Below are 56632 nucleotides of genomic sequence, written 5' to 3' on the forward strand. Positions count from 1 at the left end.
CGCGTCCGAAAATAACGGTCTTACTTTCACGGATTCAGCCTTGTCGTTCGACGCAGGCACCGTGCTATGTTCCTTCTCTTTCTCGACTGCCTCAGGGATGCCTTATGTCGCATGCAAGCACGCTTCTTCCAGGTTTCATGGTTGTTCACGGCAACCGTTTGGATGAGCTGCGAAGCCTGGTCGTGAGCTGGATGCGGCGTTATCCCCTGGCCCCTCTGGAAAACGAGATCGTCCTGGTGCAGAGCAACGGCATCGCCCAGTGGCTGAAGCTCGCTCTGGCTGAAGACCCTGAAGAAGACGACACGGGCGGCAGCGGTATCGCAGCAGCTATCGAGGTTCAACTCCCCGGCAGCTTCATGTGGCAGCTCTATCGAAAGGTTCTGGGCCGCGAAGAAATTCCGGAAACGTCGCTCCTCGACAAAGCCCCGCTGACCTGGCGCCTGATGCGCCTGCTCCCCGAGCTGATCCATCAACCCCACTTCGAACCGCTGCAGCGCTTCCTTCTCGATGACAGCGACCTGCGCAAGCGCTATCAATTGGCCGAACGCCTGGCCGACCTGTTCGACCAATATCAGGTCTATCGCGCCGACTGGCTAAAAGAGTGGGCCGCCGGTCGCCATGTGATGATCAATGCTCGCGGTGAGTCGCGCCCGCTGTCCCCGGCCAATTGCTGGCAGGCTGAGCTTTGGCGAGCATTGTTGCTGGATGTTGGCGAAGCTGGAATGGCGCAAAGCCGCGCCGGCGTGCATCAGCGCTTTATCGAGCGCATCAACGGTTTGGCGCAGGCCCCGGCCGGGCTGCCATCCCGCGTCATCGTCTTCGGTATTTCTTCCCTGCCGGCCCAGGCCCTCGAGGCGTTGGCCGGCCTGGCTCGCTTCAGTCAGGTGTTGCTCTGTGTGCATAACCCTTGTCGCCACCATTGGGCCGATATCGTTGCCGACAAGGACCTGCTCCGCCACCAGTACAAGCGCCAGCAGCGCAAGCAAGGCATGGCCGGCCCGATCGATGCGCAAAGCCTGCACCAGCATGCTCACCCGTTGCTCGCCGCCTGGGGCAAGCAGGGGCGCGACTACATCAACCTGCTCGACAGTTACGATGACCCGTCCAGTTACCGCACCGCCTTCAGCGATGGTCGCATCGACCTGTTCAGTGAAGACGAGCCCCAGCACCTGCTCGGCCAATTGCAGGACGACATTCTCGAACTGCGCCCCCTGAACGAAACCCGCGAGCTTTGGCCCGACGTCGACCCGGCAAAAGACCGTTCCGTGCGCTTCCATATCGCCCACAGCGCCCAGCGCGAAGTAGAGATTCTCCACGACCAGTTACTCGCCCGCTTCAGCGCCGACCCCGGTTTGCGCCCGCGCGATGTGATCGTCATGGTTCCGGACATCAACGCCTACGCCCCTCACATCCGGGCGGTATTTGGCCAGCTCGATCGCGGCGAAACCCGCTACATCCCGTTCACCCTCACCGACCAGGGCCAACGCGGTCGCGACCCGTTGCTGATCGCCCTGGAACACCTGCTCAAACTACCCGACAGCCGCTTCCCGGTCAGCGAAATCCTCGATCTGCTCGACGTGCCGGCCTTGCGCGCCCGCTTCGCCATCAAGGAAAGCGACCTGCCGACCCTGCATCGCTGGATCGAAGGCGCCGGCGTACGTTGGGGCCTGAATGCCGAGCAGCGTGCCGGCCTCGGTTTACCGGATGACCTGGAACAGAACAGTTGGCGTTTCGGCCTGCGTCGGATGTTGCTGGGCTATGCGGTGGGAGCGGGCGAGAGTTGCGACGGCATTGAGCCGTACGACGAAATCGGCGGCCTCGACGCCGCGTTGATTGGCCCGCTGGTTGCCTTGCTCGACGCTCTGGAAGTGGCCCACGCCGAACTGTCCCGTCCCGCCCCCGCAGCGCAATGGGGCGAGCGCCTCAACGCCCTGTTGCAGGTGTTTTTCCTGGCTGAAAGCGAGCATGACGACTACCTGCTGGTCCAGTTGCAGACCCTTTGCGATACCTGGCTGGGGACTTGTGAATCGGTCGGTCTGCAAGACCTGCTGCCGCTCACAGTGGTCCGCGAAGCCTGGTTGGCCGGTCTGGATCAAGGCCGCCTTTCGCAGCGTTTCCTCGCAGGTTCAGTGAACTTCTGCACCCTGATGCCGATGCGCGCGATTCCATTCAAGGTGGTGTGCCTGCTGGGCATGAACGACGGTGACTACCCCCGTGCCCAGCCTCCACTGGATTTCGACCTGATGGGCAGCGACTACCGCCCTGGCGACCGTTCCCGTCGCGAGGACGATCGCTACCTGCTGCTCGAAGCGCTGCTGTCGGCCCGGGCGCAGCTTTACGTCAGTTGGGTCGGTCGCAGCATTCGTGACAACAGCGATCGCCCGGCGTCGGTGTTGATTGGCCAACTGCGCGACCACATTGCCGCGGGTTGGCGACTCAAAGGCGCCGCCAGCGACAGCAAGCACAACGCCGGCGAACAACTCCTGCACAAGCTCACCACCGAACATCCGTTGCAGCCTTTCAGTGCCCGTTACTACCACCGCGGCAGCGACCTGTTCAGCTACGCCCGCGAGTGGCGCAGCCTGCACCTGCCGGCTGATGCCGCAGCGCCGGAGCACGATCAACTTGAGCGCTATGAACCCGACGAACCGCTGACCCTGTCGCTGCTTCAGGACTTTGTTCGGCACCCGGTCCGGCACTTTTTCAGACATCGGCTGAAGGTGTTCTTCGAGGCGGTCGAAGCGCCACTGGCCGATGATGAACCCTTCGTGCTCGATGCCCTGCAACGCTACAGCCTGAGCGAAAGCCTGCTCAACGCTGCGTTGGTCGATCCCGCGCAAAGCGATGCGGCGTTGCTCGGTCAGGCGCATCGCTTGCAAGGCAGCGGCCTGTTGCCGCTGGCCGGTTTTGGCGAGTGCCTGCGCGAAGAACTGATTGAACCGCTACCGGACCTGCTGCAGCGCCACCGCCAGTTGTTGCAACAGTGGCCGACCCGCATCGACAGCGCCTTGCCGATTCGTTTCGAGGCCGGCGCGCTCAAGCTCGAAGGCTGGCTTGGTCGTGTCCAGCAACGTGCCGACCAGGCGCTGCTGAGCATCACCACCTTGCCCAACGGCATCAGCAGTGGTCGCTCGCTGAAGTGGCATCGCTTGACGGCCACCTGGGTCATGCACCTTGCCGCCTGCGCGGTAGGCCATTCGCTGCACAGCGCCGTGGTCGCCACCGACATCACGCTGATGCTGGAGCCTCTGCCGCAAGAGGAGGCAGCCGAGCTGCTGACCCACCTGCTGCTGTCGCGTCAGACCGGCATGAATGCGCCGCTGCCAGTAGCGATCAAGACCGCCTTTGCCTGGCTCGCCCAACACGAGAAAGACCCGGAACGGGCCTTGGCCGACGCCGCCAAAACCTACGATGGCGACGGCCAGCGAGACGGCGAACGCAGCGAGAGCGCGGCGCTGCTGCGTCAGTTCAGTGATTTCGCGGCGATGACTGCGAGCGAAGAATTCGAGGGCTGGTGCGAAGCCCTGTACAAGCCGATGTTCGAAGCTAAATGGCAGACACTGGCCAGTGAAGAGGTGCGTCCATGAGCGTTGCAGTAACCCAGGCGCCACTGGCGTTGACCTTTCCCCTGCATGGCAGCCAGTTGATCGAAGCCAGTGCTGGCACCGGCAAGACATTCACCATTTCCGCCCTGTACCTGCGCCTGGTGCTCGGCCACGGTGGTGAGCAGGGCTTTGGTCGCGAACTGTTGCCGCCGCAGATTCTGGTGGTGACCTTCACCGATGCCGCGACCAAGGAGCTGCGTGAGCGAATCCGCATCCGTCTGGCCGAGGCGGCGCGGTTCTTCCGCGGTGACCTGGCCGAAGCGGACCCGCTGCTCGCCCAACTGCGCGAGCAATACGATCCTGCCCATTGGCCTACCTGCGCCAATCGCCTGGAAGTCGCTGCGCAGTGGATGGACGAGGCGGCCGTCTCGACCATCCACAGTTGGTGCCAGCGGATGCTGCGCGAGCACGCCTTCGACAGCGGCAGCCTGTTCACCCAGACACTGGAAACCGACCACAGCGAATTGCTCGGCCAGGTCATGCGCGATTACTGGCGGCGTTTCTGCTACGGCATGGAAGGCGAGGCGCTGGCTTGGGTGCGTAACAACTGGGGCAACCCGGACGACCTGCTGCCGCGGGTACGCGCACTGTTTGGCCGGCATGCCGGAGAGGTGCGCACGCAAGAGCCGCAAGAGGTCATCGCCGACGTGCTGCGCCAACGTGCCGAGCAGTTGCGCGAACTGAAAGCGCCTTGGGCGCAATGGTCGGATGAACTGCTGCAACTCTGCCGCGAGGGCGTGAAGGCCAAGCAGGTCAACGGCAGCATGATCCAGGAACGCTACTTCAAACCCTGGTGCGAGAAGCTGCGCAACTGGGCCGAGGACGAGCAGGCGCAAGAGCTGGATATCGGCACCGGTTTCACCCGCCTGACCCCGGAAGGCGTGGCGGTCGCCTGGAAAGTCGACCCGCCGAGTCACCCGGCACTGGAGGCCATGGTCGCTTTGCGCGAGCAACTGCAAAGCCTGCCGACGCCGGACGCGCAACTGCTCGAACACGCTGCCGCCTGGGTCTCTCAGCGCTTTGAACAAGAGAAGCGCCGCCGCGCGGAAATGGGCTTCGACGACATGTTGCAACGCCTCGACAGCGCCCTGAGCGGGCCTGCCGGCGAGCGACTGGCCGGGTTGATCCGCGAGCAGTTTCCGGTCGCGCTGATCGATGAATTCCAGGACACCGATCCGGTGCAGTACCGCATCTTCGAGTGCATCTACCGCATCGAAGAAAACGTGCGGGATACCGGCCTGTTCTTGATCGGCGACCCGAAGCAGGCGATCTACGCCTTCCGCGGCGCCGACATTTTCACCTACCTCGGCGCCCGCCGCGCCACCACCGGGCGCCTGCACAGCCTCGACACCAACTTCCGCTCCACCCAGTCGATGGTCACCGCGGTCAATCATGTGTTCGAGCAGGCCGAGCAGCGTTCTGTCGGCCGTGGTGCCTTCCTGTTTCGCGACAAGGATGGCGACAACCCGGTGCCCTTCGTTTCGGTGCATGCGCGTGGGCACAAAGAGCAGTTGCAGGTCGATGGCGAGGCGGTGCCGGCGCTGAACCTGTGGCACCTGGCGAGCGATGAGCCGGTGTCGAACACCCTCTACCGGCAGAAGATGGCCGCGAGTTGCGCGAGCCTTATCGTCAGCTTGCTCAACGGCGGGCAGCAGGGCCGCAGCGGCTTCGCCCAGGGCGAGCAATTGCGTGGCTGCCAGCCATCGGATATCGCCATCCTTGTGCGCGATGGCCGTGAGGCGCAGCTTGTTCGCGCTGAACTGGCGGCGCGCGGCGTGCGCAGCGTGTACCTCTCGGACAAGGATTCGGTCTTCGCCGCCCAGGAAGCCCGCGACCTGCTGGCCTGGCTCAAGGCCTGCGCCGAGCCGGACAACGAGCGCCTGCTCAAGGCGGCGCTGGCCAGCGGCACCCTCGCTCAGCCACTGCGCGAACTGGCGCGACTGAACGAAGACGAAATGCGTTGGGAAGGCCGGGTCATGCAGTTCCGTCAGTACCGGCTGATCTGGCGAGTCCAGGGCGTGCTGCCAATGCTGCGACGCCTGCTGCACGACTTCGAGCTACCCCAGGTGCTGATCGGCCGCACCGATGGCGAACGGGTGCTGACCAACCTGCTGCACCTCGCCGAGCTACTGCAGCAGGCCGCCACTGAACTGGATGGCGAGCAGGCGCTGATCCGTCATCTGGGCGAGCATCTCGCTGCGTCCGGGCAAGCGGGCGAGGAACAGATCCTGCGCCTGGAAAGCGACGAGCAACTGGTCAAGGTGGTGACCATCCACAAATCCAAGGGTCTGGAGTACGAACTGGTGTTCCTGCCGTTCATCTGCACCGCCAAGCCGGTGGATGGCAAGCGCCTGCCGCTGGGTTGGCACGACGAAAACGGCGCTGCGCACGTGACCCTGAGCCCTACCGATGAGCAGATTGCCAAGGCCGATGACGAGCGACTCGCCGAAGACCTTCGCCTGTTCTATGTCGCCCTGACCCGAGCACGGCACGCCTGCTGGCTGGGTGTGGCCGACCTCAAGCGCGGCACCGGCAAAGACTCGCTGCTGCACCGCAGCGCCCTCGGTTATCTGTTGGGCGGCGGCCAGCGGCTGGCGGAGTCCGCGGCGCTGACGAGCTGGCTCGGTGCCCTGCAAAAGGACTGCGACGCCATCCACAGCCAGGCGCTGCCGGAGGCCAACGAACAGCTCTACGTCGCCCCCCGGCAGACCGCCGAATTGCTTGCCGCGCGCGAGCCCAAGCGCCGCGCTGCCGAGAACTGGTGGATCGCCTCCTACAGTGCCCTGCGCATCGGCGAGGATGCTTTGGAGCTGGACGCCGATGTGCCCCAGGCCCAGCAATTGCTCGATGACGAACGTCCTGATCCGAATGCCCTGCGCGAAGTCGCGGCGATCGCCGGGGACATCCACCGCTTCCCGCGCGGCCCCAATCCCGGCACCTTCCTCCACGGACTGCTGGAGTGGGCTGGGCAGCAAGGTTTCGCACGGGTGGCCGCCGCGCCGCAAGAACTGCGCGAGATGGTTGGCCAGCGCTGCAACCGCCGCGACTGGAAAGGCTGGATCAACACCCTGAGTGACTGGTTGCAGCACCTGTTGCAGTCGCCGCTGCGGCTGGGTGACGACAGCGCGCCGGTGGCCCTTGGTGGGCTGAGCCAGTACCAGATCGAGATGGAATTCTGGTTCGCCAGTCATCGCGTCGATGTGCTGCGTCTGGACCGGCTGGTGGCCCAGCATACCCACCAGGGCACCTCGCGCCCGGCCGCGCAGGCGGCGTTGCTCAACGGCATGTTCAAGGGCTTCATCGACCTGGTGTTCGAGCACGAGGGCCGCTATTACGTGGCCGACTACAAGTCCAACTGGCTTGGCCCTGATGACCTGGCCTACAGCGAAGCGGCCATGGAGTCGGCGATTCTCGAACACCGCTACGACCTGCAATACGTGCTCTACCTGCTGGCCCTGCACCGGCAATTGCGCGCGCGCCTGCCCGACTACGACTACGACCAGCACGTTGGCGGCGCTGTGTATATCTTCCTGCGCGGTGCGCACTCATCGACTCAGGGCGTGTATTTCGCCAAGCCGCCGCGGGCGCTGATCGAGCAACTCGACGCGCTGTTCCGCGGTGTTCCGCAGGTGACGCAGCAGGACCTGTTCTCGGGAGAAGTCCAATGATCCGCACGTTCAACGATTTGCTGCCGACACCGCTGGACGCCGAGCACCTGGCATCCCTCGCGCCCTTGAGCGATAGCGCCGACCTGCTGGCGTTGCTCGATCGCTGGGTTGAGCGAGGCTGGCTGCGGGCGCTGGACCGCGCCTTCGTCGGTTTCCTGCGTGAGCGGGAGCCGGGCGGCGATCCGCTGGTGCTGTTGGCCGCGGCCTTGGCCAGCCATCAATTGGGGCACGGCCATGTATGCCTGGACCTGGAAAAGACCCTCGCCGAACCGGACTTCGCCCTGTCGCTGCCGCCGGAAGGCGATGCCTTGGCCGGGCCGCTGTTGCTGCCTTCGCAACTGCTCGAACGACTCACCGGCGACACCTGGCTGGAGCGCCTGGAACGCAGCACGCTGGTGGCGGCGGGCGACCAGCCGCAGCACACGTCGAGACCGCTGGTATTGAGCGGCGGGCGACTCTACCTGCGCCGTTACTGGACCTACGAACGGCAGATCGACGACGCCCTGCGCCAGCGGCTACAGCAGACCGAAGCGACGCCCACGGACCTGCGTGCGCGCCTCGACAACCTGTTCAAGGACGGCGCAGAAGCCGGGCAGATCGACTGGCAGAAACTCGCCTGCGCCCTGGCCACCCGTGCGGCGTTCAGCATCATCACTGGCGGCCCCGGCACTGGCAAAACCACCACCGTGGTGCGTTTGCTGGCGTTGTTGCAGGCGCCGGCGGTGGAGGCCGGGCGTCCGCTGCGGATTCGTCTCGCAGCGCCCACCGGCAAGGCCGCGGCGCGCCTGACGGAGTCCATCGGTCAGCAGGTCGAGCGGTTGTCGGTGAGCGCAGACGTGCGGGCGCAGATTCCCTGCGACGTCTCCACCGTGCACCGTCTGCTGGGCAGTCGGCCCAACTCGCGGCACTTCCGTCATCATGCCGGCAACCCGCTGCCGCTGGATGTGCTGGTGGTGGACGAAGCGTCGATGATCGACCTGGAAATGATGGCCAACCTGCTGGCGGCAATGCCGGAAAATGCCCGGCTGATCCTGCTGGGCGACAAGGACCAGCTGGCCTCCGTGGAGGCCGGCGCGGTGCTCGGCGACCTGTGCCGCGACGCCGAGGAGGGCCGTTACAGTGACGAGACTCAAGCCTGGCTGGAGCAGGTCAGCGGCGAGTCGCTGAGCGCCAGCGGCCTGCAGGCAGGAGATGCCGGGCGTTATCCGCTGGCGCAACAAGTGGTGATGTTGCGGCGCTCGCGGCGCTTTGGCGAAGGCAGCGGTATTGGCCAGTTGGCGCGTTTGGTCAATCGCCAGTTGGCGAGCGATGCGCGCGCCCTGCTGCGCGAAGGGCAATACGCCGACGTGTTCGGCCTGACCCTGCGCGGCGAACAGGATCGTGCCCTCGACAAGCTGGTACTCGACGGCCTGGAGCGCGGGCCGAAAGGGCCGCTGGGCTACCGCGATTATTTGCACGCCATCCGCCAGGGCCGTCCGGCGGCGGACCTGCCGGCTGATGATCCGCGCTGGAGCGAGTGGGCGCTTGAGGTATTGAAAGCCTTCGAACGCTTCCAGTTGCTCTGCGCTGTGCGCAAAGGGCCTTGGGGTGTGGAAGGGCTCAATCAGCGCGTCAGCCGGGTGCTGACCGCTGCCGGCCTGATCGACGGCGACCAGCCCTGGTACGAAGGCCGTCCTGTGCTGGTGACCCGCAATGACTACGGCCTGAACCTGATGAACGGCGATATCGGTATCGCCCTGCGGGTGCCGGACGGCCAATCCGAGATCGCGCCGCTGCGGGTGGCTTTCCCGCGCAACGATGGCCGCGGCGGTGTGCGCTTCGTGTTGCCGAGTCGCCTCAGCGAGGTGGAAACCGTCTACGCGATGACCGTGCACAAATCCCAGGGCTCGGAGTTCGCCCACACCGCGCTGGTGCTGCCGGATGCGCTGAACCCGGTGCTGACCAAGGAACTGATCTACACCGGGATCACCCGGGCCCGGGACTGGTTCAGCCTGATCGAACCGCGCCAGGGTGTGCTGGAAGAGGCGGTGGGCAGAAAGGTGAAGCGGATTTCGGGGTTGATGCTGGAAACGGTGTAGGCCGCCTCGTGACGGTTCGGTGCCTCTTTCATCAGCGATGAGGCACGGCCGTCACTCCGGAAACACCATCTCCCGCGATTCCCCCATCAACAGCGGCCTGTTCTTCTCCGTCACATCCCTGATGTAATCCCACAACAACGTAATCCGCTTCAACTTGCGCAAATCCTCCCGGCAGTACATCCAGAACTGCCGGGTAACGCTCACTTCGTCCGGCAGCACCGGCACCAGTCGCGGGTCCTGGGCGGCGAGGAAGCAGGGCAGGATGGCCAGGCCGCGGCCCTGCTGGGCGGCGACGTACTGGGCGATGACGCTGGTGCTGCGCAGGTGCGCGGTGGCGTTGGGCAGCAGGTTGTTGAGGTAAAGCAACTCGGAACTGAACGCCAGGTCGTCGACATAGCTGATGAACGGGTGCTCGCCCAGGTCGCTGCTGCGCCGGATTGGCGGGTGGCGGTCGAGGTAGTCCTGGGTCGCGTACAGGCGCAGGCGGTAGTCGCACAGTTTGCAGCACACGTACGGGCCATGTTCCGGGCGCTCCAGGGCGATGACGATATCGGCCTCGCGCTTGGACAGGCTGATGAAGTGCGGCAGCGGCAGGATGTCCACCGAGATGGCCGGCCAGGTGTCGACGAAGTGGCTCAGTTGCGGGGTGATGAAGAAGCTGCCGAAGCCTTCGGTACAACCCATGCGCACATGCCCGGAAAGGGCCACGCCGGAGCCGGAGACCTGTTCGCAGGCCATGTGCAGCGTGCTTTCGATCGACTCGGCGTAGCTCAGCAGGCGTTGTCCTTCGGTGGTGAGGACGAAGCCGTTGGTCCGGGATTTTTCGAACAGCAAGGTGCCCAGCGCCTGCTCCAGCGAACTGATGCGCCGCGACACGGTGGTGTAATCCACATTCAGGCGCTTGGCCGCGCTGCTGGCCTTGCGGGTCCGCGCCACTTCAAGAAAGAACTTCAGGTCATCCCAGTTCAGTGAACCCAGGGAGGTGATGTTTTTTTGCATGTTGGACCGGCTTTTATGTGCGTTTTTGTTGGAAGTTTGCACATCTATACTCGAAAACAGCCCAGGCCCCAAGCCCCGTCGCGGCTGCCGCGCCGGCAATTCTCTCGCTAAAAACAATTTCCAGGAGAAGCCTCATGAACGCATCCCTCACCCCCGGCCAGACCAAGGTCGACCAGGTCCGCCTGCTGATCGACGGCCAATGGGTCGAATCGAAAACCAGCGAGTGGCGTGACGTGGTCAACCCGGCCACCCAGGAAGTCCTGGCCCGCGTCCCCTTCGCCACCGCCGAAGAGCTGGATGCTGCCGTGGCCGCCGCGCAACGCGCCTTCAAGACCTGGAAAGACACGCCGATCGGCGCGCGGATGCGCATCATGCTGCGTCTGCAGGCGCTGATCCGCGAACACTCCAAGCGCATCGCCGTGACCCTCAGCGCCGAGCAGGGCAAGACCATCGCCGATGCCGAGGGCGACATCTTCCGCGGCCTGGAAGTGGTGGAGCATGCGTGCAGCATTGGCACCCTGCAAATGGGCGAGTTCGCCGAGAACGTCGCCGGTGGCGTCGACACCTACACCCTGCGCCAGCCGATCGGCGTCTGCGCCGGCATCACCCCGTTCAACTTCCCGGCGATGATCCCGCTGTGGATGTTCCCGATGGCCATCGTCTGCGGCAACACCTTCGTCCTCAAACCGTCCGAGCAGGATCCGCTGTCGACCATGCTGCTGGTGGAACTGGCAATCGAGGCCGGTGTGCCGGCCGGCGTGCTCAACGTCGTGCACGGCGGCAAGCAGGTGGTGGATGGCCTGTGCACTCACAGCGATATCAAGGCGGTGTCTTTCGTGGGTTCCACCGAAGTCGGCACTCACGTGTACGACCTGGCCGGCAAGCACGGCAAGCGCGTGCAATCGATGATGGGCGCGAAAAACCATGCGGTGATCCTGCCCGACGCCAACCGTACCCAGACCCTCAACGCCCTGGCGGGTGCCGCGTTCGGTGCGGCCGGCCAGCGTTGCATGGCGACCTCGGTGGCGGTGTTCGTCGGCAAGTCCCGCGAGTGGCTGCCGGAGCTGAAAGCGCTGGCATCGAAACTCAAGGTCAATGCCGGCAGCGAGCCGGGCACCGATGTCGGTCCGGTGATTTCCAAGCGTGCCAAGGAGCGTGTGCTGGGCCTGATCGAGAGCGGTATTCGCGAAGGCGCCACCCTGGAGCTGGACGGTCGTGACGTGAAGGTGCCGGGCTACGAGAACGGCAACTTCGTCGGCCCGACCCTGTTCTCCGGGGTGACCACCGACATGCAGATCTACACCCAGGAAATCTTCGGCCCGGTGCTGGTGACGCTGGAAGTCGACACCCTCGACGAAGCCATCGCCCTGGTCAACCGCAACCCCTTCGGCAACGGCACTGGCCTGTTTACCCAGAGCGGTGCGGCGGCGCGCAAGTTCCAGTCTGAAATCGATGTCGGCCAGGTCGGTATCAACATCCCGATTCCAGTGCCGGTTCCGTACTTCAGCTTCACCGGTTCGCGCGGCTCCAAGCTGGGCGACCTCGGTCCTTACGGCAAGCAAGTGGTGCAGTTCTACACTCAGACCAAGACCGTCACCGCCCGCTGGTTCGATGACGACAGCGTCAACGATGGCGTGAACACCACCATCAGCCTGCGCTAAGGAGTTGATCATGCGTATTGCATTCATTGGTCTGGGCAACATGGGCGCGCCGATGGCGCGCAACCTGATCAAGGCCGGCCACAGCCTCAACCTGTTCGACCTCAACACCACCGTCCTGGCCGAGCTTGCCGAACTGGGCGGGCATATCAGCGACTCGCCGCGTGATGCGGCGAGCAACGCCGAACTGGTGATCACCATGCTCCCGGCCGCGGCCCATGTGCGCGGCGTGTACCTCGGTGAAAACGGCGTGCTGGCCGGTGTGCGCGCCGGCACGCCGGTGGTGGATTGCAGCACCATCGACCCGCAGACCATCCGCGACGTTTCCGCTGCGGCGGCGAAGCAGGGCGTGGACATGGGCGATGCGCCGGTGTCTGGCGGTACCGGCGGGGCGGCGGCGGGCACCTTGACCTTCATGGTCGGCGGCAGTGACGAACTGTTCGCCACCTTGCAGCCGGTGCTGGCGCAGATGGGCCGTAACATCGTGCATTGCGGTGGCGTGGGCACCGGGCAGATCGCCAAGATCTGCAACAACCTGCTGCTGGGGATTTCCATGGTCGGCGTGTCCGAGGCCATGGCCCTGGGTAACGCGCTGGGCATCGACACCAAGGTGCTGGCGGGGATCATCAACAGTTCCACCGGGCGCTGCTGGAGTTCTGATACCTACAACCCATGGCCGGGCATCATCGAAACGGCGCCGGCGGCGCGTGGGTATACCGGTGGCTTTGGTGCTGATCTGATGCTGAAGGACTTGGGCCTGGCGACCGAAGCGGCGAAGCAGGCGCACCAGCCGGTGATCCTCGGCGCGGTGGCGCAGCAGTTGTATCAGGCGATGAGCCTGCGCGGGGATGGCGGGAAAGACTTTTCAGCGATCGTGGAGAGTTATCGCAAGCCGGAGTGATGCTGAAACAATCGCTGCGGTTCGGGGCGCCGAACCGCAGCGATTGGGTTTTGAATATCAGGCAAACACGAAATACTTGCGCACCGTCTCAACCACTTCCCAGGTCCCCTTCATCCCCGGCTCGACGATGAAGATGTCCCCCGCCCGCAGATGAATCGGCTCCTGACCATCCGGCGTGATCACGCAGTAGCCTTCCTGGAAATGGCAGTACTCCCACTTCTCGTAGTTCACCCGCCATTTGCCCGGGGTGCAGATCCAGGTGCCCATGATCTTGCTGCCGTCTTCGCTGGTGTAGGCGTTGAGGTTGACGGTGTGCGGGTCGCCCGCCAGTTTTTCCCATTTGCAGGCGTCGAGGACCGGCAGCGGATGGGTATCGCGAAGGACGACGATTGGCTTGGACATACAGGCTCCGGCAGACAGAAGAAAGAGCCCGCAGCCTAGCGAGCCCGTCCATCCGGCAATTGCCTGTACTCGACGTCGAGTTGTCTAAACGCGCGGCGCCAGTGCATCGAGCAATGCCGTGGCCTGACCCGGCAACGCGGCGAAATCCCGCGCGCAGAGCAGCAGCCGACGCTCGGCCCAGCCTTCGCGCAACGCCACGCTGCGCAGCGGCAACACGCCTTGCCAGCGCTGCACCGCAGCGAGCGGCACGATGCCCAGCCCGGCACCATGGGCGACCATGCGAATCACCCCATCGAAACCCTCCGCCCGCACCCGCACCTGCATCCGCCGGCCCAGGTGCAGCGCCTGTTCTTCCAGGTGCAACGCCAGTGCACTGGCGGCGCCGAGGCCGACGTAACCGTGCTCCAGCGAGCGGGCGAAGTCGAGGTTATCCACAGCCGCGAGCGGGTGGTTCGGGGCCATGATCAGCACCAGTGGATCGTCGCGGAAGGGGCGGGTCTGCAGGTCTGCGGTAACCACCGCGTCGGAGACGATGCCGAGGTCGGCGACGCCCTGGCCGAGGGCCTGGACGATGCGCAGGCTCGGCAGTTCCTGGATATCCACATCGATGTGCGGGCGCTGGCGCAGAAAACCGGCGAGCAGTTCCGGCAGGTACTCGGTCAGCGCCGCCGTGTTGCACAGCAGGCGCACCTGGCCCTGCAGGCCACTGGCGTATTGCGCCAAGTCGAACTGCAGGCGCTCCACCTGCTGGCCAATCTGCCGCGCATGATTGACCAGCGCCTGACCGGCCGGGGTCGGCTGTACACCACGGCGATTGCGTTCCAGCAGGGCGATGCCGAGCGAGCTTTCCATGGCCCGGATCCGCGCACTGGCCGCCGGCAGCGACAGGTGACTGCGCTGAGCCCCGGCGGTGATGTTGCCGCACTCGACGGTGTGGAGGAAAAGGCGGAGGTCGATGAGGTCGAAATGCATGGCGGGGCCTGTGCTAAAAGTCGCGGAGTTTTCAGCGCAACGACATTTACTCAAACAGGGCCTGGATACGGGCCAGAACCTCTTCGATGATTTCGTCAGGCACGGTTTCGATGCGTTTGGCGCCACGCGCTTCCAGGTCAACCGAGCGAATCTGATTGCACAGAATCACTCCTTGAGTCTCGGTGCCCGTGCCGCTGAGTGTGACGGCGAAGCCGGCATACCGGGCGAAGTCACCGCCTTGGGTAATCGGGGCGATCACTGCGAGTCCGGTTGCGTTATAGGCTGCTGGAGTAATCACCAAGGCCGGCCGGAAATCACCCTGTTGCTCACGGCCGGCAGTAGGGTTCAGATTAAGGCGCACGATATCGGCCCTGCTGAATCTGGCCCGCCTCAAGCTTCACGCCCTACGGGGGCCATTGCGTTCCATGCGGCCAGTTCTGCGGGTTCCGGCGCGGCCAGGTCACATTGCGCCATCAGATCGGCCAGTCGATATTGCGGCTTTGCCCTGGCCGGTTTCAGCGTAATGGACTCTTCGGAGACATCGAGAATCAGCACGTCGCCGCTGACCAGGCTCATCTGCTTGAGTACTGTGGCTGGCAGGCGGATTGCGGCGCTGTTGCCCCATTGTTGAATCTTTATCTGCATATTCACCTCCGTGAAGTAGAGACATTGTAGATACATAGTGGTTTGGTACACAACGCAGTATGTATATACACCGTATCTACATTTGCTGTCGCAGTGATTGCCAGTGCGTGGATTCATTCAAGCAGGAGATTTCTCTGGCTGCGTGCCGAAAACCTCGCTCATTGGTAACGGGATGATTACGCACCTGCCGCCTGAGCTGTGTATCAGCCTATTTGCAGGCAATAGGCACGCTTCACTATTCGCGCATTGGCGAGTTATTGGCGTGCAGGCAGCATGTCCACCATGAACACACTTCTCGGCTTCTACCAAGACATCGGCCCAGCCCTATCACTGCTGGTGATAGCAACCTTCCTCCTGGCCGGCGCGGTCAAGGGCGTGATCGGCCTCGGCTTGCCGACCATCGCCATGGGCCTGCTCGGCCTGGCTATGGCGCCGGCGCAGGCTGCGGCGTTGCTGATCGTGCCATCGACCGTGACCAACGTCTGGCAACTGGCGAGCGGCGGGCATTTGCGTGCGTTGCTGCGGCGGCTGTGGCCGATGCTGCTGATGGTGTTTTTCGGCACGCTGCTGGGCAGCGCCTGGCTGGGTATCAGCAGCGGGGCGTGGGCGGTGCATGCGTTGGGCGGGGCGTTGTTGCTCTATGCGCTGGTCGGGTTGTGGTTGCAGCCGTTCAGTCTGAAGCCGGAGCAAGAGCGCTGGCTGGGGCCGCTGTGTGGCGCAGTGACCGGGCTGATCACCGCCGCGACCGGGGTGTTCGTGATTCCGGCGGTGCCTTATCTGCAAGCGCTGGACCTGGACCGCGATGAGCGGGTTCAGGCCCTCGGCCTGTCGTTCACGGTGTCCACCGTGGCGCTCGCCATCGGTCTGGCCGGGCAGGACGCGCTGGGCGGCGAGGCGTTGGGGGCCTCGCTGCTGGTGCTGGCGCCGGCGCTGCTGGGCATGCTGTCTGGCCAATGGTTGCGCCAACGCATCAGCGCGGCGCTGTTCAAGCGCTGCTTCTTCATCGGCCTGGGCCTGCTCGGCGCGCACCTGATGGTCAACGGTTAGCCGAGGACTCGCTGAGCATCTCGATCAACTGGATATCGAAATCCCGTTCCAGGTAATCCATGCGCTGCTCGGAGAACTGCTGCATGTGCGGCAGGGCCGAGTGCACGTCCAGCGCCGCCTTGCTGGCCCAGATTTCGTAGAACACGAACAGGCTCGGGTCTTCCTTGTCGCGCAGCATGTGGTACTCGATGCAGCCGGGTTCGGCGCGGCTTGGCTCGACGTAGCCACGGAACAACGCCTCGAAAGCCTCGGCCTTTTCCGGACGGGTCTTGGCTTTGAGGATAAAGCCATAGGGTTCGCTCATGGGATGACCTCCGTTGTATGGGATGCTGATTTTATTTCATTAATAAGCGGTAAATTCGTGCTTTTAAGGCAAAAGTATTTTGCCCGCGCGTGGGTTTTTCCGTCGCCTCGGCATCACTAATCTGCCGCCATCCAGTTATCCCGGTCCCCAGGCCAGACGCCCGGCAGGACCCCGACAGATGAGGCAAATGATGAAAAAGGTCCTGTTGCTCAACGGTGGCAAGAAATTCGCCCACTCCGATGGCCGCCTGAACGAAACCCTGCATGAGACCGCCGTGGCCTTCCTCGACCGCGCCGGCTTCGACGTGAAGACCACCTACATCGACGGCGGCTACGACAATCAGGAAGAGGTCGAGAAATTCCTCTGGGCGGACGTCATCGTCTACCAGATGCCTGGTTGGTGGATGGGTGCGCCGTGGACCGTCAAGCAGTACCTCGACGAAGTCTTCACCGCCGGCCACGGCAGCCTTTACGCCAGCGATGGTCGGACCCGCTCCGATGCCTCGCAGAAGTACGGCAGCGGCGGCTTGATCCACGGCAAGCAGTACATGCTCTCGCTGACCTGGAACGCGCCGCAGCAGGCGTTCGACGACCCGACCGACTTCTTCGAAGGCAAGGGCGTGGACGCGGTGTACTTCCCGTTCCACAAGGCCAACCAGTTCCTCGGCATGAGCGGCCTGCCGACCTACCTGGCGGTGGACGTGATGAAACGCCCGAACGTGCCGGCCGCGGTCGCTGCGTATGAAGCCCACCTGGCGAAGGTGTTCGGCGTCGAGGCGTGATGCGACTTGCGTCGCTGGCTGCGACGGGCTATCACTCTGCGCGTCGTGTGTCGTGAGGTAGCCCCGTGAAAGCCAGGTCCGATGAGTTGCAGGTGTTCGTCTCGGTGATCGAGTGCGGCTCGATTTCCGCCGCCGCCGAGCAGGGCGGGCAGACGCCCTCGGTGATCAGCCGCACCCTGTCGCGGCTGGAAGCCAAGCTCGGCACCACGCTGATCAACCGCACCACGCGGCGCATGGACCTGACCGAAGAGGGGCGGTATTTCTTCGAGCGGGCCAAGTCCATTCTCGAACAGATGGATGATCTGGAGGACCACCTTTCCCGGCATCAGCAAACGCCGTCCGGGCGCCTGCGCATCAATGCGGCGCTGCCGTTCATGCTGCATGCCATCGTGCCGTGGGTAGCGGAGTTTCGCGCGCTCTACCCGCAGATCCAGTTGGAGCTGAACACCAGCGACCTGATCATCGATTTGCTGGAGCAAAGCACCGACGTGGCGATTCGCATCGGTGATCTCGCCGACTCCAGCCTGCATGCCCGCTCGCTCGGCTGCAGCCCGCTGAACCTGCTGGCCAGTCCCGCCTACCTCGAACGCCACGGCACGCCGCAGCGGGTCGAAGACCTCACCGGGCATACCTTGCTCGGTTTCACCCAGACCGAAAGCCTCAACCACTGGCCGCTGCGTCATGTCGAGGGCGACCGCTTGCTGATCCGCCCGGACCTGTCCGCCTCCAGCGGCGAAACCCTGCGCGCACTGGCGCTGGCCGGCGATGGCATTGCCTGCCTGTCGCATTTCATGACCCACGAGGACATCCGCAATGGTCGCCTGCAGGTGCTGCTGGGCGATTTCAACAGCGGTTATCGCCAACCGATCAACGCGGTGTATTACCGCAACTCGCAACTGGCGCTGCGCATCCAGTGCTTCCTCGATTTTATCCAGCGCAAGCTGGCGGCCTACGCCTGCTGAAGAAACGTCCTTCAGCGTTTGAAAACTCGTCCTTCATAGTCCTTACTGGTTGTTCAACGAAAACAACACCAAGGACGTTTTATGCGCGTTGTGATCTTTCGAACCTTGGGCCTCGGTGCGGCGATTCTCGCCAGCGCATCGGCTTATGCAGTCACCCTGGACGGCGGCGCCGTTGCCGCTCCCGATCAATATGGCGCACAGGTTGCCGCCGACATCCTCAAGAAGGGCGGCAACGCGGTGGACGCCGCAGTCGCCACGGCCTTCACCCTCGCGGTCACCTACCCCGAAGCCGGCAATATCGGTGGCGGCGGGTTCATGACCCTGTACGTGGACGGCAAAGCGTATTTCCTCGACTACCGCGAAGTGGCGCCCAAGGCCGCCACGCGCAACATGTACCTGGACGAGAAGGGCGAGATCATCGAGAACCTGAGCCTGGTCGGCGCCCGCGCCGCGGGTGTGCCGGGTACGGTGATGGGCTTGTGGGAGGCGCACCAGAAGTTCGGCAAGTTGCCTTGGTCCGAACTGCTGACCCCGGCGGTGGGCTACGCGAAGAACGGCTTCAAGGTCGCCGCCAAGCAATACCAGTACCGCGAAGATGCGTTGGGATTGTTCAAGGACAGCACCAACTTCAACGACTACTTCGGCCAGATGAAGGTCGGCGAAACCTTCAAGCAGCCGGAGCTGGCGCAGACCCTGGAACGCATCGCCGACAAGGGCGTCAGCGAGTTTTACCAGGGCAAGACCGCCGACCTGCTGGTGGCGCAGATGCAGGCCAGCAACGGCCTGATCAGCAAGGACGACCTCAAGGACTACAAGGCGGTGTGGCGCGAGCCGATGCGCATCGACTGGCGCGGCAACACGGTCTACACCGCGCCGCTGCCCAGCTCGGGCGGTATCGCCCTGGCCCAACTGCTGGGCATCAAGGAGCAGCGTGCGGCTGACTTCAAGGGCGTCGAACTGAACTCGGCGCGCTATATCCACCTGCTGGCCGAGATCGAAAAACGGGTGTTCGCCGACCGCGCCGATTACCTCGGCGACCCGGCCTTTGCCAAGGTGCCGGTGGCGGAACTGGTGGCGCCCGAGTACTTGGCGCGGCGGGCCAAGGAGGTCAACCCGAACGCGATTTCCGAGACCGAGAAAGTCCGTCCGGGGCTGGAGCCGCACCAGACCACCCACTTTTCCATCGTCGACAACCAGGGCAACGCGGTGAGCAACACCTACACCCTGAACTGGGACTACGGCAGCGGCATGGTGGTCAAGGGCGCGGGCTTCCTGCTCAACGATGAAATGGACGACTTCAGCTCCAAGCCGGGGGTGGCCAACGCCTTTGGCGTGGTGGGCGGCGATGCCAATGCCATCGAGCCGGGCAAGCGCATGCTGTCGTCCATGAGTCCGAGCCTGGTGACCCGCGATGGGCAGGTCACGCTGGTGCTGGGCACGCCGGGCGGTTCGCGGATCTTCACCTCGATCTTCCAGGTGCTGAACAACCTGTACGACTTCAACCTGCCGCTGGAAAAAGCCGTCGCGGCGCAGCGGGTGCATCACCAGTTGCTGCCGAAGGACACCATCTATTTCGACGCGTATGCACCGCTCACCGGTGAGGTGGCGCAGGAGTTGAAAAAGATGGGCTACACCCTTGAGGACCAGGGCTGGGAGATGGGCGATGTGCAGGCGATCCGGGTGATGGGGACCAAGCTGGAGACGGCTTCGGATCCGCGGGGGAGAGGGGTAGGGCAGGTGGTCAGGTAATGGCTAGAAGGCGCTTGTCAAAAGATCGAGTAATGGCCACTAGGCGCTAGCCCGAAGTTTTCCAGCGTTCTTGAGATCGAGCGCCGCCCGCGCGGCGCTCGGTCTTGAGAACGCTGAAAAACTGTCGACTAGCATCTGGTCGCCATTACCCGGTCTCCTGACTGAAGCCTCATGCTCACACCCGGAAGTGACTCACCATCAACTGCAACTGATTCCCCAGCCGCGCCAGCTCGACACTGGACGCCGCCGTCTCATCACTCGCCGCCGCTGTCTGTTCCGACACATCCCGCACGCTCAAGATACTGCGGCTGATTTCTTCGGCCACGGCGCTCTGCTGTTCGGCTGCTGCGGCGATCTGCTGGTTCATCGACTGGATGTCGGATACCACACGGGTGATGCTTTCCAGTGAGGTGCCGGCCTTGCGCGTCAGTTCGACGCCGCTGTCGGTCAGGCTGCGGCTGCCGAGCATGATGTTGGCCACCTGCTGGGTGCCGCTCTGCAGGCCGGCGACCAGTTCTTCGATTTCTTCGGTGGATTTCTGGGTGCGCTGGGCCAGCCCGCGGACTTCATCCGCGACCACCGCGAAACCACGTCCGGCCTCGCCGGCACGGGCCGCTTCGATGGCGGCGTTGAGGGCCAGCAGGTTGGTCTGTTCGGCCACCGACTTGATCACGTCCATGACGCTGCCGATCTTCTGGCTTTCTTGCTGCAACTGCGCCATGGCTTGAGTGGAGCGCTCCACTTCGCCCGCGAGTTTTTCGATCTGGGCGATGGCTTGCGACACCACCTGATCGCCGGCCCGGGCCTGCTTGTCTGCGTCGGTTGCGGCTTCGGAAGCGTGTTCGGCGTTACGCGCGACTTCCTGCACGGTGGTCGCCATTTCGTGCATGGCGGTGGCGACCTGATCGGTCTCGACTTTCTGGTTGTTGGCGCCGGCGCTGGTCTGCTCGGTCACTGCGGAGAGTTCTTCGGCGGCGCTGGCGATTTGTGTGACGCCATCACGGATGCCGCTGATCAACTCGCGCAGGGTCGTGCCCATGCGCTGGATGCCTTGTTGCAGCACGCCCATTTCGTCGCGGCGGGTGACGCGCAGTTCGTGGGTCAGGTCGCCGGCGGCGATGCGCTCGACCACGTCCAGGGTCTGGCGCAGCGGGCGGGTGATCTGGCGGGTGATCAGCACCGCAGCGACGATGCCGGTGAGCAGTGCCAGCAGGGTTGCGATCAGTTGCAGGGTACTGGCTTGGGCGCTTTCGGCGTCGCGGCGTTCGAGCTGGATCTTGTAGAGGGCTTCGCTGCGATTGACGATGTCGTAGCCCTGCGCGGTCATTTCCTGGCGCGCTACGCCGATCTCGGCGATAGCCGCCTTGTAGCGGTTGAGGGCATCTCGATAGCCGCTCAAGGCCGTTTCGAACTGCTGGATGCGCGCGGTCTCATTGGGCAGGGCGCGGCTCAGCTGGCGGGCCTGGTCCAGCGCGCTGTCCAGTTGGCGCAGGGCGGTCTGTTCGCTTTGCGCGGTGTTGTCGGCGATGTAGCCGCGGACTTCCAGGCGTACCAGCAGCAGTTGCTCCTTGGCGGCGCTGGCGGCGCGGTATTGCTCCAGGCGGGCGGAATCGCTGTCCGGCTGGGTGAGCACGTCGCGGTTGATGCCCTCGATCAGTTGCAGGGCGGTAGCGGCGGTGGTTTCCAGGTCGCTGCGGGCGGTCGCGCTGGCCTTGTAGGTGGCGCGCATCTTGTTCAGCGAGACCTGATAGGCGCTGATGATCTGCGCCTGCTCTTCCAGCAGCTTGACGTTTTCCGGGCTCTTGAAGGTCTTCAGCAAGCGTTGCTGTTGCTGGCTGAATTCATTGAGCTTGACCTGCACGTTGCCGGCGGCGTCGTCGTCGCCGTTGGCCAGCATGTATTGCAGGCGCGCGACCCGCAGGTTGGTCAGGTCGCTGTTGAGGCGGGTGATGTCGCTCATCCAGTTGCTGCGCTGGATCAGGCTGTCGAGGCTGTTCCAGCCGGTCAGTGCAAGCAAGGCAGTGAGTAGCAGGACCAGGCCGAAGCCCAGGCCGAGTTTCAGGTTGACGCTGATGTTGGCAAACCAACTATTCATGGGTTCCCTCCAGGAAAAGGTGTAATCGGGTCGCTGATGATTTGTTTTTCTTGGAGGCCAGCGGATGTTGAGGAGCTTTTATCGGCGATAAGACGGGGAGCTGAAACGCTTTTTCAGTAAAACCGACAAAAACACTCAACAAAATGTGACAAGCCCCGCAAGTGCGGGGCTGTGGATGGAAAAAGAAGGGGTATTTGCAGGGGGATTATCAGAGCGCCTTGGCGTTGAAGGTGTCGCACTGGTTGATATCACCCTTGCCGAAACCGGCCTTGAACCAGCGTACTCGCTGCGCCGAAGTGCCGTGGGTGAACGAGTCGGGAACCACGCGGCCCTGACCCTGTTGCTGCAGGCGGTCGTCGCCGATGGCGTTGGCGGCGTTGAGGGCTTCTTCGACGTCGCCCGGTTCCAGCCAGTTGTGCCGTTGCTGCGCCTGATAGGCCCAGACGCCGGCGAGGCAGTCGGCCTGCAATTCCTGACGCACCAGCAGGCCGTTGGCGCCCTCGACCCGCTGGCCGCTGCGCCGCGCCGCGTCGACCTTGGCCGAGACGCCCAGCAGCGTCTGCACATGGTGGCCGACCTCGTGGGCGATCACGTAGGCCTGGGCGAAGTCGCCGGCGGCGGCGAAGCGCTGTTCCATTTCGCGGAAGAAGCTCATGTCGAGGTATACCTGCTGGTCCGCCGGGCAGTAGAACGGGCCGGTGGCCGAGGTGGCGAAGCCGCAGGCGGATTTCACCTGGCCGCTGAACAGCACCAGTTTCGGGTCCTTGTATTGCTTGCCGGCCTGGGCGAAGAGCGCCCGCCAGGTGTCTTCGGTGTCGCCGAGGATGCTGGCGACGAACTGGCTGCCTTCGTCATTGGCCGCCGGCTTCTGGCCAGTCTGGGTTTGTGTCGGGGCGCCTTGTTCCATTTGTCCGGCGAGTTGGCCGAGGATCTGCATCGGGTCTTGCCCGGTGAGCAGGCCGATACCGACGATCAGCACCACCGCGCCGAGGGTGAGCCCCTTGCCGCCGCCGAAGCGCGGACCGCCCGGGCTGTCGCCCCGTGCATCGACCACGTTGTCGCTGCGTCTGCCTTTTCGCCATTGCATGGGTTGTCTCTCCCGGGTGGATTTATTGCCATGAAAGGTTAGCCCACGACCCTTGGTCAAGGAGGCTAAGTCGTTATTCATAACCAAATGGTTATGTCTGTCGGTGTTCTTTTCAGTATTCGCCGGGGCTGGTCCGCGAGACACTTTGTCACACCACCTCGCCCGTCCTGATCGGGCTCTCCATAAATCCAAGAACAGGAGAACGGCATGTCTGCTACAGACACCAGTCGCTTCGTTATCCGTGATCGAAACTGGCATCCAAAAGCCTTCACCCCGGACTACAAAACCTCCATCGCCCGCTCGCCGAGCCAGGCGCTGGTCAGCATTCCGCAGTCCATCAGCGAAAGCACCGGCCCGAACTTTTCCCACCTGGGTTTCGGTGAGCACGACAACGACCTGCTGCTGAACTTCAACAACGGTGGCCTGCCGGTCGGCGAGCGCATCATCGTTGCTGGTCGTGTTTTCGATCAATACGGTAAGCCGATTCCCAACACTTTGGTTGAAATGTGGCAGGCCAACGCCGGCGGCCGCTATCGCCACAAGAACGACCGCTACCTGGCGCCGCTGGACCCCAACTTCGGTGGTGTCGGCCGTGCACTGACCGACAGCGAAGGTTTCTACAGCTTCCGCACCATCAAGCCGGGCCCGTACCCATGGCGCAACGGCCCGAACGACTGGCGCCCCGCGCACATCCACGTGTCGATCAGCGGCCCGTCGATCTCCACGCGTCTGATCACCCAGCTGTATTTCGAAGGCGACCCGCTGATCCCGCTGTGCCCGATCGTCAAGTCCATCGCCAACCCGGACGCCGTTCAGCGCCTGATCGCGCGCCTGGACATGGGTAACGCCAATCCGATGGATTGCCTGGCGTACCGCTTCGACATCGTGTTGCGCGGCGAGCGCAAGACCCACTTCGAAAACCGCTGAGAGGAGTCCAGTCATGCCTATCGAACTGCTGCCGGAAACCCCTTCGCAGACCGCCGGCCCTTACGTCCACATCGGCCTGGCCCTGGCGGCCGCCGGTAACCCGCCCCGCGCTCAGGAAATCTGGAGCCAGATGGCCCGCGAAGGCGCGCCGGGCGAGCACATCGTGGTGTTCGGCAACGTCTATGACGGTAATGGCCACCTGGTCCGCGACTCCTTCGTGGAGTTCTGGCAGGCCGACCACACCGGCGCCTACAACACCGATTACAACGTGGAAAATGCGTTCAACGGTTTCGGGCGCACCGCCACCACCTTCGACGAAGGCGAGTGGACCATGCACACCGTCAAGCCCGGCGTGGCGAACAACGCCGCCGGCGTGCCGATGGCGCCGCATATCAACGTCAGCCTGTTTGCCCGGGGGATCAACATCCACCTGCAGACCCGTCTGTACTTCGATGACGAAGCCGAGGCGAACGCCAAGGACCCGGTGCTGAACCTGATCGAGCAGCCACAGCGTCGCGCCACCCTGGTGGCCAAGCGTTGCGAGTTGAACGGGAAGACGGCGTATCGCTTTGATATCCGGATTCAGGGTGAGGGTGAGACGGTGTTCTTCGATTTCTGATCGGAGTCTTCTTTGTTTGGGACCACAAGGTGGTCCCAAATACCTGTCATCCCCGCGTGGCATTGAACGCCAGCACATCCCCCTCGATTACCTCCTGCCGCACGATCAGCGGGTCCACCAATGGCCGGCTGGCGAGGAAATGCGGCGTCAGCAGATGGGCCTCGAAGGCCGCCTCATCCGTGTACACCTCATACAGCCAGACCAGATCCGGCGCACTCCTGTCCCGCACCACATCGAACACCAGACACCCCGGTTCGTCGCGCACCGAACTGGCGGCATTGACGCTCATCGCATCCATGAATTGCTCCAGGCTACCGGGCTGAAGCTGGGTCTTGAGTAGAAGGCTGTACACGTCGAACTCCGTTTTGTCTTATATTTGCGAAAATTGTATACAAAAACGGAGCCGAAACCATGCCTGTTCGTCCAAGCCGCCTCAACGGCCTGCGTCATATCGCGATTCTGGTGCCGAACCTTGAAGTCTGTGAGCGCTTCTATGTCGATGTGCTGGGGATGGAGGTGCTGCACCGTGCCCACGAAGACCTGGTCTATCTCACCTGCGGCAACGACAACCTGTCGCTGGGCCGCGCCTTCGCACCCAGCAGTGGGGCGCAGGCGGTGGATCATTACGGTTTCGTGGTCGACAGCCTGGACGAATTGCACGCCTGGTATGGCTATCTCAAGGAATGCGGCGTGACCTTGCTGGACACGCCGTTCGCCCATGGTGACGGCACCTGGAGCTTCCACCTGCTGGACCCTGCGGGGAACAAGGTCCAGCCGATCTATCACCCGGCGATTTCCGGGCAACGCTTCAACTGATCATTCGTAGGCGCTGACGCCACTGATGTGGCGTGCGGCGATGTAGCCGAAGGTCGCCGCCGGGCCGAGGTTGATGCCGCCGGCGGGGTAGTGCCCGCCCATGATGCTGGCCATGTCGCAACCCGCAGCGTAGAGGCCTTCGATGGGCTGCTGACGGGCGTCCAGCACTTGCGCGTGTTCGTTGGTGCGCAGCCCGGCGAAGGTGCCGAAGCAACCGGGCTCGACCTTGACCGCGTAGAACGGGCCTTTCTCGATGGGTGCCACGCACGGGTTGGGGCCGTGCAGGGCGTCGCCCTGTTTGCGGTTGTAGAGGGTGGTGCCGCGCCCGAATTGCGGATCTTCGCCGCGCTCGGCGTGGCGGTTGTATTCGCTGATGGTGTCGAGCAGGCCGCGGGCGTCGATACCGCATTGGTTGGCCAGGTCGTGCAGGCTGTCCGCGCGTTTGAGGTAGCCGTTGCGCACCAGCGCCGAGGTCGGCAGCGGGAACGGGCGGGCGATGCCCAGGCCGTAGCGGCGCTGGAAGGTGTGGTCGCAGATCAGCCAGGACTCGACCTTCTCGCCCGGCGCGGCGGCGACCATGGCGCTGACGTAGTCGTAGTAGCCGCCGGCTTCGTTGACGAAGCGCTGGCCGTTGCTCAGCACACCGATGATCCCCGGCTTGCCGCGTTCGATGATGTGCGGGAAATGGCCGGCGCTGCCGTCCTTGTACGGCACCTTCGACACTGGCGCCCAGGCCACTGGGCTGTGCAGGTCGTCGGCGACCCGGCCGCCGGCGCTCTCGCCCAGGCGCAGGCCGTCACCGTTGGCGGCGAGCGGCGGCAGGGCCAGGTGCTCGTGGCCGGTTGGCGTGCGCGGGAACATCGCCTTGCGGCGTTCGATGTCGTTGGGGAAGCCGCCGGCGGCGAGGACCACGGCGCGGGCGTTGATGGTCACTTCGCCGCTGGCGGTCTGCACCACCGCACCGCTGACCCGGCCATGCTCATGCAGCAGGCGCCGGGCGGGCGCCGACTCCCAGAGCAGCACGCCGAGGTCTTCGGCGGATTTCGCCAGGCGCGCAATCAAGGCCACGCCGTTGACCAGGTGCAGGGCGCGGCCGTGGGTGGCGAGGTCGATCAAGTGTTTGCCGATGCGCCGGGTCACGTGCAGCAGCGAGCGCCAGGAGCGGGTCAGGGTGAGGAAGGCGCCGAGGTCCTTGCCGGCCATGATCGGCATGCCCCAGAACGAGGTTTCGCGCATGGTCCGGCGCAGGCGCTTGAGCAGCTTGCCGGCCTTGCGCCCGTCGTAGGGCGCGGCGATCACCGAACGACCGCCCGTGCCGGCGCCGGGGGTGTCGCCATGGATGTCGGCAATGCCGTTGCCGTCGGCGAACTGCAGTGCGGTGTGTTTCTCGAAGAAGCTCACCATGTTTGGCGCGGCTTCGAGGAAGGCGTCGATCAGCGGCGCGTTGAAGCGCTCGCCGAGTTCGTGTTCCAGGTAGGTGCGCGGCGCCGAGCGGTCCTCGACGATGCCGGCGCGGCGCGCCAGCGGGTTGCACGGCACCCACATCCAGCCACCGGACCAGGCGGTGGCGCCGCCGAAGACCGGGTCTTTCTCCACCACGATGACCTTCTGCCCGTGCCATGCGGCGGTTACGGCAGCGCTGAGGCCGGCGGCGCCGGAACCGATCACCAGGACATCGCAGTCCACTGTGCGGGCGTGTGAGGGAAGGGCAGTCATGGAGCGTCCTCGGAGAAAAGGCTGGATTGTTGTTTTTGGAACATGATTCCATATTCTCTGATCGCCTCGGCGCTGCCAAGCGTTGTGTCGCGAAGTTGGGCGAAGATCGAACAGTGGTTTGCGCTTTGTCCGGCGCTCTTTAGAATTCGGCAACATTTTCAGGGACCATGACCATGGCCGGCAGTCAGATCGAACGCGCGCTCAGCCTTATCGAAAGCCTTACCAGCGAACCTCGCGGGTTGCCGATGCAGGCCCTGGCCGAGCAACTGGACATTCCGAAGAGCGCGACCCACCGCATGCTCGCCGAGCTGATCCGCCTGGGTTACGTGCGGCAGAACCCGGAAAACAGCCGCTACCTGCTGAGCACCCGGCTGGTGGCCCAGGGCTTTCGCTACTTGGCCAACAGCGGCGCGGACATCGTCCAGCCGATCCTCGACGAACTGGCGCGGCAGAGCGGCGAACTGGTGCGCCTGGGCGTGATCGACGGCGAGCGGCAGACGTGGATCGCCAAGTCGCAGGGCGCCCGCTCGGGGCTGCGTTACGACCCGGACATGGGCCGTGATGCGCCGTTGTTCTACAGCGCGTCGGGGCATGCGTGGCTGGCCAGCCTCAGCGATGCCCAGGCGTTGTTGCTGGTGGAACGCCAGGGCGTGGGGCCGCGCGAGGACTTCGGGCCGGGCGCGCCGAAGTCCAATGCCGAGCTGCTGGAGCGCCTGCGTGTGGCGCGTGAGCATGGCTACGCCTGGGTGGTGGAGAGTTCTGCGGTGGGCATGTCGGCGCTGGCGGCGGTGGTGGCGGATCCGCGCGACGGGCATGCGGTGGGCGTGGTGAGCATTGCCGGGCCGACGGCGCGGATGACCGAGGCGCGGATGCATGAGCTGGCGGCGGCGTTGCTGGAGGCGACGCGGGAGTTGTCGGCGGCGAGTCCGGCGTCTGAGTTGTTCGTCTGATTTCTGCTTAGGGCCATACAAACCACCTGACCTGTTCAGGCGCTCATCGGTTTTTTTCTGCTTGCATTGAAACTGGAACCAAGTTCTAAATATTCGCATCCAGAACAACAACCCCAAGAGATGCCCGCCAATGAGTCAACGAGTCCTGTCCCTGGCCGCCCTGACTGTCCTCGAACTGTCGCCACCGGAAATGGTCGAGGTCGCCGCCCGCGCCGGCTACAGCCATGTCGGCCTGCGCCTGGAGCCGGCCACGCCGGAAGAACACCATTTCCCGCTGGTCCGCGATGCCGACCTGCGCCGGCAGACCGCCGAGCGCCTGCGCGATACCGGCATCAAGGTGATGGACGTGGAAATCCTCCGCCTCAAGCCGGAAACCCGCGTCGCTGATTTCGACGCGCTGCTGGCGGTCGGTGCCGAGTTTGGCGCCACCGAACTGCTGGTGGCCGGCAATGACCCAGACCCGGCGCGGATGACCGAAAACTTCGCCGCCCTCTGCGACCTGGCCGCGAAATACGGCATCCACCCGCACCTGGAATTCATGCCCTGGACCGACGCGAAGAACCTCACCGAGGCGCTGCGCATCGTCGAGAACGCCGGGCGTGAAAACGGCTGCGTGCTGGTCGACGCCTTCCATTTCGATCGTTCCGCCTCGCGCCTGGAAGACCTGCGCCAGGTGCCGGCCTCGCGCATGCGCTACCTGCAACTGTGCGACGTGGCCGGGCCACGGCCGGACGATATGGCCGAAATCCTGCGCCAGGCGCGTAACGAGCGGCGTTTCCCCGGCGATGGCGATTGCGACCTGCGCGGGCTGCTGACCAGCGTTTCCCCCGACATTCCGTTGAGCCTGGAAATCCCCACCCGGCAGTTGCTGGAGCAGGGCGTCTCGGCGCTGGAGCGCGCGCAGTGGGCGCTGGACAAGACGCGTCAGGTTCTCAGTCAGGTGCTGTAGTCACCCGCGCATCGGTGAGGTCGGGCGCCGCCTGGCCTGACCCTTGCTCGGCCGAGCCCTTCGCGAAATCTTCGACCCGAGCCCGTCCATGCCCCCTCTCAGCCAGCCGTTCAAAGGCATCCTCCTGGTCGTTGTCGCGACCTTTCTGTTTTCCAGCCATGACGCCATGTCCAAGTACCTTTCGGGGTTCTACCCGATTGTCTGGGTGGTCTGGGCGCGCTACCTCGTACACACCTTGTTGATGCTCGGGATCTTCCTGCCACGGGCCGGTTTGCGTGGCTTGCGCACGCGTCGACCGGGTCTGCAGGCGGCGCGGGCGTTGTGCCTGCTCGGTTGCAGTTTGCTGTTCACCAAGGCGTTGCAGTACCTGCCGCTGGCCGAGGCGACGGCGGTCAACTTCCTTGCGCCACTGATGGTCACGGCGCTGTCGATGCCGCTGCTCAAGGAGCGGGTGACGCGCGGGCAATGGCTGGCGGTGCTGGCGAGTTTCATCGGCGTGCTGGTGATCGTGCACCCCGGTGGTGCGCTGTTTACCCCGGCGGTGTTGCTGCCACTCGGCTCGGCGACCTGTTTCTGCTTCTATCAGATCCTTACCCGCAAGCTCAGCGACATCGACAGCCCGACCGCCAGCAATTTCTTCACCGGTGTGTTCAACACCCTGGTTATGAGCCTGCTGGTGCCGTTCTTCTGGACCGTTCCGAGCCTCACCCACGGCCTGATGACCCTGGCCCTGGGCACCTTCGGCATGCTCGCCCACCTGTTCCTGACCCAGGCGTTCCGCCACGCACCCCCGGCGATGCTGGCGCCGTTCAGCTATTGTCAGATCGTGTTTGCCGGGTTGATGGGCATCGTGCTGTTCGGCCAGCGGCCGGACCTGTGGGGCATGACCGGTATCGCCGTGGTCTGCCTGAGCGGGCTGGCGGCGGCCTGGTTGCAACGGCGGCGCTGAAACGACCGCGGGGCCGGCCCCGCTCCGTTGCCGGAGAGGGCAGGCCCCGCGTCATGTTGCGGAGGAATCAGATGTCGACTTTAGGCACTTTGCGCGGTGCCATGAAGTACATCCAGGTCAGGGCAATGAAGTACATCGCCGGGATCATGGTGAACAGGATGCTGTAGTTGTTGTTGGTGACGGTCAGCACGTAGCCGACGATCTGGGTCATGAACATGCCGCCGATGGCCGCGCACATGCCGCCGAAGCCGAACACGGTGCTCATCATGTGCTTGGGCGTGTAGTCCATCACCAGGCTCCAGATGTTGGCGGTCCAGGCCTGGTGCGCGGCGATCGCCAGGGAGATGGCCAGTACCGCGATCCACAGGCTGCTGGCGCCGGCGGCGAAGATCACGCCGATGATGGTGGCGGCGAACAGGGCCATCGACATCAGGCGCGCCTTGACCGGTGCCACGCCGCGTCCGATGAGGAACGAGGAGAGGATGCCGCCGCCGACGCTGCCGAAGTCGGCACTGAGGTAGATCACGATCAGCGGGATACCCATTTGGGTAACGCTGATGCCCAGGCTGTATTGCTGGTTCAGGAACGGTGGCAGCCAGTACAGGTAGAACCAGAACACCGGCGCGGTGATCGAGTAGGCCAGGGCGAAGGCCCAGGTGCCACGCATACGCAGGATGCGCGAGAACGGCACGCCTTTCTGCTCAGGTTCGGCTTCGCCTTGGACGTAAGCCAGTTCGGCTTTGCTCACGGTCGGGTGTTCTTCAGGGTTGAAGTACTTCAGGCCCCAGAAGGTGACCCAGACCAGACCCAGTGCGCCCATGGCCATGAACGCGGCCTGCCAGCCCCACACGGTGAGGATCAGTGGCAGCAGCATCGGCGTGAACATGGCGCCAACGTTGGTGCCGGCGTTGAAGATACCGGTGGCGACGGCGCGCTCACCGGCCGGGAACCACAGGCGGGTGGTCTTGACGCAGGCCGGGTAGTTGGCCGCTTCGGTCAGGCCGAGAATGAACCGGCAGACCATGAAGCCGACCGCCGAGGTGGCCAGGCCGTGAGCGCCGGTAGCCAGGCTCCAGAGCAGTACGGCGCAGAAGAACACCTTCTTCACGCCGACCTTGTCGATCAAGCGGCCCTGCAGCACGAAGCCGATGGCGTAGCCGACCTGGAACCAGAAGTTGATGTTGGCGTAGTCCATCGCCGTCCAGCTCATTTCCTTGGCCAGGATGGGCTGCATGACGCCGAGGGCGGCGCGGTCGATGTAGTTCAGGGTGGTGGCGAAGAACACCAGGGCAAGCATGACCCAGCGGGTCTTGCCCACGGCCATGGCGCCGCGGATCTTGTCGCCCATTCCTGCGTGCGGGGTGTTGCCCAGAGGCTGGGCTGCGGGATTGCTGGAGCTTTGTATCATCGTGGGTTACCCGTATTTTTATGTTTATGGGTCGAGCCTGGGTGACGCAAGAAAACGTAGTGCATGTGGATTACTTGGCAGGATCGTCCCGGTCAGGTGGCCGATGAGTACCCGCTTCATGGATGGAAATGGTGCGCACTGCTCAAAAAAGGGTCAATTCGTCACAGCGCATTTCGGGCGATAATCGCACACAAAACTAACCGGTTCGTACCTTTTGGTTGAGGTGTTTTCCGCGCCGGCCAATAATTCGTCACAGTTGGGGCACTGCCTGCCCGTTGGAGACTGAAGATGCAGCGTTCGATTGCCACCGTGTCCTTGAGCGGCACTTTGCCAGAAAAGCTCGAAGCCATTGCCGCCGCCGGGTTCGACGGCGTGGAGATTTTCGAAAACGACCTTCTGTACTACGACGGCAGCCCCCGTGAGATCCGCCAGCGCTGCGCCGATCTGGGCCTGGCGATCACCCTGTTCCAGCCGTTCCGCGACTTCGAGGGCTGCCGCCGCGACCGTCTGTCGCGCAACCTCGACCGCGCCGAGCGCAAGTTCGACCTGATGCAGGAACTGGGCACCGATCTGGTGCTGGTCTGCAGCAACGTCGCCGCCGACGCCCTGGGCGAGCGGCAGATTCTGGTGGACGACCTGCGCCTGCTGGCCGAACGTGCCGGCGCCCGTGATCTGCGCATCGGTTACGAAGCGTTGGCCTGGGGGCGTCATGTCAACCAGTGGGAGCAGGTCTGGGACATCGTGCGCGAGGCCGATCACCGCAGCCTGGGCATGATTCTCGACAGTTTCCACACCTACTCGATCAAAGGCGACCCAAGCGGCATCGCCAAGATTCCGGGTGACAAGATCTTCTTCGTGCAGATGGCCGACGCGCCGATCCTGGCGATGGACGTGCTGGAGTGGAGCCGGCATTTCCGCTGCTTCCCCGGCCAGGGCGAATTCGACCTGCCGGCGTTCCTCGCGCCGATCCTGCAGGCTGGCTATCGCGGCCCGCTGTCGCTGGAAATCTTCAACGATGGATTCCGCGCCGCGCCGCCACGGGCCAACGCCGCCGACGGCCTGCGCTCGTTGCTGTACCTGGAAGAGAAGACCCGCGAGCGTCTGGCCCAGGTCGCGCCCGAAGTGGCCGTCGAGCCGGACCTGCTGTTCAGCACGCCACCGGTCGGCGCTTACGACGGCATCGAATTCCTTGAATTCGCCGTGGACGACGCGCTGGGCGCCAAGCTCGGCAACTGGCTGGAGCAACTGGGCTTCGCCCGCGTTGGCCAGCACCGTTCGAAGAACGTCAGCTTGCTGCGTCAGGGCGATATCAACCTGATCCTCAACGCCGAGCCCTATTCCTTCGCCCACAACTTCTTCGAAAGCCACGGCCCGTCGCTGTGCGCCACGGCCGTGCGGGTCAAGGACAGCGCCAAGGCCCTGGCCCGCGCCGTGGCTTATCACGGCCAGCCTTATCGCGGCCTGGTCGGCCCGAACGAGCGTGAGCTGGCGGCAGTGCGCGCGCCGGACGGCAGCCTGATCTACCTGGTGGACCAGGATGTCGATGGCCGCACCATCTACGACACCGACTTCAGCCTCAACGGCCAGCCGGCACCGACCAGCCTCGGCCTGACCCGCATCGACCACATGGCCATGGCCCTGCCGGCCGACAGCCTGGATAACTGGGTGCTGTTCTACAAAAGCCTGCTGGACTTCACCGCTGACGACGAAGTGGTGTTGCCCGACCCGTATGGCCTGGTGAAGAGCCGCGCCCTGCGCAGCAAGTGCAGCACCATTCGCCTGCCGCTGAACATCTCCGAGAACCGCAACACCGCGATCTCCCATGCGCTGTCCAACTACCGTGGTTCGGGCGTGCACCATATCGCTTTCGACTGCGAGGACATCTTCTCCGCGGTCAAGCGTGCCAAGGAAGCCGGCGTGGCCCTGCTGGACATTCCGCTGAACTACTACGACGACCTCGCCGCGCGTTTTGATTTCGACGACGAGTTCCTCAGCGAGCTGGCGTACTACAACGTGCTGTATGACCGTGATGCCAACGGTGGCGAGCTGTTCCACGTCTACACCGAGCCGTTCGAGGAGCGTTTCTTCTTCGAGGTGATTCAGCGGCGCAATGGTTATGCCGGGTATGGCGCGGCGAACGTGGCGGTGCGCCTGGCGGCGATGGCCAAGGCCCGGGCGGGCGGGTTGCGGCACGCCAAGCTCTGATTCGATTGAGCGTACATCGCGACGGTTCGGCGCCCCCGACAAGCTCGCTCCTACAGCTGTAGGAGCGAGCTCGCGATGGGGTCAATGCAAAATCCCCTACACCTGCAAGGCTTTCTTCTGACGCAACCGAGGCCCATAATTGCGCGGTTAATCGAAGGCCATGAGCTGCGTATGACAACCACTCCAGCACTTTACGTCGCGCCCGAAACCGCGCCACGCAAAGGTCGCAAGAACAATCCGGAAAAAACCCGCGAGAACATCCTCCAGGCGGCGATCACCGAGTTCGTCCATCAGGGACTGGCCGGTGCGCGCGTCGACGCCATCGCCGAGCGCACCCAGACCTCGAAGCGGATGATCTATTACTACTTCAACAGCAAGGAGCAGTTGTACGTCGAAGTGCTGGAGAAGCTCTACGGCGATATCCGCAGCACCGAAAGCAACCTCCACCTTGCTGAACTGGAGCCCCGCCAGGGCATCCGCCGGCTGATCGAATTCACCTTCGATCACCACGACCGCAATGTCGATTTCGTGCGCATCGTCTGCAACGAGAACATGCACCACGGCGAGTTCGTGAAGCAGTCTTCGGCGATTCGTTCGATGAACAACACGGTGCTCAAGGCGTTGAACGAGATTCTGCTTCGGGGGGCAAGCGAAGGGTTGTTCCGCGAGGGGCTGGATGCACTGGATGTGCACCTGCTGATCAGTTCGTTCTGTTTCTACCGGGTGTCGAACCGTCACACCTTCGGTGAAATCTTCCAGATCGATTTCGAGGACCAGGCCGTGAAGGCCCGGCACAAGGAAATGATCTGCGAGTCGGTCCTGCGTTACCTGCAGGCCTGATGTGTTCATCGCGGGCGCGGCCCGCGATGGTCCTCAGTTACCCAGGCTGTGGAAGTGCCCGGTCATCCGTTCCGGATCGGGCTGCACGCCACTGAACAGCTCGAACGCCTTGACCGCCTGGTACACCGCCATGGTGCCGCCATTGAGCGTGCGACAGCCCAGCGCCCGGGCTTCGCGCAGCAGTTCGGTTTCCAGCGGGAAATAGACGATTTCCGCGACCCACAATTCAGCCCGCAGCAGCGCCTTGGGCACCGGCATGCCGGGCAGCTTGGCCATGCCCATCGGCGTGGTATTGACCAGCCCGCAGGCTTGGGCCATGGCGCTTTCCAGGTCGTGGCCGACTTTCGCCGGGGCCGCCGGGAAGTGCTGGTTGAGGTTATCCACAAGGGCCTGGGCGCGCTCGGTTTCCACATCGAACACCGTCAGTTGTTCCACGCCTTCGCTCAGCAGGGCATGAGCCACTGCCGCGCCTGCGCCACCGGCGCCCATCTGCACCACGCGCTGACGCGAGACATCCGTCAGGCCGCGGCGGAAACCTTCGGCGAAACCGAGGCAGTCGGTGTTGTGGCCGATGCGGCGGCCGTCCTTGAGCACCACGGTATTGACCGCGCCGATGCCGCGGGCTTCCGGGGACAGTTCATCGAGCAGCGGCAGAATCGCCTGCTTGCACGGGAAGGTGATGTTGAGGCCGGTGAAGCCCATGTACTGGGCGGCGGTCAGCAGTTCTTCAAGAGCCGTGCTGTCGAGCTTGAGCTGGTCCAGGTCGATCAACCGGTAAAGGTAATTCAAGCCTTGGGCGGCGCCTTCGTGCTCGTGCAGCGCGGGGGTGCGCGAGGCCTGGATGCCCGCGCCGATAAGGCCGGCGAGAATGCCGGGCGGTTTGGCCAGATTCATCGGTAAAGACTCCGTTGTTGTTCTTGGGAAAAAGTCGGGGAGGAGGGTCCCGCTAAAATGTACCGGTTGGTTAACAGGAATCAATCGGCCAGTGTCATAAGTGTTCGCTGATCGAACAGGCTGTGCTAAACCTTGTGGTTCATCAGAGGAGGAGGGGCGAAGGATGGCTTTTCAAGCACAAGTGACGGATGAACTGACGTGGCCGGGGCTGGCCAGTCTTACTCAGTCGATCCTGTCGGGGCTGGGGGCGGAGGGTTTTCGCAATCCGTTCGGCCTGGCGCCGTCGCCCGCGACCTGCCTGCTGTTGATCGACGGGCTGGGCCAGCACCTGCTTCAGGAGCATGCCCGGCATGCGCCGTTTCTCGCCTCGCTGATGCGCCCGGAAGGGGTGTTCCGCGTCGGTTTTCCCGCGACCACCGCGTCAAGCCTGGCGGCGCTGGCGTCGGGCCTGGGCAGCGGCGCTCATGGCATCGTCGGTTGCAGCTTTGCCCTGGATGCCGGCAGCGAGTTTTCACCGCTGAGCTGGACCTGCGCGCCCTTCGCGTCTGAACGGCAGGTCACGGCGCCACCGCCGCCGGAACAGTTCATCGTTCCGCAGACCGCCTGGGAGCAGGCCACCGAACAGGGCTTGCGGATCAGCACGGTGATGTCGGCACGCTTTGCCGATTCCGCCTATACCCGGGCGATCTACAAAGGCGCGCAGATTCTCGGTGCGCCGGGCTACGAGGCCTACCCGGCGCTGGTGCGTCAGGCCCTGACGCTGGATGCGGCGTCGTTCTGCTTTGCCTATTTCGGCGACCTGGATTTTGTCGGGCACCTCTGCGGCCCTGGCACCGAGCAGTGGCTGGTGCAACTGCGCAACGCCGACCGGCTGGCCGAAAGCATCTACCGTCAGCTACCCGCTGGCGCGCAACTGCTAGTGACGGCGGACCACGGCATGCTGGCGCTGGACAGTGCCGCGGTGGTGGATTTCGATCGCGAGCCGGGGCTTCAAGAGGATGTGCTGGCGCTGGCCGGGGATATTCGCGCACGGCATGTCTACACCGGCGGGCTCCATCAGGATCGGGTGCAGGAGCGCTGGCGCGGACGGTTGGGAGACGGTTATCAGGTGTTGAGCAAGGCCGATGCGATTGGCAGCGGGCTGTTCGGCGATGTGGTGTTGAGCCAGGCGGAGGCGCGGATTGGCGACCTGATCGTGATCCCGACCGGGGCCGGCGGAATCATTCGCAGCGAGGTGGAGCGCGATGCCAGTCGTTGGCAGGGGCACCATGGGGCGTTGACCGATGCGGATCAGTTGGTGCCGTTGTTGATGGCGTGATAGCTGTCGGGCCTGCAAAGCAGGCCCGACCGTGATCACCGCCGAACCAGCAACACCCCACTTTCCATATGGTGGGTGTACGGGAACTGATCGAACAACGCACACCGCTCGATCCGGTGGGTGTCGTTGAGCTGGGCAATGTTGGCCGCCAGCGTCTCCGGGTTGCAGGAGATGTACAGGATGTTGTCGAAACGCCGGGTCAGTTCGCAGGTGTCCGGGTCCATGCCGGCGCGCGGCGGGTCGACGAACACGCTGCCGAACGCGTAGCTCTTCAGATCGATGCCTTCCAGGCGGCGGAACGGCCGCACTTCGTTCAGCGCTTCGGTCAGTTCTTCGGCCGACAGCCGCACCAGCCGCACGTTGTCCACGCCGTTGTCGTCCAGGTTGTGCAGCGCCGCGTTGACCGAGGTCTTGCTGATCTCGGTGGCCAGCACCTTGCGCACCCGGGTCGCCAGCGGCAGGGTGAAGTTGCCGTTGCCGCAATACAGCTCCAGCAGGTCGTCTTCACGCTCGCCCAGGGCCTCGAATGCCCAGCCCAGCATTTTCTGGTTCACCTGGCCGTTGGGCTGGGTGAACGCGCCTTCCGGCTGGCGGTAGCGGAAGTTGCGACCCGCCACCTGCAGTTCTTCCACCGCGTAATCACGGCCAATCACCAGGCGCTTGCCCTTGGAGCGACCAATGATGCTCGCGCCCAGATCGGCGGCCAGTTGCTGCGCCGCTGCCTCCCACTCTGCGTCCAGCGGGCGGTGGTAGCACAAGGTGATCATCGCGTCGCCGGCCAGGGTGGTGAGGAACTCCACCTGGAACAGCTTGTTGCTCAGCGCCTCGCTGGCCTGCCACGCGGCTTTCATGCGTGGCATCAGCTCGTTGATCCGCAGGCTGGCGATGGGGAAGTCGTCGATCAGGATCGGCGTGTGTTTCTCCCCTGGCGCGAACATCGCGTAATGGCGCTGGCCGTCCTGGCGCCACAGGCGGAACTCGGCGCGCAGGCGGTAGTGCTCGCGCGGCGAGTCGAATACCGCCGGTTCCGGCGCGTCGAACGGCGCCAGCAACTCGCGCAGGCGCTCGACCTTGGCCGCGATTTGCTGGTCGTAGGTAGAAGGGTCGAAGACAGCACTCATGCGTTGAACCAGCCCAGCTTGATGACGAACAGGATGGAAAGGATCACCAGCGCCGGGTTCAGGTCGCCACGGCGGCCCGACAGCAGCTTGATCGCAGTCCAGGAGATGAAGCCGAAGGCGATGCCGTTGGCGATGGAGTAGGTCAGCGGCATGGCCAGGGCGGTGATCACCACGGGTGCGGCTTCGGTGATGTCGTCCCAGTTGATTTCAGCCAGGCCCGAGGCCATCAGCACGGCGACGAACAGCAGCGCCGGCGCGGTGGCGAAGGCCGGCACGCTACCCGCCAGCGGCGCGAAGAACAGTGCCAGGAGGAACAGGATGGCGACGACGATGGCGGTCAGGCCGGTGCGGCCGCCGGCGCTGACGCCCGCCGCCGACTCGATGTAGCTGGTGGTGGTCGAGGTGCCCAGCAGCGAACCGGCCATGGCGGCGGTACTGTCGGCGATCAGCGCACGGCCCATTTTCGGCATATGGCCGTCCTTGCCCATCAGGCCGGCGCGCTTGGCGACGCCGATCAGGGTGCCGGAGTTGTCGAACAGGTCGACGAACAGGAAGGCGAAGATCACGCTGATCAGGCCAACGTCCAGCGCGCCCTTGATGTCCAGTTGCAGGAAGGTCGGTGCCAGCGACGGCGGCATCGACACCACGCCTTCGAACGGCGTGACGCCCAGGGCAATGGAGGCGATGGTCACGGCGAGGATGCCGATCAACACCGCGCCACGGACCTTCAGCGCTTCCAGCGCGACAATCAGGAAGAAGCCGAGGATGGCGAGAATCGGCGCCGGCTGCTTGAGGTCGCCCAAGCCCACCAGGGTGGCCGGGTTATCGACGACGATGCCCGCGTTATGCAGGGCGATCAGCGCCAGGAACAGGCCGATACCGGCGGCGATCGCCGAACGCAGCGGCAGCGGGATGCTGTTCACGATCCATTCGCGGATACGGAAGATCGACAGCAGGAAGAACATCACCGCCGAGATGAACACCGCGCCCAGCGCCACCTGCCAGGTGTGGCCCAGGTGCAGCACCACGGTGTAGGTGAAGAAGGCGTTCAGGCCCATGCCCGGCGCCAGGGCGATCGGGTAGTTGGCGATCAGGCCCATGGTGGTCGAGCCGATGGCCGCGGCCAGGCAGGTGGCGACGAACAGCGCGCCCTTGTCCATGCCGGTCTCGCCGAGGATGCTCGGGTTGACGAAGAGAATGTAGGCCATGGCCAGGAACGTGGTGACGCCCGCCAGGATCTCGGTCCGCACATTGGTGTTGTGTGCTTTTAGTTGAAACAGCCTTTCCAGCATGCCCTGCTCCCCGTGGCGCGATGTGACGCCAAAAATTGTCGACTCAGTCAGAAAAGCACAAAGCTCCCGGCCTTTCCGTGATTTTTACTGGTCGGAAAAAAGCCGCGCATCATACCAGCATGACTGGCCGAGGGTAATGCGCCGGACCGCCGGCGGGGCGGGGGCTTGCCAGCGATGAGGCCCCCCAGAGCGACGGCGCTCGACTCAGGTGTCCGAGCGCCGGCTGTGCATGTGATCTCGCCCCGCCAATGTCGGGAACAATTTGATCCACAGCCCCGTCACCACCAGCGTCCCGACGCCGCCCATCACCACCGCCGGCACGGTCCCGAACCAGTGCGCCGTCACCCCCGATTCGAACTCGCCGAGCTGGTTCGACGCGCCGATGAACAGCCCATTCACCGCACTCACCCGCCCGCGCATTTCGTCCGGGGTCTCCAACTGCACGAAGGAGCTGCGGATCACCATGCTGATCATGTCCGCCGCGCCGAGCACGGCCAGCACCGCGAGGGAGAACCAGAACGAGGTGGACAGGCCGAAGGCGATGGTCGCCACGCCGAACACGCCCACCGCGGTGAACATCACCCGGCCCACCTTGCGCTCCACCGGGAAGCGCGCCAGCCACACGGACATCAGCAGCGCGCCCACCGCTGGCGCCGAACGCAACAGGCCCAGGCCCCACGGCCCGGTCAGCAGGATGTCCTTGGCGAACACCGGCAGCAACGCCGTGGCGCCGCCGAGCAGCACGGCGAACAGGTCAAGAGAGATGGCGCCGAGGATGTCCGGGCGGCTGCGGATAAAGCGAATCCCCGTCAGCAGCGATTCCAGGCTGGCGCGGCCTTGGGCCAGCGGGGTCTGGCGCGAGGTCAGGCCGAGGGTCAGGCAGCAGGCGATCACGTACAGGCACACCGTTGGGCCGTACACCCAGACGCTGCCGAAGGCGTAGAGAAAACCGCCCGCCGCCGGCGCGACGATGGTCGCCGATTGCATCGCCGAGGCCGACGCCGCCACCGCCCGCGGGAACAGCTCGGCGGGCACCACGTTGGGCAGCAGCGCTTGGGTCGCCGGCATCTCGAAGGAACGGGCGCTGCCGAGCAGGAAAGCCAGCACGAAGATCAGCTCGCGGCTCACCGAATCGGTAGTGCTGGCGATCGCCAGGGCCAGGGCGATCATCGCCTGCAGGCTCTGGCACAGCGCGGCGACGCGGCGGCGGTCGTAGCGGTCGGCGACATGCCCGGTGTGCAGCATGAACAGCACCCGTGGCGCGAACTCCACCAAACCAACGAGGCCCAGGTCCAGCACGTTGCCGGTCAACTGGTAGAGGTGCCAGCCAATGGCCACGGTGAGCATCTGGAAACCGCTGGCGGTGAATACCCGGGCCAGCCAGAACGAAAGAAACGGACGGTGATGACGAAGCAACAACGGGGCGTGTGCTGACATGACGGACTGCCGGGCCTTCATGAGGGGAGGGGCGTTGCAGGTTAACACCGGGCTGTAACAAAAGGTTGCAGAACCCGCCGTTGTCGTGCGGTCAGCGCACCGATTCACCTTTTCGTAAAGGGGGGTGAGGCAACCGGTCACGCGGCAACGCACCACACAACCGTGCGGCGTCTTCGCGACTATCCTTTCTCCCTGTCGTTGATCTGGATCAATAGTTGTTTTTGCAACGATCCAGGCGTCACCGATGGGCCCTCGGGCCGAAATCCCTGTGGTGCGAAAGTTTTCAGAACAATTCCAACTTGCCGCACTCAACCACCGTAGGGGCAGTTGGCGCCAAGGCAACGGACCCTGACGCCGGATTACCTGAAAGAGGAAGCACTATGTTCGGATCAGAGGCACTCGATCTCGCCCGAATCCAGTTCGCGTTTACCGTGTCCTTTCACATTCTGTTCCCGGCCATCACCATCGGCCTCGCCAGCTACCTGGCGGTGCTCGAAGGCCTGTGGCTGAAAACCAACCAGAACGTCTACCGCGATCTCTACCATTTCTGGTCGAAGATCTTCGCCGTCAACTTCGGCATGGGGGTGGTCTCCGGTCTGGTGATGGCCTACCAGTTCGGCACCAACTGGAGCCGCTTCTCCGACTTTGCCGGCGCGGTTACCGGGCCCTTGCTCACCTACGAGGTGCTCACCGCGTTCTTCCTCGAAGCCGGTTTCCTTGGCGTCATGCTCTTCGGCTGGAACCGCGTGGGCCGTGGCCTGCACTTCTTCGCCACGGTTATGGTGGCGATCGGCACGCTGGTCTCGACGTTCTGGATCCTCGCGTCCAACAGTTGGATGCAGACGCCCCAGGGCTACGAAATCATCGATGGCCGGGTGATCCCGGTGGACTGGCTGGCGGTGATCTTCAACCCGTCGTTCCCCTACCGCCTGATGCACATGGCCACGGCCGCGTTCGTCGCCACGGCGTTCTTCGTCGGCGCCTCGGCGGCCTGGCACTTGCTGCGCGGTCGCGACAACCCGGCGATCCGCAAAATGTTGTCGATGGCCATGTGGATGGCCCTGATCGTCGCGCCGATCCAGGCGGTGATCGGCGACTTCCACGGCCTCAACACCCTCAAGCACCAGCCGGTGAAGATCGCCGCCATCGAAGGGCACTGGGAGAACGTCGGCGACGAGCCGACCCCGCTGATCCTGTTCGGTATCCCCGACATGAAGGCCGAAACCACCCGCTTCAAGCTGGAAATCCCGGCGCTGGGCAGCCTGATCCTGACCCACAGCCTGGACAAGCAGGTGCCGGCGATGAAGGACTTCCCGCCAGAAGACCGGCCCAACTCCACGGTGGTGTTCTGGTCATTCCGCATCATGGTCGGCCTCGGCATGCTGATGATCGCCGTCGGCCTGTGGAGCCTGTGGCTGCGCAAACGCGGCACTTTGTACAGCTCGCGGCCGTTCCTTTACCTGGCTTTGTGGATGGGGCCGTCCGGGCTGATCGCGATTCTCGCCGGCTGGTTCACCACTGAAGTCGGTCGCCAGCCGTGGGTGGTCTACGGACTGATGCGCACCGCCGACGGTGTGTCCAACCACAGTTACGCCCAACTGGGGATCACCCTGGTGATATTCGTGGTGGTGTATTTCGCCCTGTTCGGTGCGGGCCTCGGCTACATGATGCGCCTGGTGCGCAAAGGGCCGAAGACCGGCGAAGGCGAGGAAACCAATCCGGGTGGCCCTGGCCAGCCACGCACCCCGGCGCGGCCGTTGTCGGCTGCCGACGACGATCACGAAGAAGGCGCCAGCCTGAACAAAGGACACTGAATCATGGGTATTGATCTTCCACTGATCTGGGCTGTGGTCATCATCTTCGGGATCATGATGTACGTGGTCATGGACGGCTTCGACCTCGGCATCGGCATTCTCTTTCCCTTCGTCAAGGGCGACACCGACCGCGACGTCATGATGAACACTGTCGCGCCGGTCTGGGACGGCAACGAGACCTGGCTGGTGCTGGGCGGTGCGGCGCTGTTCGGGGCCTTTCCACTGGCCTACGCGGTGGTGCTGTCGGCGCTGTACCTGCCGTTGATGCTGATGCTGGTGGGGCTGATCTTCCGCGGCGTGGCCTTCGAGTTCCGCTTCAAGGCCAAGGCCGACAAGCGCCACCTGTGGGACAAGGCGTTCATCGGCGGCTCGCTGGTGGCGACCTTCTTCCAGGGTGTGGCGCTGGGTGCCTTCATCGAGGGCTTCAAGGTGGTGGACCGCCAGTTCGTCGGCGGCACGCTGGACTGGATGACGCCGTTCGCGCTGTTCAGCGGGCTGGGGCTGATCGTGGCCTACGCCTTGCTCGGCTGCACCTGGCTGATCATGAAAACCGAAGGCAAGCTGCAGGAGCAGATGCACAATCTGGCGCGGCCGCTGGCGCTGGTGCTGCTGGCGGTGATCGGCGTGGTTAGCCTGTGGACACCGCTGGCCTACCCGGACATCGCCAAGCGCTGGTTCAGCATGCCCAACCTGCTGTGGTTCATGCCGGTGCCATTGCTGGTGATGGTCACCTTCTACGGCCTGCTTCGGGCGGTGGCGCGCAATGCGCACTACACGCCGTTCCTGCTGACGCTGGTGCTGATCTTCCTTGGCTACAGCGGCCTGGGCATCAGCCTGTGGCCGAACATCATCCCGCCGTCGATCTCGATCTGGGACGCCGCCGCGCCGCCGCAGAGCCAGGGCTTCATGCTGGTGGGCACGCTGTTCATCCTGCCGTTCATCCTGGGTTACACCTACTGGAGCTACTACGTGTTCCGCGGCAAGGTGACCCACGAAGACGGCTACCACTAGGAGGGTTCAGGACATGACCGGTAAAGACACCTTCGACGCCGAGAAAAAGCCGCTGTGGCAGCGGCTCGGCTGGCTGGCGCTGATCTGGACCGCCAGCGTCGCGACCCTCGCGGTGGTGGCGTGGCTGATGCGGATGTTCATGAGTGCGGCGGGATTGACCACGCACTAGTCCTGCCGCTAGTCGCGACGGTTCAGCGAACCGTCGCGATCGCCGGCATCACTTGCGCGCCTTGAGCACCACGAACTTCGGCGTCGCCGCCACCTGTTCCACGCCGCGGAACAACCGCGCCAGCTTGGTGTGGTAGCCCAGGTGGCGGTTACCGACGACATACAGCGAACCGCCGGTTACCAGCGCTTCCCGCGCCTGCTGGAACATCCGCCAGGCGATGAAATCACCCACCACCTGCTGCTGGTGGAACGGCGGGTTGCACAGCACGATATCCAGCGAATCCTCCGGCTGCCCGGCCAGACCATCCGCCGCGCGCACCTCCACATCGCGCTCGCCCAGCGCCGCCTGCCAGTTCTCCCGCGCCGACTGCACTGCCATGTACGACTCATCCACCAGCGTGTAGTGCGCCTGTGGATTGTCCAGTGCACTGGCGATGGCGAGGATCCCGTTGCCACAGCCAAGGTCCGCGACCCGGGCGCTGCCGAGATTTTTCGGCAGATGCGGCAGGAAGGCGCGGGTGCCGATATCCAGCCCTTCGCGGCAGAACACGTTGGCGTGGTTGAGCAGTTCCAGCGCCGGCTTGTCGAGGCGATAGCGGCTCGGGTAAGGCGAGACGGCGCGGGGCTTGTCTTCGTGGGTGGCGATCAGCAGGCGAGCCTTTTTCTGGGCCAGCGAGGCCTGCATCGGGCCGATGTATTTCTCCAGCAATTCCCCGGCCGCCCGCGGCAGGTGCTTGATCATCGCCCCGGCCACCACCCGCGCGCCCGGCGCCAACTGGCCTTGCAGGCGGATCAGTTGTTCTTCCAGCAAGGCCAGGGTTTTCGGCACGCGCACCAGGACGTGATCGAACGGTCCCTGCCACGCCTCGTTGGCCGGCACGAAGGGCACGCTGTCCCAGGGCTGGTCGTTGCGCGGCAGATTCTTTTCCAGGCCCAGGCGGGCGAGGAACGAGTCGCCGCTGCTGGTCACCGCGAAGTGCGGCCGCAGGCTGATGGCCAGGCCGCCGAAACTGTCGTTGAGTACGAGCACCCGCGTGCTAGCGGGCAGCGCCTGCTCGGCCAGGTGCTCCAGCAGGTATTCGTCGGCGGCGTCGAAGGCTTGCAGGGGATCGTTGGCGTATTCGGGCTGGCGGATCAGGTCGAGGTCGGCAAAGGGGCTGTTCAGCAGGGGCATGGTACGAGGGCTCTGGGGCATGGGTGTGCACCGCGCTGCTCTGGGCAGGCGGGGTGACAGACAGGTGCCGATTCTACAGGGCTTTATTGCCCAACGGGGTCAGAGCAGACCGTGCAGCGCGGCGAGGGCCACGGCGCCGGCCTTGTTGTTGGCGTTCATCTTGGTGATGACGCTGCGGATGTGGAAATTCACGGTGCTCTGCGACAGGGTGAGGATGCAGGCAATGTCCGAGGCGGTCTTTCCCGCGGCGGACCATTTCAACACCTCCCGTTCCCGGTCGGACAAGCCGAAACCGTTTGGCTTGAGCGGGTTGATCTGTTCCAGCATCAGCGTGTGCAGGACGTTGCACAGCCACAGCGCCTGGCCGGTCTTGTCATAGAACTCGGCGACACTGACGACATCCTGGCTGCGCACCAGACTCAGCACACTGTTGTTGCCGCGCATGTCGTGGGCGGCCTGACTCCAGCCATAGACCAGCCCGTGGGCCTTGGCGTCCATGCGCAGTTGCGGGGTTTCGTGGAACACCTCGTCTTCCCAGAGCAGCGGGATCAACGAGTGGCGGCAATGGGTGAAGGTCGGGTCCTGGATCAGGTAGTTGCAGTCCCGGTAGTGGTCGTTCCACTCGGCGGAAAAGTTGTTGAGCATGAGGGTCTGCGGCGTGAGGCCGGAGGCCTGGCTCTGCACCACCAGGCTCAGGTATTCCATATCCAGTTGCTGTGCCAGGGCCAGGGCCTGGTGAAACAATTGTTCGGGGTTGTGCTCCCTGATCAGTTGCTCGAGTTGATCCTGCTTCCAATGCGGCATCTCAACGGTGCTCCCTGATATGGATCCAACTGCTCAATGGTGCAGGCTGAGTATAGGAATTGTCCTACATGGCGATTGGTTTTTTTCGCTATAACTTGACGTATGTCATGACTCCTAAAGGCTATGTGGCGTAACGCAATGTTTAGCTCGGCTCCGGGAAACCACCACAAACCGGCGGTGTTTATTCCGGCGGCTTTGCGCGAAACTGGGCGCACCTGATTTCCGGAGCCAACCATGACTGCCAGCGCGGAGAAATACACCCGCCAGACCCTGCTCGATGTCCAGCCGCTGACCCCCAGCCTGTTCAGCCTGCGCACCACGCGCGACAGCGGTTTCCGTTTCCGCGCCGGGCAGTTCGCCCGCCTTGGCGTGACCAAGGCCGACGGCAGTGTGGTCTGGCGCGCTTACTCGATGGTCTCGTCGCCCTTTGACGAACACCTGGACTTCTACTCCATCGTGGTCCCGGGCGGTGAGTTCACCAGCGAACTGAGCCGTCTGCGCGAAGGCGATGAGTTGCTGATCGACCGCCAGGCGTTCGGTTACCTGACCCTCGATCGCTTTGCCGATGGGCGTGACCTGTGGCTGCTGGCCACCGGCACCGGTGTCGCGCCGTTCCTGTCGATCCTGCAGGACTTCGAGGCCTGGGAGCGCTTCGACAACATCAAGCTGGTGTATTCGGTGCGCGAGTCCCGCGAGCTGGCTTATCAATCCCTGATCGCCGGCCTGGAACAGCGCGAGTACCTGGCCGAGTACGCCGGCAAATTGCAGTTCATTCCGGTGGTGACGCGTGAACAGCACCCGGGGGCGCTGAACGGGCGCATCACCACGCTGATCGAGAACGGCGAACTGGAGCGTGCCGCCGGCCTGGAGCTGACCCCCGAGCACTCGCGGGTGATGCTGTGCGGCAACCCGCAGATGATCGACGACACCCGCCAGGTGCTGAAAGCCCGCGACATGAACCTGAGCCTGAGTCGGCGGCCGGGGCAGGTGGCGGTCGAGACGTATTGGTGAGTGATCAGGCCAGACAGTAAAACGGCGCCTCGGGGCGCCGTTTTCATTTGTCTGGGTTCAAGGCCTGTCGTTTTGCGCCTTGAGCAGGTCACGAATCTCGGTCAGCAGGGTTTCCTGTGGCGTCGGTGCCGGTGGAGCGCTCGGCGCCACGGCTTCTTCGCGCTTCAGGCGGTTGATGACCTTGACGCCCATGAAGATGGCGAACGCCACGATCACGAAGTCGATGATGGTCTGGATGAACTTGCCATAGGCCAGTACCACTGCCGGAATGTCACCTTCCGCCGCTTTCAGGGTGACCGCCAGGTCGCTGAAGTCGACACCGCCGATCAGCAGTCCGATGGGTGGCATCACCACATCGCCGACGAAAGACGAAACAATTTTGCCGAAGGCTGCGCCGATGATGATACCGACCGCCATGTCCACGACATTGCCCTTGACCGCGAAGGCCTTGAATTCACTGATCATGCCCATGGTTTATTCCTTGTAACAATTGAAGGGGTGAACGCAGTGTAAATCAGCCTTCCGCTTCATGCGCTGCGCCGCTTTCAAATGACCTCGCTCATAGCCAATGGTTTGGTCGCGTTGGCGCCTTTCCCGGTGCGGCGGCTATCATGGCGACTTTTCCAGGAGATTGCCCCATGGCCAAAGCCAAGCGGTTGTACGGCTGCACCGAGTGCGGCGCGACTTTCCCGAAATGGGCTGGCCAGTGCGGTGAGTGCGGTGCCTGGAACACCCTGACCGAAACCATGATCGAGAGCGGCGGCGCCGCGGCCCCCAGCGGACGCAGCGGCTGGGCCGGCGAGCAGGCGAAGATCAAGACCCTGGCTGAAGTTTCGGTCGAAGAGATCCCGCGCTTCTCCACCGCCAGCGCCGAGCTGGACCGCGTGCTCGGCGGCGGCCTGGTGGACGGCTCGGTGGTGCTGATTGGTGGCGACCCCGGCATCGGCAAATCCACCATCCTTTTGCAGACCCTCTGCAATATCGCCACGCGCATGCCGGCGCTGTACGTCACCGGCGAGGAATCCCAGCAGCAGGTGGCCATGCGCGCCCGCCGCCTGGGGCTGCCGGAAGACAAACTGCGGGTCATGACCGAAACCTGCATCGAAACCATAATCGCCACTGCTCGGGTCGAGAAACCCAAGGTCATGGTGATCGACTCGATCCAGACCATCTTCACCGAACAACTGCAGTCGGCCCCCGGCGGCGTCGCCCAGGTCCGCGAAAGCGCCGCGTTGCTGGTGCGCTACGCCAAGCAGAGCGGCACGGCGATCTTCCTTGTCGGCCACGTCACCAAGGAAGGCGCGCTGGCCGGACCGCGGGTGCTGGAGCACATGGTCGACACCGTGCTGTATTTCGAAGGTGAATCCGACGGTCGCCTGCGCCTGCTGCGGGCGGTGAAGAACCGCTTCGGCGCGATCAACGAACTGGGCGTGTTCGGCATGACCGATCGCGGCCTGAAGGAAGTCTCCAACCCCTCGGCGATCTTTCTGACCCGGGCCCAGGAAGAAGTGCCGGGCAGCGTGGTCATGGCCACCTGGGAAGGCACCCGGCCGATGCTGGTGGAAGTTCAGGCGCTGGTGGACGACAGCCACCTGGCGAACCCGCGGCGGGTCACCCTCGGCCTCGACCAGAACCGCCTGGCCATGCTGCTGGCGGTGCTGCACCGCCATGGCGGGATCCCGACCCATGACCAGGACGTGTTCCTCAACGTGGTCGGCGGCGTGAAAGTGCTGGAAACCGCGTCGGACCTGGCGCTGATGGCTGCGGTGATGTCGAGCCTGCGCAACCGGCCGCTGTCCCATGGCCTGCTGGTGTTCGGCGAGATTGGTTTGTCTGGCGAAGTGCGCCCGGTGCCCAGCGGTCAGGAGCGCCTGAAAGAAGCGGCCAAGCACGGCTTCAAGCGCGCCATCGTGCCGAAGGGCAACGCCCCGAAAGAGGCCCCGCCGGGCTTGCAAGTGGTGGCGGTGACCCGTCTGGAACAGGCGCTGGACGCATTGTTCGAGGAATGAGGCGCAGGCAAGGGGTTTCTTGCAACTGATTCTCACTAACGAGTAGCATGGCGCCTCCATTCCGATAGCCTTCTGGAGTTCGCGTGGCGGAGTCCGACCTCAAGCGCCTGTTCCTCAAGCACGCGAAAACCCTGCAAGGCCTGCTCACGCGCAAGGTGCGCGACCCGCAACTGGCCGCCGACCTGGTGCAGGAAAGTTTCCTGCGCCTGGCCGAGCAGCAGGCCAGCGAGCGCATTGAAAACACCCCGGCCTACCTCTACCGTACGGCGCACAACCTGATGATCGATCACGTGCGCCAGCAGCAGCGGCGCAAGACCGATCTGGTGCCCCACGAAGCCCTCGAAGGTATCGTCGAAGACAGCCCCGGCCTGGAAGAAACCACTGCGGCCGAACAGCACATGCGCCGGTTACGCGCGGCGATGAACGCGTTGCCGCCGCGAACCCGCGAAATTTTCCGTCTCAACCGTCTGGAGGGCCTGACCCATGCTGAGGTGGCGCAGCGCCTGGAGATTTCCGACAGCTCGGTTCAGAAGCACCTTTCCAAGGCGCTGGCCTATGTGATGCAGTGTTTGCAGGAGCCCGAATGACGAACGGTTTACTGGGAAATGCGCCGTCAGACGTCAGCCCTTACATAACCAGAATTCGAGAGAACCGTGTGAGCAGCGAGATTCCGCCAGAGCAAGCAATTCGCGAGCAGGCCGCCGAGTGGGCGGTCCTGCTGGATGCCGGGTGCCTGAGCCCCGAGCAACGGCAGGCGCTGGCCGCGTGGCGCGACGCCGACCCGCGTCATGCCCCGGCGTTGACGTTTGCCCAGGGCACCTGGGCTGATCTGGGGCGGCTGGGGCATCTGGACGAAACCGTCGCCGTCCCGCCGCCGGCCGCTTTGGCAGCGGCACCGCGTCCAGTCACGGGACGGCGGCGCCGTTCGCGGCTGGGCTGGGCGGCCACCAGCACCGCCCTGTTGTTGCTGGCGGTGTTCGCGGTCGATCGGGCGCCGGGCGTGCTGATCCAGATGAGCGCCGACTACGCCACAGGCCGCGGCGAAATCCGCCAGGTGACGCTGCCGGACGGCAGCCGCATCGATCTCGACAGTCACAGCGCCATCAGCCTCGCTTACAGCGACAGCGAGCGGCGGGTGAAGCTGCTGGCCGGGGATGCGGTGTTTTCCGCGGCCCCGATTGGCGAGCGCGAGACGCGGCCGTTCGTGGTCGAGTACGCCGGCGCCAGCACCCGCGCCTTGGGCACCCGTTTTGTGGTGGGGGGCGAAGGGCAGGGCGGTTGGGTCGGGATGCTCGAACACAGCACCCGGGTCAGCTTGCAGGAACCGCCGGTCACGGGCGTGGCCGAGCAGGTGCTCAACGAAGGGCAAAGCCTGCGTTATGACCGCGAACACGGTATCCGCCCCTGGCCGCAACAGGACCCACTGCGCGCCAGCGCCTGGCAGCGTGGCCTGCTGGTGTTCGAGCGCGAGCCGCTGGCTGCGGTGGTCGCGCAGATCAACCGCTACCGTGGCGGGCACGTGATGATCGGCGATGCGGCGCTGGCGAAGCGTGAAGTCAGCGGCATGTTCCGCCTGGATAACCTCGATCAGTCGCTGGCGATGCTGACGGATGAGCTGAAGGCCAGGCGGGTGGATGTGCCTGGGTTGACGCTGATTTATTGAAGATTCTGCGGGGCGCTCGATCTGAGGGCCCCCGCACAGATCAAGACCAGCACCGACCAGCCCCCAAAAAAATTTATTTACTGACTTTTCCGCCCCAACGCGTCTGTTTGTTGAGATTGATTTTCATTAATAGAAAACGCCAACACAGCGAGCAACAGACGTGACCAATCCACAACAACGACGTAACCGGTTCAATCGGGTTGCCCTGGCCAGCAGCCTGATGCTGGGCGCCTGCACTTTGCCGATGGGGATCGCTTCGGTGCATGCCGTGGAACAGGGCAGTGGCGCCAGCCAGCGCAATGCGCTGATCCGTTTCGACATTCCCGCCCAGTCGCTGGACAGCGCCGTGCTCGCCTTCGCCGAGCAGGCCAAGGTCCAGGTGTTCTTCGACAGCCGCAAGCTGGTCGGCCTGCGCAGTGAAGGGCTGCGGGGCGAACATTCGGCGCAGGACGGCCTGGCGATTCTGTTGCACGGCAACCCGGTGCGCTATCAGTTCAGCGGCAACGACCGGGTCGGTCTGGAGCGCCTGAGCGACGACGGCAAGGCGATGGAACTGGGCAGCACTCACATTCAGTCCCAGGGCGATGGCGATTGGGTCTACACCGCGCCGCGTTCGGTCAGCGTGATCACCCGCGACCAGATCGACAAACGTCCACCACGCCATGCCGCCGACATGCTGGAAGAGACCGCCGGCGTCTACAGCGCGGTCAACCAGCGCGACCCCGGTCTGTCGGTGAACATCCGCGGCGTTCAGGACTACGGCCGGGTGAACATGAACATCGACGGCATGCGCCAGAATTTCAACGTCAACGGTCACCAGCAGCGCAACGGCATCATGGTGGTGGACCCGGAGTTCGTCAGTTCGGTGGAAATCGAAAAGGGCTCGCAGTCGGGCATGGGCGGCGCCGGCGTGCTGGGCGGGATCGCCAGTTTCAACACCGTTCAGGCCAGTGAGTTCCTCGGCCCGGACAAGGAATACGGCGGCCGCCTGCGCGCCGGCCACGGTATCGGTGAGTTGGGCAACGGCACCTATTTCAACGGCAGCGCGCTGTTTGCCTTCGGCAATGAAGTGGGCGACTTGCTGCTGGGTGTCAGCGAACGGCATTTCGGCGATTACCGCGCCGGCACCCACAACAAGGACAACCTGGGCACCCAGATTCGCGCGCGCGATCTGTATCCCGAAGCCTGGGAAAGCTGGCTCAACAGCGAGGTCGGCGACATGGGCAGCGTGACCCGTTCGCGCTTGCTCAAGCTCGGCGTCAACCTGCCGCAGGATCAGCGGGTCCAGTTCAACTACATCGAGACCGATACCGACAGCAAGGACTCCTGGACCTGGCTCACCGATGACCTGAAGCAGTTCTATTACAAGCGCAGCGGCGCCACCGACCTCAACGCGAAGAATGCCTCGATCGACTACAGCTTCACCCCGGACAACGACCTGATCGACCTCAAGGCCAAGCTCTATTTCGTCCGTACCCGGATGGACCGCTGGAACTCCAGCAATGACGCGAGCCCGTCCAGCGGCAACTGGTATGCCCCCTACAACGATCGTTTCCAGACCGACACCTGGGGCCTGCAAGTGCAAAACACCTCGCGCTTCTACATCGGCGCGGCGGACAAGCTGACCCTGAACTACGGCACCGAGCTGTACGAAGACCGCTTCAAGCCGGAGAGCGAGCGTCTGCCAGCGGCCAACGAAAACGCTTACCCGTATGTCCAGGGCGCGACCCCGGAAGGCAAGAAGCTGACCGCGAGCCTGTTTGCCCAGGCGCAATACGAGCATGACAATTGGCTGACCCTGGATGCGGGCCTGCGCTACGACCGTTACCGCCTGAGCGGCGAAACCGGGATGACGGTGTGGATGTTTCCGGAGGGTCCCTACGAAGTCGGCGCCGCGCCCAAGACCCAGCAGCACCTGATATTCGACGAAGACATCGAGCAAGGGCACTTCTCGCCCACCTTCGGTATTGCGGTAAAGCCCGGCGTCGACTGGCTGCAGCTCTATACCCGCTGGGGCCGCGGCTGGCGCGCGCCTTCGGTGACCGAAGTGTTCATGACCGGCCGCCCGCATGCCGGTGGCGGTGCGCAGATGGTCTATCCCAACCCGTTCCTCAAGCCGGAAACCTCACACGACTGGGAGGTGGGCTTCAACATCTTCAAGGAATCGCTGTTTCGTGACGGCGACCGCCTGGGCGTGAAGGTGGCGTACTTCGATACCCGCATTGATGACTTCTCCTTCCTCGACACCAACATCAGCGTGCCCCACGAGACGGCATCGGGGATTGGCCTGGGCCGCATGGCGTATCAGAACAACGAAGAAACCACCCGTTTCCGCGGCGTGGAATATGCCCTGGACTACGACGCCGGTGATTACTACGGACGACTGGCCTACACCCACATGATCGGCACCAATGATTTCTGCTCGCGGCAGTTCTTCCTGGGCGGCGCCAAGACGCCAGTGCGGGTCGGCACGGTGACCCGGCCGGTGCAGATCGGCAACCGCATCATCCTGCGTCAGTTCACCATCAACCAGGCCGTGGACAACGAGGCCATGAGCAACCAGATGAGGTGTGGCGACATCATGGGCAACGCGACCTACATGCCGGCTGACCGCGGCTCGCTGACCCTGGGCATGCGCTTCCTCGACAACACGCTCGATATCGGTGGCCGTCTGCGCTACAGCAAGGGCAACGGCGAAAACCTCAATGACCACTCCTACGCCACCCTCGACCAGGCGATGTGGCCCAAATACAAGGTCTACGACCTCTTCGCCAGCTACTGGATGACGCCGCAGATCAACGTGGCAATGGCGCTCGAAAACGCCACTGATGAGTCCTATTTCGTGGCGATGGGCGACGTCAACAACCTGTCTCTTGCACGGGGTCGAACCCTGACCGGGATGCTTGAGTACCGCTTCTGATGCGATGAGGCGCCGGCAGCGGCCAGCGCCAGCGCATGGCTCGCGCCGGCCGCTGACGTTCATGCACCAGCCAGAGCGTGCACAGCAACATCACCAGCAGATGCCCCTGCTGAACCAGCATCGGCAACAGCATGGCCGGCCAGCAGGCGAGGATGCACCAGCCGGCCTTGCTCACGCCGTAGCCCAGGCAATCCGCCGCCATGTCCCAGCCGAAGGCGGAAATCCGCGGTGAGGCGTGGCAGCGGTTGAGGCTTTTCTGCTTGAGCGGTGTGGCTTGCCACCCCAGCGCAACCAGCATCGCCAGCGCCGTTGCCAGCCACAGCGCTTCGCCGGCCACCAGCTTGAGGCCGATCGACAGCAGGGTCAGCCCGATGCCGGCGACACTCCACAGCGCAACGTAACCCACCACGAACAACGCCACCGCCAGCGGACGGCGCCGTGGCAGGCTGCGTTGCCAAAGGGTTGCCATGGGACTGGCGAGCAGCAACGGCATCATCGCCAGCAGCATCACCAGCCAGGACTGCCATAGCCCCAACGGGTCGAGCACCAGGGCCTGGCTGATGCCACTCCAGCCGAGCGTCGAGAGCAGGTCGGCAATCGAGCCGCAGAAGGCCGGCAGCGCCGATTGTGTCGGTGCTGCCGCCAATGCCGCCCACCCCGCCAGGCTGGCGGTGGCCAGCCATGGCCAGGGACTGTGCAGCCAGGCGAGGCTACGTTGCCTGACGCTCATCCTCACTCGCCCTGACGGTAGATACTGATGCGTCCTACCGAAACGCTGTCGCCGGCACCCAGTTCCTTGTCGGGGTACAGGCTGACCTGCAGATGCTCCAGATCGAGCCCACCGCTGGCGCGCAGCGCGTCGACGATTTCAGTGATTTCCAGCGAGGCGCTGACACCGCCGCCGCCGTGTGGATCGCTGGCATCACTGGCGGCCGCGATACCGAACAACGACACGCCGCCGGCACGCAGTTCCGGATGGACGCCGGGTTGCTCGCCGTCCGGCACGTTGATGTAGACCTCGATGAACAGATTGTTGCGGCGTCCGCGGATGTTTTCCAGATTGAGGAAAACCCGCTCATGGCCAGGCGCGGCGACGTTTTCCGCTCGCAGGCCCTTCGCGGCCAGGCTTTTCGCCACTTTGGCGACGCCCGGTTTGTCCAGCCGCACTTGCGTGGCGCTCTTGCGGCCCTGCAGTTTCACGCTGCCACTGTTGGCACCGATCAGTTCGACGACAGGATCTTTCACGGCGGCCACCGTTGGGCGAGCGGCGAAGGCGACAGCGTCCTTCGCGGCCTTCGCAGGTTTCGGTACGGGATCGTGGAAGCTTTCGTAGGTATAGCCCAGCGCTTTCAGGTCGAGGGTCTGACCGACTTTCCAGAACGTGCTTTCACCGTTTTCATCCGGGAAGATGAACGGACGGCCTTGCGGAGGGCCATTGACGAAGGCGGATTCGGTCGGGTTCTGGTGGCTTGGATCTCGGTTCAGCCAGATCTGCCAGAGCCGGTCGATGTTGGCGTGGTGCAGCCAGAACACCGGGTCGAGGCCGGCGGTACGCGGATCGGCCATCAGGCCTTCATGGTATTCCGGGGAGGTGTCCGGCTTGCCGTTGTCGCCGCCGACCATGTTGTGCACGTTGTTGTGCGGGCTGCTTTCAAGCAGGCCGAACGGGTAGTCGCGGGTGCTGCCGTGGTTGAAGCCGGTGGCTGTGCCACCAAAGCCCGGGGAACCGCCGGTCTGGACGCCCGTGTACTCCGCTTCTTTGAACGCGCGGGCAAGGTCGAGTTGTACGGGGGCGAGGGTGATGTTGCCGTTCCCGTCGATGCCGTAGCGCAGGTCTACCGGTAAGGCGAGGGGGTTTGGCGTGCCGTCCGGGAGGGTCTTGTCGTAGAACTCCTGGGGCAGGCCGAGGGTGTCGGGGCGCTCTGCGTAGTCGTCGTAATCCCAATACGGCAGCGCCCAGTCTGCGGGGCCGCCCAGCTTGACGATGGCGTCACGGACGATCTTCTCGAACGACAACAGATAAGGGCGGTGCCATGGCAGGAAGAACCAGGTCCGGTGCTGGCACTGGTCCCAGAACAGTTCGCGGTCAGCGGGTGCCGGCAGTTTTTCACCAGGGGTGTAGTAACCGTCGGTGACCCACAGCTCCTTGTTGAAACCATGGATCGCGGCGAGGAAGCGCCAACTGGTCGGGTCATCGATGGGGCGCGATTGCAGTTCGCGGATCGCCTTGGCATACCACAGCAGCGTCGGGTTCCAGGTTTCGCCCAGGTTCCACAGATCCTTGCGGACATAAGTCATGTTCACGCTCTCCATATTCCATGTGAAGGGGTTCCATACGGACCGATGACGATAGTCCAGTGACGGCAATGTGCCATGACCCTATGTCGAAATGTTGAACGAAGCTGACGGCGGACACTAAAAACAGAAAAAGGGCCGGTGCTTTCGCACCGGCCCTTCAGGTCTGCCGCGTTATCAGTGTTCCGCTACGGCCTGTCTTCGCGGGGCCGTGTCGGGGTTGCCGTCATGGTCCACCACCGGGACTTCCTTGCCTTCGGCGTCGAACAATTTGCCGTCCTTGAAGTAGTCGCCATCACGCAGCACGGAGATGTCGGAGTAATTCAGGGTGCGCTCGTAACCTGCGGCGAATACCGACTGCTGGTCCGAGTTGCCGGTCTTGAAGTGGTTGAACAGCAGGTTCAGCGAGATCGCCATGATGGCTGCCGAGCTGATCCCCGAGTGGAAGATGGTTTCGAACCAGTTCGGGAAGTGATCGTAGAAGTTCGGCGCGGCGATCGGGATCATGCCGAAGCCCAGCGAGGCGGCGACGATGATCAGGTTCATGTTGTTCTTGTATTCCACCTTGGACAGGGTACGGATACCACTGGCAGCCACGGTGCCGAACAGCACGATACCGGCGCCACCGAGCACCGAGGTCGGTACTGCGGCAATGACCCGGCCCATGATCGGCAGCAAGCCGAGGACCACCAGGATCACCCCGCCGGTCGCCACCACATAACGGCTCTTGACCCCGGTCACAGCCACCAGGCCGACGTTCTGGGCGAACGCGCTCTGGGTGAAGGAACCGAAGATCGGCGCCAGGATGCTCGACGCCATGTCGGCGCGCAGGCCATCGCCCAGACGCTTGGAGTCAACCTTGGTGTCGATAATTTCGCCGACCGCAAGGATGTCCGCCGAGGTTTCCACCAGGGTCACGATGATGACGATGCACATCGACAGGATCGCTGCGATGTGGAAGGTCGGCATGCCGAAATGGAACGGCGAGGGCAGGGCGACCATCGGGCCTTCCAGCACCTTGCTGAAGTCGGCCATGCCCAGCGACCAGGCGATCAGGGTGCCGATGACCATCGCCAGGAGGATCGACAGGCGCGAGATCGACGCACTGCCGAGCTTGCTCAGGAGCAGCACGAAGGTGAAGGTCAGGGCCGCCAGGCCGATGTTTTCCATGCTGCCGAATTCTGGCGATTTGCTGTTGCCACCCATCACCCAGCGGGCCGCGACCGGCATCAGGGTCAGACCGATGGTGGTGATGACGATACCGGTCACCAGTGGCGGGAAGAACTTGGTGATGCGCGAGAAGATCGGTGTGATCAGGAACCCGAGGAACGAGGCCGCCATGACAGCGCCCAGTACCCCCGGCAGGCCA

The 56632-nt window shown here is 64.0% G+C and carries 47 protein-coding genes and 1 pseudogene (1 of these 48 cut by a window edge); 26 read left to right on the forward strand and 22 right to left on the reverse strand.

Annotation, left to right across the window (positions count from 1 at the left end; genetic code table 11):
- Positions 1-104 precede the first annotated feature (104 nt).
- The 3 genes from recC to recD are packed head-to-tail and all read left to right on the forward strand — an operon-like array spanning position 105 to position 9351.
- The gene (gene recC, locus NTD88_RS18080; protein ID WP_262154120.1) at positions 105-3587 is read left to right on the forward strand and encodes an exodeoxyribonuclease V subunit gamma; all 3483 of its coding nucleotides are present in this window, start codon (positions 105-107) and stop codon (positions 3585-3587) included.
- Positions 3584-7273 (forward strand): exodeoxyribonuclease V subunit beta, encoded by a 3690-nt coding sequence (gene recB / locus NTD88_RS18085; RefSeq protein WP_262154119.1) that lies wholly within the window; start codon positions 3584-3586, stop codon positions 7271-7273. Before recC ends, recB begins: the two co-directional genes overlap by 4 nt.
- A complete protein-coding gene (gene recD / locus NTD88_RS18090) occupies positions 7270-9351 on the forward strand; it encodes an exodeoxyribonuclease V subunit alpha (RefSeq protein ID WP_262129696.1) in 2082 nt (693 codons plus the stop codon). The genes recB and recD overlap by 4 nt, the downstream gene beginning before the upstream one ends.
- Positions 9352-9402: 51 nt before the next feature.
- Here recD and NTD88_RS18095 read toward each other — a convergent pair whose 3' ends face one another.
- On the reverse strand, positions 9403-10350 hold the full coding sequence (locus NTD88_RS18095; protein ID WP_095159943.1) for a LysR family transcriptional regulator: 948 nt from the start codon (positions 10348-10350) through the stop codon (positions 9403-9405).
- Between the two features lie 134 nt (positions 10351-10484).
- Between NTD88_RS18095 and NTD88_RS18100 the strand changes: the two genes are divergently transcribed.
- A complete protein-coding gene (locus NTD88_RS18100; RefSeq protein ID WP_095159942.1) occupies positions 10485-12011 on the forward strand; it encodes a CoA-acylating methylmalonate-semialdehyde dehydrogenase in 1527 nt (508 codons plus the stop codon).
- Positions 12012-12021: 10 nt separating this feature from the next.
- On the forward strand, positions 12022-12909 hold the full coding sequence (gene mmsB, locus NTD88_RS18105; RefSeq protein ID WP_262154118.1) for a 3-hydroxyisobutyrate dehydrogenase: 888 nt from the start codon (positions 12022-12024) through the stop codon (positions 12907-12909).
- Positions 12910-12966: 57 nt separating this feature from the next.
- Here mmsB and NTD88_RS18110 read toward each other — a convergent pair whose 3' ends face one another.
- The 4 genes from NTD88_RS18110 to NTD88_RS18125 form a co-directional block, all read right to left on the reverse strand.
- The gene (locus tag NTD88_RS18110) at positions 12967-13311 is read right to left on the reverse strand and encodes a cupin domain-containing protein (protein ID WP_042124881.1); all 345 of its coding nucleotides are present in this window, start codon (positions 13309-13311) and stop codon (positions 12967-12969) included.
- 84 nt (positions 13312-13395) lie between these two features.
- Positions 13396-14283 (reverse strand): LysR family transcriptional regulator, encoded by an 888-nt coding sequence (locus NTD88_RS18115; protein ID WP_262154117.1) that lies wholly within the window; start codon positions 14281-14283, stop codon positions 13396-13398.
- 46 nt (positions 14284-14329) lie between these two features.
- Positions 14330-14644 (reverse strand): type II toxin-antitoxin system ChpB family toxin, encoded by a 315-nt coding sequence (locus tag NTD88_RS18120; protein WP_410017290.1) that lies wholly within the window; start codon positions 14642-14644, stop codon positions 14330-14332.
- 29 nt (positions 14645-14673) lie between these two features.
- Positions 14674-14928 carry an AbrB/MazE/SpoVT family DNA-binding domain-containing protein gene (locus tag NTD88_RS18125; RefSeq protein ID WP_262154115.1) on the reverse strand — a complete coding sequence of 85 codons (255 nt, stop codon included), beginning with the start codon at positions 14926-14928 and terminating at the stop codon, positions 14674-14676.
- A 282-nt stretch (positions 14929-15210) separates the two neighbouring features.
- Here NTD88_RS18125 and NTD88_RS18130 point away from each other — a divergent pair, with 282 nt between their 5' ends.
- Entirely contained in the window at positions 15211-15975 is a 765-nt protein-coding gene (locus tag NTD88_RS18130) for a sulfite exporter TauE/SafE family protein (protein ID WP_262154114.1), read from the forward strand.
- Here the strand turns inward: NTD88_RS18130 and NTD88_RS18135 are convergent.
- Positions 15965-16279, reverse strand: coding sequence for a putative quinol monooxygenase (locus NTD88_RS18135; protein WP_095159938.1), 315 nt, complete (start codon positions 16277-16279; stop codon positions 15965-15967). The genes NTD88_RS18130 and NTD88_RS18135 overlap by 11 nt on opposite strands.
- A gap of 190 nt (positions 16280-16469) precedes the next feature.
- Between NTD88_RS18135 and NTD88_RS18140 the strand changes: the two genes are divergently transcribed.
- The 3 genes from NTD88_RS18140 (at position 16470) to ggt (ending at position 19771) form a co-directional block, all read left to right on the forward strand.
- Positions 16470-17060, forward strand: coding sequence for an NAD(P)H-dependent oxidoreductase (locus NTD88_RS18140; protein ID WP_262154113.1), 591 nt, complete (start codon positions 16470-16472; stop codon positions 17058-17060).
- Positions 17061-17125: 65 nt separating this feature from the next.
- Entirely contained in the window at positions 17126-18022 is an 897-nt protein-coding gene (locus NTD88_RS18145; RefSeq protein WP_262154112.1) for a LysR family transcriptional regulator, read from the forward strand.
- An 81-nt stretch (positions 18023-18103) separates the two neighbouring features.
- Positions 18104-19771 (forward strand): gamma-glutamyltransferase, encoded by a 1668-nt coding sequence (gene ggt / locus NTD88_RS18150; protein WP_262154111.1) that lies wholly within the window; start codon positions 18104-18106, stop codon positions 19769-19771.
- A 175-nt stretch (positions 19772-19946) separates the two neighbouring features.
- On the opposite strand, the gene NTD88_RS29300 is transcribed toward ggt, so the two are convergent.
- From NTD88_RS29300 to NTD88_RS18160, 3 genes and pseudogenes are all read right to left on the reverse strand, one after another.
- On the reverse strand, positions 19947-20810 hold the full coding sequence (locus tag NTD88_RS29300) for a methyl-accepting chemotaxis protein (protein ID WP_371864354.1): 864 nt from the start codon (positions 20808-20810) through the stop codon (positions 19947-19949).
- Positions 20802-21866: pseudogene (locus tag NTD88_RS29305) on the reverse strand (methyl-accepting chemotaxis protein); the annotation flags it as partial. The gene NTD88_RS29300 and the pseudogene NTD88_RS29305, both read right to left, overlap by 9 nt.
- Before the next feature lie 208 nt (positions 21867-22074).
- Complete coding sequence (locus tag NTD88_RS18160) at positions 22075-22953, reverse strand: neutral zinc metallopeptidase (RefSeq protein ID WP_095159933.1); 879 nt, start codon at positions 22951-22953, stop codon at positions 22075-22077.
- A 207-nt stretch (positions 22954-23160) separates the two neighbouring features.
- Here NTD88_RS18160 and pcaH point away from each other — a divergent pair, with 207 nt between their 5' ends.
- Together pcaH and pcaG are read left to right on the forward strand one after the other, a co-directional pair.
- Positions 23161-23880, forward strand: coding sequence for a protocatechuate 3,4-dioxygenase subunit beta (gene pcaH / locus NTD88_RS18165; RefSeq protein WP_095159932.1), 720 nt, complete (start codon positions 23161-23163; stop codon positions 23878-23880).
- Positions 23881-23893: 13 nt separating this feature from the next.
- Positions 23894-24499 carry a protocatechuate 3,4-dioxygenase subunit alpha gene (gene pcaG / locus NTD88_RS18170; protein WP_095159931.1) on the forward strand — a complete coding sequence of 202 codons (606 nt, stop codon included), beginning with the start codon at positions 23894-23896 and terminating at the stop codon, positions 24497-24499.
- Positions 24500-24545: 46 nt separating this feature from the next.
- Here the strand turns inward: pcaG and NTD88_RS18175 are convergent, their stop codons facing one another.
- Entirely contained in the window at positions 24546-24851 is a 306-nt protein-coding gene (locus NTD88_RS18175; RefSeq protein ID WP_175653304.1) for a putative quinol monooxygenase, read from the reverse strand.
- A gap of 59 nt (positions 24852-24910) precedes the next feature.
- Between NTD88_RS18175 and NTD88_RS18180 the strand changes: the two genes are divergently transcribed.
- Positions 24911-25315, forward strand: coding sequence for a VOC family protein (locus tag NTD88_RS18180; protein ID WP_095159929.1), 405 nt, complete (start codon positions 24911-24913; stop codon positions 25313-25315).
- On the opposite strand, the gene NTD88_RS18185 is transcribed toward NTD88_RS18180, so the two are convergent.
- On the reverse strand, positions 25316-27031 hold the full coding sequence (locus NTD88_RS18185; RefSeq protein ID WP_262154110.1) for an FAD-dependent oxidoreductase: 1716 nt from the start codon (positions 27029-27031) through the stop codon (positions 25316-25318).
- Between the two features lie 173 nt (positions 27032-27204).
- On the opposite strand from NTD88_RS18185, the gene NTD88_RS18190 reads away from it, so the two are divergent.
- From NTD88_RS18190 to NTD88_RS18200, 3 genes are all read left to right on the forward strand, one after another.
- A complete protein-coding gene (locus NTD88_RS18190; RefSeq protein ID WP_262154109.1) occupies positions 27205-27981 on the forward strand; it encodes an IclR family transcriptional regulator in 777 nt (258 codons plus the stop codon).
- Between the two features lie 130 nt (positions 27982-28111).
- A complete protein-coding gene (locus NTD88_RS18195; RefSeq protein WP_095159926.1) occupies positions 28112-28930 on the forward strand; it encodes a sugar phosphate isomerase/epimerase family protein in 819 nt (272 codons plus the stop codon).
- Between the two features lie 88 nt (positions 28931-29018).
- On the forward strand, positions 29019-29879 hold the full coding sequence (locus NTD88_RS18200) for a DMT family transporter (protein ID WP_095159925.1): 861 nt from the start codon (positions 29019-29021) through the stop codon (positions 29877-29879).
- Positions 29880-29946: 67 nt separating this feature from the next.
- On the opposite strand, the gene NTD88_RS18205 is transcribed toward NTD88_RS18200, so the two are convergent.
- Positions 29947-31287: an MFS transporter gene (locus NTD88_RS18205; RefSeq protein ID WP_095159924.1), complete on the reverse strand. Its 1341-nt coding sequence runs from the start codon at positions 31285-31287 to the stop codon at positions 29947-29949.
- A 288-nt stretch (positions 31288-31575) separates the two neighbouring features.
- Between NTD88_RS18205 and quiC the strand changes: the two genes are divergently transcribed.
- Positions 31576-33492, forward strand: a complete 1917-nt coding sequence (quiC, locus tag NTD88_RS18210; protein ID WP_095159923.1) for a 3-dehydroshikimate dehydratase QuiC — start codon at positions 31576-31578, stop codon at positions 33490-33492.
- Positions 33493-33663: 171 nt separating this feature from the next.
- A complete protein-coding gene (locus NTD88_RS18215) occupies positions 33664-34332 on the forward strand; it encodes a TetR/AcrR family transcriptional regulator (protein WP_095159922.1) in 669 nt (222 codons plus the stop codon).
- Between the two features lie 33 nt (positions 34333-34365).
- Here the strand turns inward: NTD88_RS18215 and NTD88_RS18220 are convergent, their stop codons facing one another.
- Positions 34366-35226: a shikimate dehydrogenase gene (locus tag NTD88_RS18220; protein ID WP_410017066.1), complete on the reverse strand. Its 861-nt coding sequence runs from the start codon at positions 35224-35226 to the stop codon at positions 34366-34368.
- 163 nt (positions 35227-35389) lie between these two features.
- Here NTD88_RS18220 and NTD88_RS18225 point away from each other — a divergent pair, with 163 nt between their 5' ends.
- Positions 35390-36544, forward strand: coding sequence for an alkaline phosphatase family protein (locus tag NTD88_RS18225; protein WP_262154107.1), 1155 nt, complete (start codon positions 35390-35392; stop codon positions 36542-36544).
- Between the two features lie 35 nt (positions 36545-36579).
- Here the strand turns inward: NTD88_RS18225 and trmA are convergent, their stop codons facing one another.
- The 3 genes from trmA to NTD88_RS18240 all read right to left on the reverse strand — a co-directional run bounded on the left by trmA (position 36580) and on the right by NTD88_RS18240 (position 40394).
- Entirely contained in the window at positions 36580-37665 is a 1086-nt protein-coding gene (gene trmA / locus NTD88_RS18230; RefSeq protein ID WP_262154104.1) for a tRNA (uridine(54)-C5)-methyltransferase TrmA, read from the reverse strand.
- A complete protein-coding gene (locus NTD88_RS18235) occupies positions 37662-38957 on the reverse strand; it encodes an NCS2 family permease (protein WP_095159918.1) in 1296 nt (431 codons plus the stop codon). Before NTD88_RS18235 ends, trmA begins: the two co-directional genes overlap by 4 nt.
- Positions 38958-39161: 204 nt before the next feature.
- Positions 39162-40394, reverse strand: a complete 1233-nt coding sequence (locus NTD88_RS18240; RefSeq protein WP_262154103.1) for an MFS transporter — start codon at positions 40392-40394, stop codon at positions 39162-39164.
- A 380-nt stretch (positions 40395-40774) separates the two neighbouring features.
- Between NTD88_RS18240 and NTD88_RS18245 the strand changes: the two genes are divergently transcribed.
- Genes NTD88_RS18245 through NTD88_RS18255 form a run of 3 tightly spaced genes read left to right on the forward strand, consistent with a single transcriptional unit; the run spans position 40775 to position 43388 of the window.
- Positions 40775-42208, forward strand: coding sequence for a cytochrome ubiquinol oxidase subunit I (locus tag NTD88_RS18245; protein ID WP_262154102.1), 1434 nt, complete (start codon positions 40775-40777; stop codon positions 42206-42208).
- Between the two features lie 3 nt (positions 42209-42211).
- Positions 42212-43219, forward strand: a complete 1008-nt coding sequence (gene cydB, locus NTD88_RS18250) for a cytochrome d ubiquinol oxidase subunit II (RefSeq protein WP_095159915.1) — start codon at positions 42212-42214, stop codon at positions 43217-43219.
- Positions 43220-43232: 13 nt separating this feature from the next.
- Positions 43233-43388 carry a DUF2474 domain-containing protein gene (locus NTD88_RS18255; RefSeq protein ID WP_095159914.1) on the forward strand — a complete coding sequence of 52 codons (156 nt, stop codon included), beginning with the start codon at positions 43233-43235 and terminating at the stop codon, positions 43386-43388.
- A 48-nt stretch (positions 43389-43436) separates the two neighbouring features.
- On the opposite strand, the gene NTD88_RS18260 is transcribed toward NTD88_RS18255, so the two are convergent.
- Together NTD88_RS18260 and NTD88_RS18265 are read right to left on the reverse strand one after the other, a co-directional pair.
- Positions 43437-44561, reverse strand: coding sequence for a methyltransferase (locus NTD88_RS18260; RefSeq protein WP_262154101.1), 1125 nt, complete (start codon positions 44559-44561; stop codon positions 43437-43439).
- Between the two features lie 99 nt (positions 44562-44660).
- Complete coding sequence (locus NTD88_RS18265) at positions 44661-45365, reverse strand: autoinducer binding domain-containing protein (RefSeq protein ID WP_095159912.1); 705 nt, start codon at positions 45363-45365, stop codon at positions 44661-44663.
- A gap of 234 nt (positions 45366-45599) precedes the next feature.
- On the opposite strand from NTD88_RS18265, the gene NTD88_RS18270 reads away from it, so the two are divergent.
- Complete coding sequence (locus tag NTD88_RS18270) at positions 45600-46376, forward strand: ferredoxin--NADP reductase (protein ID WP_262129676.1); 777 nt, start codon at positions 45600-45602, stop codon at positions 46374-46376.
- A 57-nt stretch (positions 46377-46433) separates the two neighbouring features.
- Here the strand turns inward: NTD88_RS18270 and mscL are convergent, their stop codons facing one another.
- The gene (gene mscL / locus NTD88_RS18275; protein WP_095159910.1) at positions 46434-46847 is read right to left on the reverse strand and encodes a large-conductance mechanosensitive channel protein MscL; all 414 of its coding nucleotides are present in this window, start codon (positions 46845-46847) and stop codon (positions 46434-46436) included.
- A 167-nt stretch (positions 46848-47014) separates the two neighbouring features.
- On the opposite strand from mscL, the gene radA reads away from it, so the two are divergent.
- The 4 genes from radA to NTD88_RS18295 all read left to right on the forward strand — a co-directional run bounded on the left by radA (position 47015) and on the right by NTD88_RS18295 (position 52968).
- Positions 47015-48385: a DNA repair protein RadA gene (gene radA / locus NTD88_RS18280; protein ID WP_095159909.1), complete on the forward strand. Its 1371-nt coding sequence runs from the start codon at positions 47015-47017 to the stop codon at positions 48383-48385.
- Positions 48386-48468: 83 nt separating this feature from the next.
- Positions 48469-48972 carry an RNA polymerase sigma factor gene (locus NTD88_RS18285; RefSeq protein ID WP_095159908.1) on the forward strand — a complete coding sequence of 168 codons (504 nt, stop codon included), beginning with the start codon at positions 48469-48471 and terminating at the stop codon, positions 48970-48972.
- A gap of 68 nt (positions 48973-49040) precedes the next feature.
- A complete protein-coding gene (locus tag NTD88_RS18290; RefSeq protein ID WP_262154100.1) occupies positions 49041-50048 on the forward strand; it encodes a FecR family protein in 1008 nt (335 codons plus the stop codon).
- A 220-nt stretch (positions 50049-50268) separates the two neighbouring features.
- Positions 50269-52968, forward strand: a complete 2700-nt coding sequence (locus tag NTD88_RS18295; protein WP_262154122.1) for a TonB-dependent receptor — start codon at positions 50269-50271, stop codon at positions 52966-52968.
- On the opposite strand, the gene NTD88_RS18300 is transcribed toward NTD88_RS18295, so the two are convergent.
- From NTD88_RS18300 to NTD88_RS18310, 3 genes are all read right to left on the reverse strand, one after another.
- Positions 52907-53698 (reverse strand): DUF2182 domain-containing protein, encoded by a 792-nt coding sequence (locus NTD88_RS18300; RefSeq protein ID WP_262154098.1) that lies wholly within the window; start codon positions 53696-53698, stop codon positions 52907-52909. The genes NTD88_RS18295 and NTD88_RS18300 overlap by 62 nt on opposite strands.
- A 2-nt stretch (positions 53699-53700) precedes the next feature.
- On the reverse strand, positions 53701-55266 hold the full coding sequence (locus tag NTD88_RS18305) for a tyrosinase family protein (RefSeq protein WP_262154097.1): 1566 nt from the start codon (positions 55264-55266) through the stop codon (positions 53701-53703).
- A gap of 174 nt (positions 55267-55440) precedes the next feature.
- Positions 55441-56632, reverse strand: the 3' portion of a protein-coding gene (locus NTD88_RS18310) for a nucleobase:cation symporter-2 family protein (RefSeq protein WP_095159904.1). The gene runs 329 nt beyond the window's last position; 1192 of the gene's 1521 nt are visible here — the last part of the coding sequence; its start codon lies beyond the right edge, outside the window; the stop codon is at positions 55441-55443.

Source organism: Pseudomonas sp. 20P_3.2_Bac5 (genome assembly GCF_025466035.1).
Lineage (GTDB): Bacteria > Pseudomonadota > Gammaproteobacteria > Pseudomonadales > Pseudomonadaceae > Aquipseudomonas.

Excerpts from the sequence above, each read along its gene's own strand:
- NTD88_RS18160 (WP_095159933.1), bottom strand. The coding sequence starts at position 22,953 with ATGCAATGGCGAAAAGGCAGACGCAGCGACAACGTGGTCGATGCACGG.
- NTD88_RS18115 (WP_262154117.1), bottom strand. The coding sequence starts at position 14,283 with ATGCATTTCGACCTCATCGACCTCCGCCTTTTCCTCCACACCGTCGAG.
- NTD88_RS18095 (WP_095159943.1), bottom strand. The coding sequence starts at position 10,350 with ATGCAAAAAAACATCACCTCCCTGGGTTCACTGAACTGGGATGACCTG.
- NTD88_RS18140 (WP_262154113.1), top strand. The coding sequence starts at position 16,470 with ATGAAAAAGGTCCTGTTGCTCAACGGTGGCAAGAAATTCGCCCACTCC.
- ggt (WP_262154111.1), top strand. The coding sequence starts at position 18,104 with ATGCGCGTTGTGATCTTTCGAACCTTGGGCCTCGGTGCGGCGATTCTC.
- NTD88_RS18260 (WP_262154101.1), bottom strand. The coding sequence starts at position 44,561 with ATGCCCCTGCTGAACAGCCCCTTTGCCGACCTCGACCTGATCCGCCAG.
- NTD88_RS18235 (WP_095159918.1), bottom strand. The coding sequence starts at position 38,957 with ATGCTGGAAAGGCTGTTTCAACTAAAAGCACACAACACCAATGTGCGG.
- pcaH (WP_095159932.1), top strand. The coding sequence starts at position 23,161 with ATGTCTGCTACAGACACCAGTCGCTTCGTTATCCGTGATCGAAACTGG.
- NTD88_RS29300 (WP_371864354.1), bottom strand. The coding sequence starts at position 20,810 with ATGGGCACGACCCTGCGCGAGTTGATCAGCGGCATCCGTGATGGCGTC.
- radA (WP_095159909.1), top strand. The coding sequence starts at position 47,015 with ATGGCCAAAGCCAAGCGGTTGTACGGCTGCACCGAGTGCGGCGCGACT.
- mscL (WP_095159910.1), bottom strand. The coding sequence starts at position 46,847 with ATGGGCATGATCAGTGAATTCAAGGCCTTCGCGGTCAAGGGCAATGTC.
- NTD88_RS18300 (WP_262154098.1), bottom strand. The coding sequence starts at position 53,698 with ATGAGCGTCAGGCAACGTAGCCTCGCCTGGCTGCACAGTCCCTGGCCA.
- NTD88_RS18305 (WP_262154097.1), bottom strand. The coding sequence starts at position 55,266 with ATGACTTATGTCCGCAAGGATCTGTGGAACCTGGGCGAAACCTGGAAC.
- pcaG (WP_095159931.1), top strand. The coding sequence starts at position 23,894 with ATGCCTATCGAACTGCTGCCGGAAACCCCTTCGCAGACCGCCGGCCCT.
- recD (WP_262129696.1), top strand. The coding sequence starts at position 7,270 with ATGATCCGCACGTTCAACGATTTGCTGCCGACACCGCTGGACGCCGAG.
- trmA (WP_262154104.1), bottom strand. The coding sequence starts at position 37,665 with ATGAGTGCTGTCTTCGACCCTTCTACCTACGACCAGCAAATCGCGGCC.
- NTD88_RS18180 (WP_095159929.1), top strand. The coding sequence starts at position 24,911 with ATGCCTGTTCGTCCAAGCCGCCTCAACGGCCTGCGTCATATCGCGATT.
- NTD88_RS18135 (WP_095159938.1), bottom strand. The coding sequence starts at position 16,279 with ATGAGCGAACCCTATGGCTTTATCCTCAAAGCCAAGACCCGTCCGGAA.
- NTD88_RS18255 (WP_095159914.1), top strand. The coding sequence starts at position 43,233 with ATGACCGGTAAAGACACCTTCGACGCCGAGAAAAAGCCGCTGTGGCAG.
- NTD88_RS18200 (WP_095159925.1), top strand. The coding sequence starts at position 29,019 with ATGCCCCCTCTCAGCCAGCCGTTCAAAGGCATCCTCCTGGTCGTTGTC.
- NTD88_RS18270 (WP_262129676.1), top strand. The coding sequence starts at position 45,600 with ATGACTGCCAGCGCGGAGAAATACACCCGCCAGACCCTGCTCGATGTC.
- NTD88_RS18190 (WP_262154109.1), top strand. The coding sequence starts at position 27,205 with ATGGCCGGCAGTCAGATCGAACGCGCGCTCAGCCTTATCGAAAGCCTT.
- NTD88_RS18245 (WP_262154102.1), top strand. The coding sequence starts at position 40,775 with ATGTTCGGATCAGAGGCACTCGATCTCGCCCGAATCCAGTTCGCGTTT.
- NTD88_RS18220 (WP_410017066.1), bottom strand. The coding sequence starts at position 35,226 with ATGAATCTGGCCAAACCGCCCGGCATTCTCGCCGGCCTTATCGGCGCG.
- quiC (WP_095159923.1), top strand. The coding sequence starts at position 31,576 with ATGCAGCGTTCGATTGCCACCGTGTCCTTGAGCGGCACTTTGCCAGAA.
- NTD88_RS18225 (WP_262154107.1), top strand. The coding sequence starts at position 35,390 with ATGGCTTTTCAAGCACAAGTGACGGATGAACTGACGTGGCCGGGGCTG.
- NTD88_RS18215 (WP_095159922.1), top strand. The coding sequence starts at position 33,664 with ATGACAACCACTCCAGCACTTTACGTCGCGCCCGAAACCGCGCCACGC.
- NTD88_RS18295 (WP_262154122.1), top strand. The coding sequence starts at position 50,269 with ATGCTGGGCGCCTGCACTTTGCCGATGGGGATCGCTTCGGTGCATGCC.
- recC (WP_262154120.1), top strand. The coding sequence starts at position 105 with ATGTCGCATGCAAGCACGCTTCTTCCAGGTTTCATGGTTGTTCACGGC.
- cydB (WP_095159915.1), top strand. The coding sequence starts at position 42,212 with ATGGGTATTGATCTTCCACTGATCTGGGCTGTGGTCATCATCTTCGGG.
- NTD88_RS18130 (WP_262154114.1), top strand. The coding sequence starts at position 15,211 with ATGAACACACTTCTCGGCTTCTACCAAGACATCGGCCCAGCCCTATCA.
- NTD88_RS18265 (WP_095159912.1), bottom strand. The coding sequence starts at position 45,365 with ATGCCGCATTGGAAGCAGGATCAACTCGAGCAACTGATCAGGGAGCAC.
- mmsB (WP_262154118.1), top strand. The coding sequence starts at position 12,022 with ATGCGTATTGCATTCATTGGTCTGGGCAACATGGGCGCGCCGATGGCG.
- NTD88_RS18125 (WP_262154115.1), bottom strand. The coding sequence starts at position 14,928 with ATGCAGATAAAGATTCAACAATGGGGCAACAGCGCCGCAATCCGCCTG.
- NTD88_RS18100 (WP_095159942.1), top strand. The coding sequence starts at position 10,485 with ATGAACGCATCCCTCACCCCCGGCCAGACCAAGGTCGACCAGGTCCGC.
- NTD88_RS18240 (WP_262154103.1), bottom strand. The coding sequence starts at position 40,394 with ATGTCAGCACACGCCCCGTTGTTGCTTCGTCATCACCGTCCGTTTCTT.
- NTD88_RS18110 (WP_042124881.1), bottom strand. The coding sequence starts at position 13,311 with ATGTCCAAGCCAATCGTCGTCCTTCGCGATACCCATCCGCTGCCGGTC.
- NTD88_RS18205 (WP_095159924.1), bottom strand. The coding sequence starts at position 31,287 with ATGATACAAAGCTCCAGCAATCCCGCAGCCCAGCCTCTGGGCAACACC.
- recB (WP_262154119.1), top strand. The coding sequence starts at position 3,584 with ATGAGCGTTGCAGTAACCCAGGCGCCACTGGCGTTGACCTTTCCCCTG.
- NTD88_RS18185 (WP_262154110.1), bottom strand. The coding sequence starts at position 27,031 with ATGACTGCCCTTCCCTCACACGCCCGCACAGTGGACTGCGATGTCCTG.
- NTD88_RS18195 (WP_095159926.1), top strand. The coding sequence starts at position 28,112 with ATGAGTCAACGAGTCCTGTCCCTGGCCGCCCTGACTGTCCTCGAACTG.